Genomic DNA, 57,671 nt, shown 5'->3' on the forward strand with positions numbered 1-57,671 from the left:
AAGACGTTCACCACGATCGAGACGGTCACCAACGCCACCTCGGCACGCGGCTGGCTGCTGGGCGCCCTCGGCGATGAGAAGGCGGTGGCCAGGCACTTTGTCGCCTTGTCGACGAACGCGGAGAAGGTCGCCGAGTTCGGGATCGACACGGCGAACATGTTCGAGTTCTGGGACTGGGTGGGGGGCCGGTACTCCTACGACTCGGCGATCGGCCTGTCCCTGATGATCGCGATCGGGCCGGAGCGGTTCCGTCAGATGCTCGACGGGTTCCATCTGGTCGACGAGCACTTCCGCACCGCGCCGGCGGAGGCCAACGCGCCGCTGCTGCTGGGCCTGCTGGGCGTCTGGTACAACAACTTCCTCGACGCGCAGTCGCATGCGGTGCTGCCGTACTCGCACTATCTGTCGAAGTTCACCGCCTATCTGCAGCAGCTGGACATGGAGTCCAACGGCAAGTCGGTGGACCGGCAGGGCCGCCCGGTCGGCTGGCAGACCGGGCCGGTGGTGTGGGGGACCCCGGGCACCAACGGGCAGCACGCCTACTACCAGTTGATCCACCAGGGCACCAAGCTGATCCCGGCCGACTTCATCGGCTTCGCCGAGCCGGTCGCCGAGCTGAGCGGTGAGCTCACGGCGCAGCACGACCTGCTGATGGCGAACTTCTTCGCCCAGACCCAGGCGCTGGCGTTCGGCAAGACGCCGGATGAGGTGCGGGCGGAGGGCGTACCCGAGGAGCTCGTGCCCCACAAGACCTTCCGCGGCAACCACCCCACCACCACCATCCTGGCCCGGGAGCTGACCCCGTCGGTGCTGGGCCAGCTGGTCGCGCTGTACGAGCACAAGGTGTTCGTGCAGGGCGCGGTGTGGGACATCGACTCCTTCGACCAGTGGGGCGTCGAACTCGGCAAGGTCCTCGCCAAGCGCATCGAACCCGCCCTCACCGAAGGCACCGACGTACCCGGCCTCGATCCGTCCACGGCCGCGCTGGTGGCCGCCTACCGCGAAATCAGGAAGTGAACTGACATGCAGATCGGTCTTGTTGGTCTCGGCAAGATGGGCGGCAACATGCGCGAGCGCCTCCGCAACGCCGGCCACACCGTCGTCGGATACGACACCAATCCCGAACTCTCCGATGTGCCCAGCCTGGCCGACCTCGTGGACCGGCTCGACAGGCCGCGCGCCGTCTGGGTGATGGTCCCCGCCGGCGGCCCCACCCAGCAGGTGGTGGACCGGCTGGCGAGTCTCCTCAAGCACGACGACATCGTGGTCGACGGCGGCAACTCCCGGTGGACGGACGACGAGAAGCACGCCAAGGAGCTGGCGGCGCGGGGCATCGGCTTCGTCGACGCCGGTGTCTCCGGCGGCGTCTGGGGGCTGGAGCACGGCTACGCCCTCATGGTCGGCGGCGACAAGGAGCACGTGGACCGGCTCAAGCCGATCTTCGACGCCCTCAAGCCGGAGGGACCGTACGGCTACGTCCACGCCGGGAAGGTCGGTGCCGGGCACTTCGCGAAGATGGTCCACAACGGCATCGAGTACGCCATGATGCAGGCCTACGCCGAGGGCTGGGAGCTGCTGGAGAAGGTGGACTCGGTGGACAACGTCCGCGAGGTGTTCCGCTCCTGGCAGGACGGCACCGTCATCCGGTCCTGGCTGCTGGACCTCGCGGTGAACGCGCTCGACGAGGACGAGCACCTGGAGAAGCTGCGCGGCTACGCCGAGGACTCCGGTGAAGGCCGCTGGACGGTGGAGGCCGCGATCGGCAACGCCGTGCCGCTGCCGGCGATCACCGCGTCCCTCTTCGCCCGGTTCGCCTCCCGCCAGGACGACTCGCCGCAGATGAAGATGGTCGCGGCGCTGCGCAATCAGTTCGGCGGGCACGCCGTCGAAGCGGCGAAGAAGGCGTAACGGGCCGTGGGGGACCTGTTGCTGGCCCGTCACGGGGAGACGGAGTGGAGCAGATCGGGCCGGCACACCGGCCGGACCGATCTGCCGCTCACGGCCGCCGGGGAGGACCAGGCCACGTCCCTCACCCCGCTGCTGGCGGGCCGGCGTCTCGCGCTCGTGCTGACCAGCCCGCTGCTGCGCGCCCGCCGCACCGCCGAACTGGCCGGCCTGCCCGACGCCGTGACCGACCCGGACCTGCGCGAGTGGGACTACGGCGCGTACGAGGGCGTCACCACCGCCGAGATCCAGCGCACCCGGCCGGGCTGGGACCTGTGGACCGACGGGGTGCCGCCCGGTCCGGAGCTGCCCGGTGAGTCCCCGCAGCAGGTGGGCGAGCGGGCCGACCGGGTGCTGTCGCGGGTGACGGGCGCCCTGGAAGAGGGCGACGTGCTGCTCGTGGCCCACGGCCATCTGCTGCGCGTCCTCACCGCCCGCCGCCTGGGCCTGCCGCCGCGGGAGGGCAGGCTGTTCCGTCTGGAGACGGGCACGCTGTGCCGCCTGTCACTGGAACACGGCCGACCGGTGATCGCGGAGTGGAACACCCGGCCCTGACCCCGGCCTCACACCGCTGCGGCGCTCAACCCCCCGCACTCATCTGCACCGCGTGCTGCGCCGCCAGGCGCACCGGCGCGTTGCGGGCGCCGTAACCGCGGTGGCCGCCGTCGCGCTGGAGGAGTTCGAAGAAGACGCGGCCGACGGTGAGGGTGTAGCAGTGGAGCAGGACGCCGTGGGCGTCCCGGTCGTAGAGGATGCCCAGCTCCCGGTAGGTCTCCAGCTCGCCGTCGGGGAGTTCGTGCCGGGCGGCCAGGTCGTCGTAATAGTTCGCCGGGACGGGCAGGAGCCGGCCGCCCGCGTCGCGGAAGCGGCGGGCCGCGGTGACCACGTCGTCGGTGGCGAGGGCGATGTGCTGGGCGTGCACGGTGCCGTCGGTGGGGGCGGCGGCCACGCTGAGGGCGATCCGGACGGTGCCGTCGGTGTTGCTGACGGCGCGGCTGCGGCGCAGGCCGTAGGGGTCGGCGACATCGACGCTGTCCTCGGCGCGCAGTCCGAGCACAGTGCGGTGGAAGAGGGCCGCCTCGTCGAAGTGGTGCCAGGGCTGGGTGAGTGCCAGATGGTCGATGCCGCACACCAAGGGGCTGGCGGGAGGGTGCTCGGTGTCGTCGAAGTCGGCGCGCCAGTCGGCGGGCGGCGGTCCGCAGAAGAACAGTTCCGTGCCGTCGGGGGCGGCGACCGCGTCCAGCGGGACGTCCCCGGGGGCGCGGCGGCGCGGCAGGACGGGCGCGAGCAGGGCCTCGGCGCGGCGGGCGGCTCCGGCCGGGTCGGGTGACGTGAGGCCGACGGCGGCGAGCCGGGCGCCGTCACGGCCTGCGGCCGCACCGGTGTTGACGAGGATCCGGGCCTCGCCCTGCTCCCACAGGTCGACGGGCTTGCCGCGGTGGCGGGCGGCGCGGGTGAAGCCCAGCGCGCCCAGCAGTCCCGCGAGGGGTTCGGCGTCCGGGGTGACCAGTTCGGCGAAGGCGACACCGGTGGGGACGACGGGCGGGGGCGGTGCGGCGAGCCCCGCCTCCTCCTGGAGGGCCAGCAGTGAGCGGCGGGCGTCCACCGCGGTCGGGCCGGCCTCGGCCTGCCGGAAGACGTCGTTGAACACCTCCAGGGACAGCGGCCCCGTGTAGCCGGCGCGCAGCACGTGCCGGACCAGCCCGGCGACGTCGAAGCCGCCCTGGCCGGGGAAGCAGCGGTGGTGGCGGCTCCACTGCAACACGTCCATCGCGGGCAGCGGGGCGTCGGCGAGCTGCAGGAAGAAGATCTTCTCGCCGGGGATGTCCTCGATTCCTTCGAGGTCCTCGGGTTCAGAGCCGCGGGAGAGGATGTGGAAGCTGTCCAGGCAGGTGCCGAGCGCCGGGTGGTCCGCGGCCTCGACGATCCGCCAGGCGTGGTCGTACGTGTTCACGTGGCGGCCCCAGGCCAGCGCCTCGTAGGCGACCCGGATACCGAAGTCCTGTGCCAGGTCGGCGAGTTCGGCGAGCTGTGCGGCGGCGAGGGTGTCGTCGTCGACGGCCGCCGGATCGACGCTGGAGCAGACCAGGACGGTGTCGGCGCCGAGGGCGCGCATGAGCTCGAACTTGTGGCGGGCGCGCCGCAGGTTGGCGGCGAACAGCTCACCGGGCACCGCCTCCATGTCCCTCAGCGGCTGGTAGAGGTCGACGGTGAGGCCGAGGTCGGCGCAGCGGGCGCGGATCTCGGCCGGGCCGAGGGGGCTGGCGAGGAGATCGTTCTCGAAGATCTCCACCCCGTCGAAGCCGGCCCGGGCGGCGGCCGTGAGCTTCTCGGTGAGGGTGCCGCTGAGGGAGACGGTGGCGATGGACGTGCGCACGTCGGTACCTGCCTTGGAGTTCGGTGCCCGGTCGGCTACTTGACGGCGCCGACGGGGCCGGTGAGTGCGGTGAGGTCGGCGAGCATCCGGGCGCTGTCGGGTTCCCGCCCGGTGAACAGGCGGAACGCGTCCACGGCCTGGAAGGCGGCCATGCCGCCGCCGTCCAGGACGGCGCAGCCGGCCGCGCGGGCGGCGCGCAGCAGCTCGGTCTCCAGCGGCCGGTAGACGACCTCGGCGACCCACAGCCCGGGACGCAGCAGCTCCACGGGCAGGGGCATCCCGGGGTGGGCGGCCATGCCGGTGGGAGTGGCGTGCACCAGGCCGCCGCTGCCCTCGGCGTCGGCGAGGAGCCGTGGCAGCCGGTCCGGGTCCGCGGCGGCGGCGCGCCCCGCTCCGAAGGCGCGGTTCAACGAGGCGGCGAGGTCGGCCGCCCGCTCGGGCAGGGCGTCGACGACGGTGACGCGTTCGGCGCCGAGGGTGAGCGTGGCGTGGGCGACGGCCGCACCGGCACCGCCCGCACCGAGCTGCACCACTCGCTCCAGGGGCGCGTCGGGCAGTCCGCGGGCGAAGGAGGCAGCGAAGCCGGTGACGTCGGTGTTGTGCCCGACGGCCCGGCGGCCCCCGTCCTCGAGGACGACGGTGTTGACCGCGCCGAGCGCCTCGGCCTGCGGGTCGAGGGCGTCGAGATGCTCCAGGACGAGCCGCTTGCACGGGTGGGTGATGTTGAGCCCGTCGAAGCCGAGCAGCCGGGCGGCGCGCAGCAGCTCGCCCACCGACTCGGGCGGCAGGCCGAGGGTGTCGAGGTCGAGGAGCCGGTACAGCAGGCGCAGGCCCTGGCGGTCGGCCTCCCGCTGGTGCAGGGCGGGGCTGAGCGACGGGCCGATGCCGGAGCCGATCAGCCCTACGAGATACGAGTCCTTGAGCACCGCGGACCTCCAGAACGGGCAACTAATGTACGAACTAGTACGTTAGCTATATCAGCCGTCGGCCGGTACCGGAAGCCCCGCCGGTCCGGGGACGCGCTGCTTCTACAATCACCGGCACCGGCCCCTCGCCCGAAGGAACTCCATGACCAGCGTCGAAGAACCCGCGCGGCCCGGCGAGCGCATCCGTGACGCCGCCCGCACCAGGGCCGAGATCCTCGACGTGGCCACGCAGGAGTTCGCCCGGGCCGGCTACGACGGGGCCCGCGTCGACGAGATCGCCGCCCGCACCCGCACCACGAAGCGGATGATCTACTACTACTTCGGCGGCAAGGAGCAGCTGTTCACGGCCGTCCTGGAGCGGGCGTACGGCGTGATCCGCGAAGCCGAGCAGCAGCTGGACGTGGACCACCTCGACCCGGTGGCGGCCATCCGCCGGCTCGCGGAGCTGACGTTCGACCATCACGAGCGCCACCCGGACTTCATCCGGCTGGTGAGCATCGAGAACATCCACGGCGCCCAGCACATCGCCGCCTCCGGGAAACTCGGCCGGATGGGCTCGCCCGCACTGGACGTGATCGGCCGGATCCTGGCCGCCGGGCGGGAGTCGGGCCTGTTCACGGCGGACGTCGACGCCGTGGATCTGCACGCGATGATCAGCTCGTTCTGTTTCTTCCGCGTGTCCAACCGGCACACCTTCGGCGCCCTGTTCGGCCGGGACCTCGTGGACCCCGCGCAGCGCGAGCACTACCGGGCGATGCTGGGCGACATGGTGATCGCGTACCTGACGGCGGAGCGCACGGCGGACTGACCGACGCCCGGCCCTTCGTCGAAACCGGGGCGACGCACCCCCTTGACACGACGAACGGTCGAGCGCAGCATCCCTACCCAGCCGCTACTAACTATCCAGTGGGTTAATTAGCGCTCCGGCTCGTTGATCAACGCTCCGGCTCGAGTTGCACGTCTCTCCCCTCCGCTCGTCCTCCGCCTACCGTGGAGTCCCCCCGAAGGAGCCCGCCGTGTCCGTCCCCGCCCCGCCCCGCGACGCCTCCCCGCCCGGACAGCCGAGGAAGGCCGCGACCGCCGCCTGGATCGGCAGCGCGCTCGAGTACTACGACTTCTTCATCTACGGCAGCGCCGCCGCGCTGATCTTCCCCGAGGTCTTCTTCGACGAGTCCGACCCGGCGACGGCGACCCTGCTGTCGCTGGCCACGTTCGGGGTGGCGTACGCGGCCCGGCCGCTCGGCGCGCTGTTCCTCGGGCACATCGGCGACCGGCTCGGCCGTAAGAAGATCATGGTCTTCACCCTGATGCTGATGGGCCTGTCGACGTTCCTGATCGGCTGTCTGCCCACCCGCGACCAGGTCGGCACGCTCGCCCCGGTACTGCTGGTGCTGTGCCGCGTGCTGCAGGGCATCTCGGCGGCCGGTGAGCAGGCCAGCGCCAACTCGATGACGCTGGAGCACGCGCCACCGCACCGGCGCGGCTTCTTCACCAGTTTCACCCTCAGCGGCACCCAGGGCGGGCAGCTGCTGGCCACGCTGGTGTTCCTCCCGGTGGCCGCGCTGCCGGAGGAGCATCTGCTCTCCTGGGGCTGGCGGGTGCCGTTCTGGCTGAGCGTCGCGGTCGCCGTCGTCGGGTACGTCATCCGCCGGAAGCTGGACGAGACGCCGGCGTTCGAGCAGCAGACGGCCACCGAGGGCGTGGTGAAGCTGCCGCTGGTGGTGCTGATGCGCGAGCACTGGGCGGACGTCCTGCGGGTGGTCGCGGGCGCCCTGATCGCCTCGGTCAGCACGATCTTCACGGTGTGGGCGCTGGCGTACGCGACCAGCGACTCGGTCGGCATGTCCCGCTCGTCGATGCTGTGGGTGGGTGCGCTGGCGAACCTGGTCGCGCTGGCCGCGATCCCGCTGTGGGCCGCCCTGTCCGACCGGATCGGCCGCCGCCCGGTCTTCCTCGTCGGCGCGGCCGGCAGCGCGGGGACGATGTTCCTGTACCTGTGGGCGATCTCCACCGGCAACTACGCCCTCACCCTGCTTCTCGGCATCGTCGCCTTCGGTGTCGTCTACAGCGCCGCGAACGGGGTGTGGCCGTCCTTCTACGGCGAGATGTTCCCGACCCGGGTCCGGCTGTCGGGCGTCGCGATCGGCACCCAGATCGGCTTCGCCGTCGCCGGTTTCGCGGTCACCTTCGCCGCGCGGATCGCCGGCCCTGACGGCGACGACTGGAGCGCGGTGGCCCTGTTCACGGCGGCCCTGTGCCTGCCGCCGGTCGTCGCCGCGATCACGGCCCGCGAGACGCACACCGTCGCGACGGAGCGCCTGGGCGAGCGCCGGGAGCGCCCGGGGAGCCCCCAGCCGGAGAAGGTGACGGCGTGAACAGCGGGACCTGAGCCCTCCGTACCCGCCCCCGGAGCTCTCCGGGGGCGGGTGCGCGTTCCCCCCGGCCGTCAGCGGGGTAGTCCGGACTCACCTCGGTGCACGTGATCGGAGGAGAGCGATGGGAGTGCTGCGGCAAGAGACCGAGCCGGGCGAGGTGGGGCTGGACCCCGGCGCGCTGGAGCGGCTGGACCGGTATGCCGAGCGCGAGGTGGACGAGGGGCGCATGCCCGGGTTCCTGGTGGCCGTCGCGCGGGGCGGGCGGATCGCTCACCTCACGACGTACGGGCTGAGGGACATCGCGGCCGGGCGGCCCGTGGAGAGCGACACGCTGTGGCGGATCTACTCCATGACCAAGCCGGTGACGTCCGTGGGCGCGCTGATGCTCATGGAGGAGGGCCGGCTGGACCTGGACGATCCGGTCGAGAGGTATCTGCCCGCCTTCGCCGAGCCACGGGTCTACGAGAGCGGGACCGGCGACGAGGTCCGCACCCGCCCGGCCGCCGGTCCCCTCCTGATCCGGCATCTCATGACGCACACGGCGGGCCTGACGTTCGGCTTCTATCACACCCACCCCGTCGACGCCCTCTACCGTGCGGCCGGCCTGGAGTCGTCGGTGCCGGCGGGCGCCTCTCTCGCCGAGACGATCGACGTGTACGCGAGCCTGCCACTGCAGTTCGATCCCGGGACGCAGTGGAACTACTCGGTCGCCTCGAACGTCCTGGGGCGCGTCGTCGAGGTGGTGTCCGGGCAGCCGCTCGACACCTACCTCGCCGAGCGGGTCTTCCGGCCGCTCGGGATGACGGACGCGGGCTTCGAGGTCACCGACGAGCAGGCGCCGCGCCTCGCCGAGATGTACGGGGAGACGGAGGACGGCGGCATCGAGCCCGTCGCCGGACTGCCGCTGCGCGGACGTCCGCGCTTCCTGTCCGGCAGCGGCGGCATGGTGGCCTCCGCGCACGACTGGCACCGCTTCATGGAGCTGCTGCGCCGGCGCGGCGAACTCGACGGCGTACGGCTGCTCGCCCCCGAGACCGTCGGCCTGATGACCCGCAACCACCTTCCCGGCGGCGCCGACCTGCGCGCCTTCGGCAGCCGCCCCGCCCACGACGAACCCGGCAACGAGGGCGTCGGCTTCGGCCTCGGCGTCTCCGTCGTCGTCGACCCGTCCCGGACCCAGGCACCGTCGGGACTCGGCACGTACGGGTGGAGCGGCGTGGCCACGACCACCTTCTGGATCGACCCGGGCCGCGACCTGACCGTGCAGTTCTACACGCAGGTGCGGCCCACGTCCTCCCACACCGTCTTCCGGGATCTCAGACGGCTGGTGCACGAGGCGGTGACCGGCTGAGTCCCGCCCCTCGCAGGCGTCAGGACAGGTGCGCCACCGCGTCCAGATGGGGCAGGTGGTGGTCGAGGCGTTCCCGCTTGGTGCGCAGGTAGGTGATGTTGTTCTCGCACGGCGGGATCAGCAGCGGCACCTGCTCGGCGACCTGGATGCCGTGCCGCACCAACGCGTCCCGCTTGCGCGGGTTGTTGGACATCAGCCGCACCGACCGCACGCCCAGGTCCTGCAGGATGCCCGCGGCGACTGCGTAGTCACGGGCGTCCACCGGCAGCCCGAGGGCCAGGTTCGCCTCCACCGTGTCCAGCCCCTCCGCCTGCAGCGCCATGGCCCGCAGCTTGGCGAGCAGACCGATGCCGCGGCCCTCGTGCCCTCTCAAGTAGACGACCACGCCCGCGCCTTCGGCGACGACCGCACGCAGCGCCGAGGCCAGCTGGTCGCCGCACTCGCAGTGCTGGGAGCCGAACGCGTCACCGGTGAGGCACTCCGAGTGCAGCCGGGTCAGCACATTGTCCGTGCCGATGTCGCCGTGGACCAGCGCGACTTGCTCGTCTCCGCGGTCGTGGTCCAGGTAACCGATCGCCTGGAATTTTCCGTACACGGTGGGCAGCGGCGCATTCACGACGCGTTCCACACCGGTCCGCTGCGGAGACTTCTTGGCGAGGACGCCTATTTTTTCTGTCATGATTCTCGAGTTCCTAAGCAGAGACGAAAGGCCGTGAGGACATGAGTGGTTCACAAAAGCGGTCGGCGGCACACGGCCCGGTGCACGGTCTGTTGCCGGCGGACACTACGGATGATGTACGGACGAGGGGCGCCGGCGTCTCACGGCAGGTGGCCGTCCTTCCGGTCGGGAGTTTCGAGCAGCACGGTCCGTATCTGCCGCTGGCCACCGACACGCTGGTGGCCTGTGCGATCGCGCGGGAGATCGCGGACGCGTATCCGGTGCACCTCCTGCCTCCGGTGACCATCTCCTGCTCGCACGAGCACGCGGCCTGGCCCGGGACCGTCTCCATCTCCTCCGTGACCCTTCACGCGGTGATACGGGACATCGCCGACTCGCTGCGCCGGTCCGGCGTGGACGCCCTGGTGCTGGTCAACGGGCACGGCGGGAACTACGTACTCGGCAACGTCGTTCAGGAATCCTCCGCGCGCGGCGAGCGGATGGCGCTCTTCCCGGCCCCGGAGGACTGGGAGGAGGCGCGGGTGCGGGCGGGCGTGGCCAGCTCGCTGCTCACCGACATGCACGCGGGGGAAATCGAGACCTCCGTCCTTCTGCACACGCATCCCGAATTGCTCCGACCCGGTTATGAGACCTCCGATTTCATCGCGGACGACCGACGCCGGCTCCTTACTCTCGGTATGTCCGCCTATACCGATTCCGGTGTCATCGGCCGCCCTTCACTGGGCTCGGCGGAAAAGGGTAAGGCACTTCTGGCGAGTCTGGCGGATTCCTTCGGCGCGTATTTCTCTTTGCTGGCGGGTGGAGTTGACGCCGGTGGGGCGGAGTCCGGTGCGGACGCGGCTGCGGCGGGGGGAGCCGGGGGCCCTGCGGGCGAGGAGCCCGAGGGTGAGGCGCGGGCGTAGCCGACGGCCGGCACGGGACGCGGCGAGCCGGCCGGGTGAGCCGCGTGCCGTGCGCCGGGAGCCTGCGGGCCGGGCGGGGGCCGGTCGGGCGCGGCGCGGAGTGTGCCGCGCGGGTGCGCCGCGCGCCGACCGACCGGGTCCGCGGGTCCGCCGAGTGCCGTGCCGGATGAGGCGAGGGTGTGTGCGGCGCCCCCGGCGCAGGGTACTGAGCGCCCATCAGGCGGCGCGGCGCTGGGCTTCGCCGCGTACTCCGCACCGGGAACCGCAGCCCGTTCACGCGCCGCATCGTGAGCGGCAGGCACGGGAGAGTCGCCCGGGTTCGCCGCCTGCCCCGGGCCGGGACCGGAGGTGGAGGTGGGCGCGGCTGCGACCGGATTCCTCGAAGGCTCCGCGTCGGGAGCCGGCGGCTCATGCGGCGCCGCATCGGGTCCGGTGCTCCAGAGGGGGGCCGTGGCTCGCGAGTCGAGGGGGGTCGCCGTGCCCTTCCCTGCGCGCAGGCCGCCGTACCAGCGGGCCATGAGGACGGCCACGCCGGGCAGGCTCGCCACCAGGCAGAGGACCCCGTAGACCACGGCGACGGCGAGACCCCGGCCCGCGCCGAGGCCGGCGGCGGCGAACGCCCAGGCGGTGACGCCCTCCCGGGGGCCCCAGCCGCCCACGTTGAGCGGCAGCCCCATCGCGAGCAGGGCCAGCACGGCGAGCGGCAGCAACTCGGTCACCGGGGCGCCCGTCCCGGCGACGCGGGCGGCGAGGACGAACATCGCGACGTACCCCGCCAGCACGACGACGGAGGAGACGAGCACGCCCGGCCCGTTGCGTCGGGAGACGAGAGCTTCGCGGGCCTCGGTGAGCGCGCCGCGCAGCGCCCTGCCCCGGCGTGACGGCGGCCGGTTCATGCGCAGCGCGAGGCCGACCGCGCAGGCCCCGAGCGCCGCGAGACCGGCGAGCGGCGCGGCGTGCCGGGCCTCGTCCCGCACCGGGGACGGCAGGGTGAGCAGCACGACCGCCCCGGCGGCGAACAGGGCGAGTTGCCCGGCGGTCCGCTCCAGGACCACCGCCCGCACCCCGCGCCCCAGGTCACCGCTGCGCTGCCCGTGCCGCACCGCGCGATGGACGTCGCCGAGGACTCCGCCGGGGAGCGCCGCGTTGAGGAACAGCGCGCGGTAGTAGTCGGCGACGGCCGCCCCGAGCGGCAGCCGGATCCCGAGGCCCCGGGCCACCAACGCCCAGCGCCAGGCACTGAACACGGTGGTCACCAGCCCGATGCCGAGCGCGGCCAGCACCGTCGGCCCGTCGATCCGGGCCAGCCCGTCCAGGAAGGCGCCGGTGCCCAGCCGCCACAGCAGCACGGCGAGGATGGCGAGCCCGGCGAGTGTGCCGAAGCGGGCGCGCACGGTACGGGTGTTGCACCGAGCGAGCAGACCGCGCACGCGCCCCGCGCCCGGCACGGCACCCGGCCGCGAGGCGTCCGGCCCCGGCCCCGGTGCCGGCCCACTGGGCTCGGCCTGCGGAACGGACACTTCCGCACTTGTCGCCGGAACCTTCGACTCGTCCCGGGCACCGAACTCCCGGGCCGGCACCTCCACCTCAGCCGTCTGAACCCGAACCACCCGCGCAGCCACCGGCACAGACACCTGCGCGCCCGTGTCCCCCGTGACCCGGCTCGTATGCACGCTCATGCCGCTCCGCCCGACGGCCGGCACAGGGCGAGCAGGTCGGTGTGGTGGACGACGACCCGCAACTCACCGGCCCAGCATGCCTCCAGGCGCTCCGTCAGATACGCCTCGGCGCGTTCCTTCAGCTCCGGGCGTTCCTCCACCGCCGCGCCGACCCAGCCCCGTAGCCACTGCTCGGTCAGCGCCGCCTGCTCGGGGCCGAGTCGCCAGGGGCTCGGATGGAGCCGTACGGTCGCGCCGTGGGCGGCGAAGGCTTCCGCGGCCACCGTCGCCGCGTCCGGGCCGAGCAGCCCGCCCCGGCGCTGGTGGGCGTTGAACGCCTCGGTGATCTCCTGGTCCATCGCGTGCGGCGCGGTCAGTTCGACGCGTCCGGCGACCGACAGCGTCAGCAGTGCCGGGCAGCCGGCCCCGGCGCAGGCCGCGGCGAGGGCGTCGACGTCCTCGCAGGTGAGGACGTCGAGCAGCGCGGAGGCCGTCACCAGGGAGGCTCCGGCCAGCGCGTCCGGGGTGAGCCGGGCCACGTCACCGCGCCGGGTCTCGACCGTGACCCGGCTGCCGTCGGCGGACGAGCGCGGGGAGGCGACGGCGGCGAAGTGCAGCAGGTAGGGATCACGGTCGTGCAGGATCCAGTGCTGGGCGCCGTCGAGGTGCGGGGCGAGCCAGCGGCCCATCGACCCGGTACCGCAGCCGATGTCGTGGACGATCAGGCCCTCGGAGCGCCGGGGCTGGTTGGCGAGCCGGATGCGCAGCGGGTCGAGCAGCTCGTGCGCACGGGCTTCGGCGTCGGCGGGCTCGCGCAGTTGCAGCCACTCGGGGGCGTACCGGGGCGGTTCCTCGGGTCCGGTCTCGCGCAGACGCAGGGTGGCGCGTTCGCCGGGGCGGGGGGCGGCAGGGCCGGCGCCGGGGATGACGGACCCCGCGGCGGCGGGGCCGGCGCCGGGAATGACGGACCCCGCGGCGCCTTGACGCTCCCGTCCTTCACGTCCCCGGGCTCCCGAGCCGGACGTCGGTGTCCCGGCTCCCCCGGTGTCCCCTTCCCGGCTCGGCACGGTGCCCTCCTCCTTCCCGGACCCGGCGGCGTCCGCGGCATCCCGGGGACCGGGCTGGGCCGGGATCGTCGCGGTGTGCTGGGTGGTCGCCGGCTCGGTCATGCGGCCCTCCGGGGGTCGGTCGGGTCGGTCGGGAGCCGGCGCAGGACCGCTGCCAGGCTCTGTGCGGTGCCGGCCCAGCCGCCGAGCGCGGCGCGCCTGCTGCGTGCGGCGGCCTTCAGCCGGCGGCGGACCTCCGGTTCGCCGAACCAGCCGCGCAGCTCGACGGCGATGGCGGCGGGGTTCTCCGGCGGAACGAGGATGCCGGGCACACCGCCGTCGGGTGCGCGGCCGACCGCCTCGGGCAGTCCGCCGACGTCCGTGGCGAGCACCGGGATGCCCCGGGCGAGCGCCTCGGTGACGGCCATGCCGTAGGTCTCGGCGTACGAGGTGAGGACCATCAGGTCGGCTGCGGCGTAGCTGGCGTCGAGTGCGGCGCCGGACTGCGGTCCCGTCAGCTCCAGCCGGTCCTGGAGGCCGTGTTCGCGGATGAGGGAGCGCAGGTGGGCGACGTACTCGGGGTCCTGGGTGAGCGAGCCGACCAGGGCGCAGCTCCACGGCAGGTCCGCCACCGCGGCCAGTGCCTCCACCAGCCGGTGCTGGCCCTTGCGCGGGGTCACGGCGGCCACGCACAGCAGCCGGGAGACGCCGTCGGTGCCGGGTGCGAGCGGCGCGATGTCGGCGCCGGGCGCGGCGACATGGACGCGGTCGGGGACGAGACCGTGGTGGGCGACGAGGCGGCGCACCGCCCAGTCGCTGGTGGCGACGACGGCCGGCACCGCCCGCAGCACCGCTCGTTCGCGGGCGTCGAGATCGGCGGCGACGGCAGGGTCGAGTCCGGTCTCGTCGCCGAGGGGGAGGTGGACGAGGACGGCCATCCGCAGCCGTTCCGTCTCGGGGACGATGATCTCCGGAACCCCGCAGGCGACGAGCCCGTCGAGCAGGACGACACTGCCGTCCGGCAGATCGCGCAGGGTGCGGGCGAGTTCGCCGCGCGCCGCCGCACCGGGCCGGGGCCAGTCACCGGGTACCGCGTGCCGGTGCACGGCCCAGCCGAACCCGGGCAGGTCCAGGCAGATCCGCCGGTCATAGGCGTTGCCGCCGCTCGGCGCGGCCGGGTCGTCGACGCCGCCCGGCAGCACGAAGTGCACCAAGCGCAGGGACATGGGGATGATCCCGTCGTTCCTCGGAAAGTCCGCCTGCAGGGGAACGTAACTCAGGCGGGCGGTCCCGGCCCGGTCGATGGTCGTGTCGGTCACAGGGCACGCTCGTAACTCGCCCAGGCGATGTGCGATTCGTGCAGGGTGACGGTGAGGCCCGCGATGCCCTTGGCGCCCTCGCCCAGCGCACCCTTGTGGATGCGTTCGGCGAGCCGGTCGGCGATGACCTTGGCCAGGTATTCCGTGGAGGTGTTGATGCCCGCGAAGTCGGGCTCGTTGTCCAGGTTGCGGTAGTTCAGCTCGCCGACGACCGCCCCCAGTTCCTGTGTGGCGAGTCCGATGTCGACGACGATGTTGTCCTCGTCCAGCTGTTCGCGCCGGAACGTGGCGTCCACGAGGAACGTGGCCCCGTGCAGGCGCTGGGCCGGTCCGAAGACCTCGCCGCGGAAGCTGTGGGCGATCATGATGTGATCGCGGACGGTGATGCTGAACAACGGGCGACCCTCCAGGTGCGGCGCGTCTGCCCCCGGCCGATCGCCGCCGGGGATGACGTGTAGTACGGCTGACAGCCTGCCCGTGTTCAGCGTCGGTCACGTCTTTTCTCAGGTCAGGCGCGCTTGTGTCGTCCGCCGGGCCGTTGGGTGGTGTCCTCCGGCTGTCATGGGGCGGCGTACCTCACCCGGTGGCACAGTGCCGGGATCTCGCCGGAGGCGAGGCGGGGCATGACGTCGGGCAGTTCCTCGAAGGGGGATTCGCCGGTGACGAGGGCGTCGAGGGCGGGGTCGGCGAGCAGGTCGAGCGCGAGGGCGAGCCGGTCGGCGTAGCTGCGGTTCGGGCGGGCCGGGGAGACGGTGCCGACCTGGCTGCTGCGGATGGCGAGCCGCCGTGAGTGGAAGGCCTCGCCCAGCGGCAGGCTCACCCTCCGGTCCCCGTACCAGCTCAGCTCGATCACCGTGCCCTCGGCGGCGAGCAGTTCCAGGGCCCGGCTCAGCCCCTGCTCGGTGGCGCTGGCGTGCACGACCAGATCGCAGTCGCCGGCGGCGTCCTCGGGCAGCGCGAAGCCGACGCCGAGCGCCTCCGCGGTCTTCGCCCGCGCCGGGTCGGCGTCGACGAGCTGCACGCGCACGCCGGGGAACCGGGCCAGCAGCGCGGCCACCGAGCACCCGACCATGCCGCCGCCGACGACCGCGATCCGGTCACCGATCAACGGCGCGGCGTCCCACAGGGCGTTGACGGCGGTCTCCACGGTGCCGGCGAGCACGGCCCGCCCGGCGGGCACGGAGTCCGGCACGGGCGTCACGGCGCTCGCGGGCACGACGTAGCGCGTCTGATGCGGGTAGAGGCAGAACACGGTCCGCCCGACGAGCGCCTCGGGCCCCTCCTCCACCACCCCCACATTGAGATAGCCGTACTTCACCGGCGCCGGGAAGTCGCCCTCCTGGAACGGTGCGCGCATCGCCGCGTGCTGGCTCTCGGGCACTCCGCCCCGGAAGACGAGCGTCTCCGTGCCGCGGCTGACCCCCGAGTACAGCGACCGCACCAGCACCTCGCCCTCGCCCGGGTCCGGCAGGGTGACATCCCGGATCTCGCCGCGTCCGGGCTCGTTGAGCCAGAACGCACGTGCGGTGCGGATCATCGAAGTCCTCCTGAACGATCGGGAAGCTGCGCGCGTACCGAGTGGTGCACAGGCCGCGCACAAGGTAGCGGCGTTGATCGACTCTGTCACACGGCCGGAGGATGTTCGGTGGCCCTGAACAACAGTTACGACGCGAGGCTCGTACAGCAGGAGACCGCCGTGGGCGCGGGTCTGCAGATCCTGCTGCTGGCCCTGATCGGTACGGCGATCGGCATGGGCCCGGCGGGCTGGCTGTCCGGCCTCGCGTTCGCGATCGCCACCTGGGCGGTGCTCTCGAGGGCCCTGCACCGCTCCCGGTTGCCCTCCTTCGGGGCGGCGAACCGGGTCACCCTCGGCCGGGCGTGCCTCGTCGGCGGCGTGACGGCGCTGGTCGCCGACTCCTTCCAGGACTCACCGCCCGTCTCCCTGTTCGTCGGCCTGACCGCCGTCGCGCTGATCCTCGACGGCGTGGACGGCAAGGTGGCCCGCAGGACCGGTACGTCGACACCGCTGGGCGCCCGCTTCGACATGGAGGTGGACGCGTTCCTGATCCTGGTGCTCAGCGTGTACGTGTCGATGGCGATGGGCCCGTGGGTGCTGCTGATCGGCGCGATGCGGTACGTCTTCGTCGCCGCGGCCCGCGTCTGGCCCTGGCTGACGGCTCCGCTGCCGCCGAGCACGGCCCGCAAGACGGTGGCCGCGCTCCAGGGCGTGCTGTTGCTCCTGGCCGGCGCGGCACTGCTGCCGCACGCGGTCAACGTCGGCGTGGTGGCCCTGGCCCTTGGCCTGCTGGTGTGGTCCTTCGGCCGCGATGTGCTGTGGCTGTGGCGGACGTCGCGGACGCAGACGGCTCCGGCCGCCGGGCGGGAGGTTCGGGAGTTGGTCGCCGGGTGACTGCCTCCGTCTTCGCCGCTCGGGGGTGCACGGGTCATCGCCGCTCGGGGGTGCGCGGGTCATCGCCGCTCGGGGGTGCGCGGGTTGGTCATCGCGGCTCGCGGGTGCGCTCTGGTCATCGCGGCTCGCGGGTGCGCTCTGGTCATCGCGGCTCGCGGGTGCGCTCTGGTCATCGCGGGATGAGGGACGGTCAGGGCGGGTCGACCCGCCTGGGCAGCAGGAACACGGCGATCGCCGGTATCGCGGCCAGCGCCAGCCACGGCACCGCCGACGGCAGGCCCGCGTCCAGGAGTGTGCCGGTCGCCGAGCTGCCGAGCAGCACGATCAGGCCGGAGACCGAGGACAACGCCCCGGTGTAGAGCCCGAGTCGGCCCTCGTCGGCGAGATCGGGCACCCAGGCTCGGGCGACCGGCGCGACGAGCATCTGGCCGAACGTGAGCAGCACGACGAACCCGCCCGCCGGGACCAGCCCGACGCCCCCCGTCCACCCGGCCGGACGCGCCAGCGCCACAACCGCGAACCCTGCCGCGACCAGCAGCAGCCCGGCCACCATGGACCGCCGCATCGCCAACCGCTCCCCCGCCCACCGCGTGACCGGCAGCTGCGCGGTCACCACCAGCAGCGAGGACACCGCGAACAGCCAGGCCAGCGCGGTCTGCGAACCGGTGGCCCGCTCCACCTCCTCGGGGAGGGCGAGATAGAGCTGGTTGTAGGCGAGCAGATAGGCACCGTAGGCGCAGCACAGGGCAAGGAACGCCCGGTTCCGCAGCACCAGCCGCACCCCGCCCCGTACCGGTGTCCGCATACGCCCGGGGATGCGCTGCGGCAGCAACCACGCGTGACCGGCGAGCACCAGGACGAACACCCCGGCGCCGGCGAGGCAGGCCGTACGGAAGTCGACCGCCAGCAGCAGTGCCCCCAGCAGCGGCCCGACGAACGCCCCCGCCTGCCCCGCCACGGTGAACAACGCCAGCACGCGCGTGCGCGACCCTCCGCCCGCCTCCTCCCACACGACCGCCTGCCGGGCCACCTCGGACTCGACGGCCGGTGAGAACAGGGCGGCGGCGAACCCGATCAGCAGCACCGAGCCGACCACGGTCCACGTCCGCTCCGCGTACCCGAGCCACACGAACCCGCCGATCCGCAGCACGCACCCGGCGAGCACCACGGGCCGGATACCGTACCGGTCGGCCAGCGCCCCGCCCACCACGAACAGCCCCTGCTGGCTGAACGTCCTGAGCCCCAGCACCAGCCCGACCAGCCACCCCGCCATCCCCATGCCCTGCCCCAGGTGCGCGGACAGGAAGGGCAGCACGGCGAAGAAGCCGATGTTGAAAGCGAGTTGGGTGAGGATCAGCAGCCGCAGCAGCGGGGAGAGCCGCGGCCGATCCGGGGCTTCGCGGGGCGGGACGGACAACGAGGTCACCGTGCGCCCACCAATTCCTTGGCGGGCGCGGCCTGTTCCCCTGCCGCCTTCGTGGCCGGCGTGGGCTGTCGCGAGGGCCGCCGCCGCTTGCTCCACCGCACCCCGCCCGTCGAGGTCACCGCCAGCGCACCGAGCAGGGCGAGGACGGCCGCCGGGGCGAGCACGGCCCAGGGGGCGCGTTCGGCGTAGGGCTGGTTCTCGGCGAGCAGCAGACCCCATTCCGGCGACGGCGGCTGCGCACCGAGCCCGAGGAAGCCGAGGGCGGCGAGGGCGAGGGCGACGCCGGGCAGCCGCAGCAGCGCGTGCCGGGTGACGGGCGGCAGCACGGCGGGCAGCAGTTCCCGGCGCAGCAGATACCAGCGGCTCGCGCCCAGCCCCTTGGTGGCCGTGAGGTGCAGGGTGGCGCGCTCCTGGTGCAGCAGCGCGGAGGTGTGCGCGGCGAGCGGCGCCCAGGCGACGGCGGTCACGGCGAGCGCGGGCGTGGTGGTCCCGCTGCCCGCGACGGCGGTGACGAGCAGCGCGCCGAGCACGGGCGGCACGGCGTTCACCGTGTCGGCCACCGGAGCCGACAGCCGGGGTACGAGCCCCAGCAGCACCCCGACACACAGGGCGGCGACGCTGATCGCGAGGGCGAGCAGCAGCGTGTCGAGGGCGCCGTGCCCGACCCGGGCGAGCAGGTCCCGGCCGAGCGCGTCGGTCCCCAAGGGGTGGGCGAGCGACGGTGCTTGCAGCCGCTCACCGGTGTTCAGCGCGAGCGGATCGCGGGGCAGGCCGAGCGCGACGACAGCGATCAGGGCAGCGCCGTAGCCCAGGGGCTGGAGCCGGCGAGCGGGCGGGCTCGGCCGGTGCAGGGTCTGCAGGGCGCCGTCGCGCAGGGCCGGTCCTACGAGCAGGTGGGCGGCGATCCGGCAGACCGCGGTGGCCAGGGCCGCGAGCAGGACCAGAGCCAGGGTGCCCGCCTGGAGGACGGGCAGGTCCTGCGCGAGCGCCGCCTGGAGGGTGGTGCGTCCGAGACCGGGGATGTCGAACACCTGCTCAACGGCGACCGCACCACCGGTGAGCCCGACGACGAACAGCGCGACGTTGGGCAGCAGCGCGGGCACACACCGGCGCACCGCCTGACCTGCGATGCGCCGGCCGGGTATGCCCCGCGCCGCCGCGCTCAGCGCCCACGGCTCGCCGAAGGCGCCGGGCAGCAGATCGTCGAGCAGCCGTCCCAGCACGGCGCCGGCGGGCAGACCGAGGGCGAGTGCGGGCAGCACCGTCCACTGCGGCCCGTACCAGCCGAGGGCGGGCAGCCAGCCCAGCTGCACCCCGACGACCGTGGCGAGCACGGACGCGACGAGGAACTCGGGCAGTGCGGCGAGCATCGCGGAGCCGGTGCCCGGGGCCCGCCGCCCGTCGAGCCGCCGCCGCGCTCCGAGCCGGAGCGTGCGGGCGCAGACGAGCGCGGCGGTGAGAGCGGCGACGACGAGCGCCACGCCCATCAGCAGCAGCGACGCTCCCAGTGCTCGCAGCACATCGGGCATGACCTCGCCGCCGGAGATCCACGACCGCCCGGCGTCCCCGCGCCACAGCCCGCTCAGCCACTGCGCCAGGAGACGCAACGGCCCGGCGTCCAGCCCGAGTTCAGCCCGGATGTCGGCGAGCACCTCGGGCGTGGGATCCCGGTCGGCCGACCGCGCCTTGAGCACGGTCAGCGCCGGATCGGTCCGTGCGAGCCAGGGCAGCAGACCGATGCCGCACACGAGGGCAGCCGCGAGCGCGGTGCGCCACAGGAGTGTGGCCACGTGCTGTCGCATGGCTCAGCGCCGCGTTCCCATGCCGACCAGGGTGCGCTCGTACGGGTCGAGCACCACTCCCCGCACCGAGGTTCCCACCCCGGTGATGACGCGCTGGTGCACCAGCGGCACCACGGCGTCGGTGCCGAGGACGGCGGCCTCGGCTGCCATGGCCGCGTCCTGCCGCTTGCCGGGGTCGGCGGTCCGCTCGGCCTCGGCGACCGCCCGGTCGACGTCCTTGTTGCACAGCTGGGCGATGTTGTAGTCGCCCTCGCAGGTGTAGTCACTCGCGAGCACGGCCACGGGGTCGCCGGTGTCGAGGAGGGTGTTGCGCGCCAGCACGACGGCGTCGAACTTCCCCTCCAGCGCATCGCTTTCGAGTCTCGAGTACTCCCGCACCGTGAGCTTCACCTTGAACCCGGCCTTCTCCAGCTGCTGTTTCAGCACCTGGGCGACCTCGGGCAGCTCGGGCCGGTTGTCGTAGGTGGCGAGGGATAGGGAGGTCCCCTTCGGGTCCTCGGCGCCGGCCCGCCCGACGGGCTCGACCCGCTTGCCGTCGGCCCAGGTCACAGCCGGACCGTAGACGCCGGCGCCAGGGTCGGCATGCCCCTCGTACACGCCCTCGGCGAGCGCGGAGGTGTCGACGGCGGCCCGCGCGGCGGCCCGCAGTCCGGGATCCTCGAAGGGTCCGGAGGCGGAGTTGAGCAGCAGGCTGGTGCTGCGCGTGGTGGCCGTGTCGCGCCGCGTCGCCTGGTCGAGAGTCGCCGCCTGCGCGACCGGCACGGCCTCGGCTATGTCGGCCTCCCCGGTGCGCAGGGCGTTGGCCCGCGCGGATCCGTCGGCGACGAACCGTGCGTCGATCCCGGAGGCCTGGGCGCGCCCGCCCCAGTAGTCGTCGAAGCGGTCCAGTCTGGCGGACGAGGCGCCGTCGACCTCGGTGAGTTCGAACGGCCCGGTCGCGGTGCCGACGGGATCCACCCGTCCGCCCTTGCCGTACGCCTTCTCGGAGAACACGGCGAGGCTGGGGCTGGACAACCGTAGCGGCAGCACGGGATCCGGCTCGGCGGTGCGCACGGTGACGGTACGGCTGCTGCTGTCGGCCTTCGCGGTCAGGTCGACACCGGCCAGGGCGGCGGGCTCGGGCTCGGCCTCGACGGCGTGGGTCAGCGCGCCGGCGACGGCTGCCGCCGTGACCTCGGTCCCGTCCTGGAACCGGGCGTCCCGCAGGGTGAACTCCCAGGTCTTGTCGTCCTTCTGCCGCCAGGACTGCGCAAGGGCGGGCGCGGCCGCACCGTTGGCGTCCAGCGCGGTCAGCCCCTCGGTGACGCCGAGCCGGCTGAGGAGGGTGGCGTCGGCACCGTAGGGCGAGAGCCGCTCGGCGGGCGGGAAGGCGAGCGCGACCCGAAGCCGGGCCCCGCTCTTGCCGTCTGCACCCTCGCCCGTATCACCGCCCCCGGAGGCGAAACACCCGGCAAGCAACGGCGTGAAGGCGAGGACGGCGATAAGCCTCGAACGAAACAGGCGCATGGAACTCACCTCCCCATCGGAATCTCGAAGTGGACGACGCCGTTGCCGCCGCCCGTGTCCTCACGTTCGTCGTGCACGACCTTGCCCAACGACCGCCAGAAGGCCTCGGCCCCCGGCACGGACGGATCCGTGTGCAGATACACGGCCCGGTAACCCCCGTCGGCGGCGGCGAAGTCGAGCAACTCCCCGACCATGCGCCGCGCCAGCCCCCGCCGGCGATGCTCCGGCCGCACATACACCCTCCGCAGCTGCGCGGTCTCCCCGGAGGGGTACCGCTCGGCGAGGTGCTGCGGGTTCGGCGGGTGAGCCGGCCCACGGGAGTCGAGCGCGGCGGTGGCGACGACGTCCTCGTTGTCGGGGTCGAGCGCGACGAGCAGGGTGTGCCGGGGCGGGGCCAGGTAGGCGGCGGCCGGATCGATGATGTCGCCGTGCCATCGGGGCACGTAGCCGGTGCCGAAGTCGCGGTACACGGTGTCGAGCATCACGGCTCGCGCACGGTCGAGGTCTGCGGGGCCGGCGGTCCTGATGCTGTAGCTACGCACTTGCGCATCATATGCATTAAGGCTCCTGGGTGGGTCACGGGGCGAAGGGGTCGGCAGGCCGAACAGTCCATGCAGGCCCAGGCGAGTCCCGGGCAACCGGCAGTCCGGGCAGGGCGATGTGACGAGAGCGGAGGCGCCGGAGGCGCGGCCGTCGACCGGAGAGAAGCTAACCACATGACATTCATTTTCAAAAAGCCGTCCTCTCTCCTTCACCCCTCTCGCCCCTGCTGGGCCGCACTCGCCCCCTACTCCGCTCCCGCCGCATCGAGGAGCCGGACGACGTCCTTGCGCCCGTAGCCGAGGGCGCGCGCCCGATGGGCGGCCATCAGCACCAGATGCGCGACGATCTTCGCCGCCGGTCCGTCCCTGTCGCCGCCGAGCCACTCCTGCGGCTTCTCGACACCCAGGCTGTTCATCACCAGCCCGTGCTCGCGACGGATCTCCGCGACGGTCCCGGCGACCGCGTCCAGCAGTGTCTTCCCCGGCCGCTCACACTCCAGGGCGAAGAACCCCCAGTCGACAGGCGCGCACCCCTGCGGCGGACGCGCCCGCAATCCCGCATAGCGCTCGTCACCGAAGCCCGTGGCCTCGAACTCCTCGTGCACCAGGGAGAACCGGTGAAATCCCGGAGGAACCGGAGGCGGTGGCGGCGTGTACTCCCACCCGGCGTCCTCGTACAACAGCCTCTTCACCTCCTCTGCGTCGGCGTTCGTGACCGTGAATCCGGTGTCGTCGTTGCGCCCGGTCGTCGTTCCGTCGGGATTGCGGTGGAAATGCAGACTCATGACCCGCTCCGGTCGTCGATGTCGTCCGTATCGTCGGTGGACGGGAAATGTCCCCGTCACCGGATCGAACGGACCGCCCGCCGCGCACGTGCCCATATCGCACAGCATCACCCGATCGCGTGACCCCCCCTCTCCGACGGCCCCACCACCGCCTCGACGGACCGCCGTTTCCACGCGGGACGGTTGTCAGGCCTGAGAGTTATCCTCACAAAGCGCTTGTGACACATGTGTCTTACGACCACGGGGGGTGTCCATGCACGGCCGTGACCAGAACTTCCCTCAGGACTGCCCGGGCGGTCACCCGGGCATGTCGACCGAGGCGGGGATCGACGTCCAGCGGCAACTGGAGTCCCTGATCCAGGACTTCCGGACCAGCGATCCCCCGATGCCGGTGATCGTGCTGCACGCAGAGGACTCGGCCGACGACGACCGGGTCACCGAGCTCGTCGACGAGCTGAGCGAAGGACAGCAGCGTCACGGCACGCGCCTGGCCGTGGCCCCGACCGAGCCGCAGCCGGGGGATCTCGATCCGACCACCCGGGCCGCGCGGCTCCTGGTCGACCTCGGCGACTCCAGGAAGTGGGGCGACCGGTCCGCCTCCTACCGGCCCTACTCCTTCCCCCGCCTCAACCTGGTGCGTGCACTCCAGGAGGCCACCGACGACCCGGAGATGCGCGCCCACTGGCCGACCGCCCCCGGCGGCACCCCGGACGGCAACGCCCAGCGGGAGCGGGCCCAGACCCATCTGCTGCGCATCCTCGCCCGGCAGCGCTGGCGTCCCCGCAGACCCTCGCGCCGGCACCGGCAGATGCTGCTCAACGACGTGCAGCAGTTCCTCCCCATGGGCGTCCTGGGTGCCTTCACCGCGCTGCTCACCCGCCCCGAGTGGTACATCGCCGTGCTGGCGGGCATCGGACTGATGATCGTCCTCGCGGGCCTGAACCACGTCCCCGGGCGCGCTCCGCTCTTTCTGTGGCTGCGCAGGGAGAGCCGGTGGTTCCTGACCACGACGTTCCTCCAGTCCGCCGCCCGGCGTCAGTCGACGAGCGTGCGGCTGCTGCGGCCCGTCCGCTCCTGGCGGGCGATAGCGGCCCGCGCCTACGACGTGGCGGAGGCCATGCGCGAGGGCGGCCCGTTCCCCCTCCAGCTGTACGTGCTGGCGCTCTTCGAGGACCTGCGGGACAACCACCGGCGTGGCAGCTGGGATCTGCGGGGCTTCAAACGGACGCGCCCGCCGGTGCTGTTCCTGCGCCGGGCGGGCCGGGAGAACGGCGGCATAGAGCTGATCAGGGCGGTCAGCGACGTCCGCAGCCGGCGCAGCGAGCTCGACCCGCTGCTGATCGTGGCGGGCGTGGCGGCGGACGACGCCGCACTGCTCGACCGGAACCCGGACGCGCCCCCTCCGGCCAACCGGCCCCAGCCCTCGTCCCCGCCGTCGCGCCTGCCTCAGCGACTGCGGCAGTGGTACGACGAATGGGCCGGGAACCTGCGGGCCGACCAGTCGCCGAGCAGGACGAACGCCCTGCCCTGGGTGCTCAGGATCCCCCTGCCCGCCGGCGAGCTGGTGCAGCTGCGGCAGGCCGACTGGCGGTGCGTCAGGGCCGGTCACCGGCCGCCCCTGGCCCGGGTGGTGTGGTCGGCGCACAGCCTGCTCCTCGTCCTCGCGCTGGTGGTCACCGCGGGCGTGGTCCACGCCCGCGAGCTGCACCGGACGTACTGCTCGGCGGGCCTGCTGACCGCCGACCGCGACACCGAGCTGCGTCCCGCGCCCGGTGGGGGCACCGAGTGCGTCGGCATAGCCACCGGGGACGTACGGTTCGGCGCCCATCTGAGGGGCGGAACCACCGGGGAGGGCGAGCGGCTGCGGGAGCTGGAGAGGCTGGTGCGCGCCGAGAACGCCGAGGTGCTGCGCGACCACCCGGACGCCTACGTCACGCTGGTGTACGCGGGACCGCTGAGTTCCTCCTCGGTGGACCCGTCCCTGGTCAAAGGTGCCGAGGAGCTGACCGGCGTGTACCTCGCGCAGCGCGTCGTCAACGAGAACTACACGGTGAAACTGCGGGTGCTGCTCGCCAACGGCGGCGCGGACATGGGACACCAGCGCGTCACGGCCGATGCCATCGCCGAGTACGCCGACCGGGATCCGACCGTCGTCGGTGTCGTCGGTTTCGGCCGTGACCTGCAGAGCAGCCCCGACGTGACGCGTCGGCTGCACGCCGTGGGGCTGCCGATCGTCTCCGGCACCAACTCGGCGACGTATCTGCCGAAGGAGTTCTCCAACTGGTTCAGCCTCGCGGCCCCCGACGAGCACCAGGCCGAGGCCCTCGGTCTCGTCGCCCGGCAGCTGCGCGACGGGGACACGGCCCCGCACGCCCTGGTGCTGGCCCGTGACACCAAGGAGTCGCAGGACCGGTACACCAGTGAACAGGCGCTGTACGGCGGCCGGATGCTGAAGCGGGAGGGCTTCCGGCTGCTGCCCGCGCAGCGCTACCGGGTGGCGAACGGCAAGCCCGAACTGCGGCTGCACGCAGAGAGCATCTGCCGGGGCGAGGACGTTCCCTCGGTGATCTACTTCGCCGGTCGGGTCGAGGACATCGGCCCGCTGATGACGCAGCTGAGCACCGAACCGGGCTGCGCGAACAGGGAGATCTCCATCCTCACGGGTGACGACCTGAGCAAGGCCAGATTCTCCGGCACGGGCGGCCGCGACGGCGTGGCCCCGCGGATCACGCTGTACCACGCGGCCCTGGCCGAGCTGGAGGAGGCCGCGTCCAGGACCGCCTTCTACGAGGACGCCGCCAACTACCTCCCCTGGCTGAAGGACGGACGGGCCACGTACGACGCCGCGGACTTCGCGAGCGGGCAGACGGCCCTCTCCCACGACGCCACGCGCGCCCTGTACTGGGCGGCCAGCCTCGGCGACGTACGCCAGAGCCGCGCCGCGACCTGGGTCAACCTCCGGGACGTCAAGCTCGACGGGATGGCCACCGGGACGATCGACTTCACCGACGCCCCCCTGTACGACGAACGGCACGGCCACAGCATCGTCCTCAAACGGGTCCGGAGAACCACCGAGGGCGTCTCCCGGGCGGAGGTCCTGTGCAGCAGGCCGGCCGGAAGCACCGAGCCGCTGAGCGTGAAGGAGTGCTCCATCGAGTGAGCGGACCGAAGGCTATTACGCTCCTGGCGTGAGGATTCCGGGACCCGAAGAGATCCGTGCGCTGCACGAGAAGCACGCACCCACCGCCGAGGCGTTCGCGCTCGTCCACACCCACTGCGAGATCGTCTGGAGCGTCGCCGAGCAGCTCATCTCGACCTCGCGTTCCGAGGTCGACGCCGAACTGGTCCGCGCGGGCTGCCTCCTCCACGACATCGGCGTCTACCGCCTCTACGGGGACGACGGCCGCCTGGACCACGAGAACTACATCCGTCACGGCCTGCTCGGCCACGAGATCCTCGCCGAGGAGGGCTTCCCGGAGCCCCTGCGTCGCTTCTGCTCCCACCACACCGGAGTCGGACTCACCCGGCAGGACATCACGACCCAGGGCCTCCCGCTCCCTCCCGCCGACTACCTCGCGGTGACACGGGAGGAGCGCCTGGTGATGTACGCGGACAAGTTCCACACCAAGTCCCGTCCGTCGGCATTCCTCACCCCTGACGAGTACGCCGCCCATGTTCGCCGCTTCGGCGAGGACAAGGTGACCGCGTTCGAGGCCCTGCGGGCGGAGTTCGGCGACCCGGACCTCGACCGGCCGGTGCCGCACGGGGGTGCGCCCGCGCCCGCCTGCCCGTGAGCGCTCAGGGCGCCGACCACATCCGCGACGCGACCTGCGCGGCGGCGCGGCCCGCGCGATGTGTGGGCCACGCGATGTGTGGCCCGCGCGATGTGTGGGCCGCGTGACGGGACCGCGAGTCGCGTGTGAATCCTTCACGGTTCCGGGTGGCGTTCACCACAGCACCGGAGCAAAGCATCACGGCCGACGAACGCAGTACACCCCCTTGTACGGCTGGGATGACGGCGGTTGACGCCAATCCGACACACGGCCAAGCCAAGCCGCGCACCGACCCCGATGGCGACCCACTCCACCCCACCTGCTCTATGATCGTTTAATAGTTGACTTCATCGCGCTTGCAACTCCTCCCCGGCGGTTCCCGGTGACCGCGTACACATCCATCGGTGCGAGTCTCGTCGCGGTGACACGCAGGAAGAAAGGTGAACCGCATGGCCCTCGGACTGCTCCGGCGTCGACGTTCCCGCAACGGTCCCGAGGCCGCACCGGACCTCTCGCTGCCCCTGCCGGCCGGTGCCGGCGCGTACGGCTGCGAGGTCGTCGATCCCATGGGACAGCCCTTGGGCGGCGCCGGGTCACGGTGACCGCCCTGGACAGCCACCGGATCGCCGCCCGCGGCACCACCGATCCGTACGGCCTGTTCATGGCGGCACTCCCGCCCGGCTCCTACAGCGTGATGGTCGCGGCGGAGGGCCTCACCCCGGCCCGCAGCAACGTCGACATAGCCGCCGGTGCCGCCCTCCCCCCGGCGCGCGTCGCACTACTGCCCGCACGCCAACTGGAACTGCCGCCCCCCGGCACCTGGCTGTTCGACCCGCCGCACACCGCGATCCGCTTCATCGCCAAGCACGTGGGCATGGCCCACGTCCACGGACGCTTCACCCGCTTCACCGGTGGCATCCGCATCGCGCCGGACATGTCCGACTCCCAGGTCTCGGTGCGCATCGACGCCGCCAGCATCACCACGGGCAACAGGACCCGTGACAACCACCTGCGTTCCGCCGACTTCCTCGACGTCGAGCGCTACCCCTACATCGACTTCACCAGCACTCGGTTCGTCTACCGGGGCGGCTCCAGGTGGACGCTGAACGGCACGCTCACCATGCACGGCACCAGCCGCTCCGTGGGACTGGACACGACGTACCTCGGCACCGTGAACGGCGGTTACGAACAGGAGCTGCGCTGCGCGGCCCTGGCGAAGGCGGAGCTGCACCGCGAGGACTTCACCCTCAACTGGCGCTCGATGCTGGCCCGCGGCATCGCGGTCGTCGGACCGACCGTGCAACTGGAGCTGGACGTCCAGGCGATGTACCGCACCCCCGAGACTCCCACGCCTCCGGAGTAGGCCGGCTCGGCCCGTCGCCGGCCGGCCGGCGACGGCCTCTCGGTTCACACGTTGGGGTCGGGGGTCATTCACCTACCAGGGCGCCCCCGATCCGCAGCGCCGGCCCCCGGTCTCCCCAGAGCCTTGGGGCGTCTTCGCCGACACGTCGACCACCGGATCGATGAGGCATACCTGCAGTACCACCGCATTCTGTGTGAGCTCAGCAGGTTGACGAAGAAATAAGGACCAGGTGCCCGTCAGGCAGGAAAGGCCTCCCTGACCGCTCCTCCCGCCAGCTCCCGCAGCTTCGCCCGCGTCTCTGGGTCGGTCGAGTAGACGACCGTGCCGACCATCCCGCGCGTCAGCAGCACCTTGTAGGTGTTGCGGATCAGGCGGTCCACGTCAGCATCCGGAGTGGACCTCTTGAACACCGGGTCCTTCGACGCCGTACGGTCCGTGACCCAGCGGTCGCCGCGCCAGAGCAGATCGGGGCCGATGATGACGCCCGACCAGTCGTACTCGAACCCCTGGGCGGTGTAGACGCATCCGACCTGACCGAAACCGGCCGGGTCGGTGGCCCACAGGGCCGCCGGGGGCGCGCCAGAGACGGAGCGGTCTCCGCGCAGGTTCCAGGGACGGGCCCAGTCGCCGATGACGACGTCAGGCGGCAGCGGCTCGCCGGGTTTGGGTTCCGGCGACCAGCGCCAGCAGTAGCCGGCGGACATACGGGCGCCGTAGCCCTGGGCGCGGCGGGCTTCGAGAAACGCCTCCATCTCCTGCGGGCTGTCGGCGACCAGCAACTGCATGCGGCCGTCGGGTTCCCAGACGACCGGGCCGCCTGGTTCGAGGCCGAGGAGCCGGACGACCCAGCGCAGGTAGGCGTCGCTGCCGCCGCAGCGGAACTGGCTGTCCAGCGGGACGACGTGGCAGGGGATGCCCCGCTTCGCCGCCGCTGCCTTGATGTCGGCCACGGTGCCCATCTCGCCGGGGCGTACCACCTGGTGCTCGTCGAGGAAGAAGACAGGCACGTAGGCGACGTCGATGAGTTCGTCGATCTGCGCCCTGCCCGTCCGATGCGCGGCACTGGTGAAGCGGTTGGCCGATGTTTCACGGATGCGGTGAGCCTCGTCGCAGATCAGGGCGCCGAGGCTGTTCTTCTCCGCCGTCATGAAGCTGTTGAAGTACTTGAAGAGGTCCTGGACTTCCCGCTTTCGGGCCCCGGCGATCTTCCGCATGGTCTTGGTGAAGGACTGGGAGCCGGTGGCATGCAGTGCCGGTACGCCGCGCCGGTACAGCTCGCCCAGCAGTTGGAGGGCAATGACGCTCTTGCCCGTCCCGGGGCCACCCGTGACGATGACGACTTCCTTGCGGTCCGCGTTCTTCGCCTTCTGCACGGCGTTGAGCACCATGCGGTACGCGACCTGCTGTTCGTCGAGGAGGACGAATTGCGTGCGCTCACGCACCTCCTCGGCTGCCACGGACATCAGCTGCTTCGAGGGCACCTTGACCCCGTCGCACAGTTCGTCCGCTGCTCGCGCGCCCGAGTGCTTGTCGCTGAGCTTCGCTCGGAGGTACTCGATGAAAGCACCGCGGCGTTCCCCGGTGAAGAGCAGGCCGTGACCGTCCCGCTCGATCTCCCGCAGTCCGGTCACCCCGAACTCGGTGGCGTTGTGCAGGAACGCCACCCCGTGCACTCGGTGACCGTGTTCCGCGACGGCGCCGTTGAAGTTGACCAGGTACTCGCAGTACCGGCGCACCTGCTCAATGGGGTTGAGGACGGGGTGGGAGTAGGCGTCCACGTGGCACAGGGTGGCGTCGTCCTCGTTGGGCAGTGCCTGGCTCCACTGCTTCAGCTCCACGACGACGTACGACGGCTCGCCCGTGGTCGGATGCACTCCGGCGAGTATGGCGTCGGCGCGCTTGCTGTTGAGGGGGAGAGCGTATTCGAGCATGACCTCGACCTCGCCGAGACCCGCGTCGTTGAGGGCCGCCGTCAAGGCGGGGATGCTCCGTTCCCAGGAGCGGACCTCCGCGGGACCGGGCCGGTAGCCGTGCATGTGGATGAATTGCTCAGTGAGGTGGAGGTACAGCGAGCTGTCGAGAATCCTCGCGGCGATCGATGTGGCGGACTCGCGGAACAGCAAGAACTTCCCCCGGGCAGCACGAAGTGACTCGTGCGGGTGGGGGCATGTCCTTCGAGACTCCACCGGGGCGGAGCGGAAGCCCGTCGGGCCGCGTTGACTATGTGTCCGAGATTACCTGGGGCTGTCAGTCGTCGCACAGGTGGTCCGCAGCGGGAACGGCTCCAGGTATCCGCGCGCCGGAAGCGGTGCCGGGTCCTGCCGGCCGCTCTAGGCATTTCCTCAGGTCGACGACCTCCAGCGCCCCATGGAGGACCGGCTCGACGCGCAGGCGACGGGTTCCGCTCCCCGCTGCCGACGCCGTGGCCGACGTGTCCGGTGTCGTCTCCCGCCTCCCGCCGCGCCGTCGGACCATCCGGACACGGCGGCCGTACGGCACCTGCCCGCCTACTTCCTGGCCCGGCAGGGCCGCCACGAGGCGGCGTTGCTGCAGTTCCGGCTGGTCGACGGGTGCGTGGGCGCCCTTCCGTGGCGGAACTGGGAGGACCCGGTCGCCGTGTACTGCCTGTGGCGGAACCGGGCGGTCAAGGGCGTACGGCACCGCTGACCGAGGAACGGGGCCGGAGTGCAGGTGGCAGGCGCACGCCAACGCGGTTGCCGCTCACGGCCGTTCAGCGCAGGAGCGCCCCCGGATCGCGCAGGGCGTGCCACAGTCCGGCCCCGAGGGGTACGACCGTCAGGGCGAAGAAGACCCAGAACAGGAACTCGGCTCCGGGGGCGAGGTCGTAGACGGTGCCGTCCTCCCACAGACAGTAGGCGCGTGGCGGAAACGGGGTGGAGACGCCCGAGACCTCTCCGTCACCGAGGACGCCCTTGCTCATCGGCTCCCTGGGGCACGGGGCGGTCTCCGGGAACAGGAAGGCGTCGTCCGCCGTCATGATCACCATCCATGTGACGGCACCGGGCGGCACCGCCCAGAACACCGCGGTCCGCACCCACAACGGCAGCAGCGGGTGCGCCAGCAGCCCGCGCAGCGCGACCAGGGCGACCACGAGCCCGAGGAAGACCGGGAGCAGCGTCATCCGACCACTGCGCTCTTCCGGGTACGCGGCCTGCCGACGCAGACCGCGCCGATGGTGAGGAGGAGGACGGTGGCCAGGGCGAGGGATGCGGTCGCCCAGTTCATCCACACGTAGTCGGGGCCACTGGAGTAGACGGTGCCGTCGTCGCGGACGCAGTCGAAGCGGAGCGGCAGGTACGAGGAGCGGTGGTGGGACAGACCCTGCGTCGTCTCCGTGTCGAAGCCGTCCCGGCAGGCCGGGGCCGGGATCGAGGCCGCGCCGTCGCCGAACTCCTGCTCCGACGCCAGGACGGCGAAGAAGCCCAGGGAGTACAGGGATGCCGCGGCCCCGGCGGTCGCTCCCGCCGCACGGTACGCCAGATGCGCCACCCAGGGCTCGGGCCGGCCGGGGAACGCCATGGCGACGACCCCCGCCGCAGCGATGAGCGCACCGATGGCACAGGCCGCGGCAAGTCCCAGACCCACCAGCACGCTCGTCACCACCCCGTCGCTCCCGTCACTCCTGGCCGTGTGAGGCACCGGTGACGGATCGGAACATCGCACAGACCCTAGCTCTGCGGAGCTCACTGACGTACACCACCCCGTTGGTGCAAGGCAGGTGGGCCGGGTTGAGTGGGCGTAGCCGTGTGAGCGCGGACGCCCCCGGCGGTCAGCCGGCGACTCGGAGCGCGCCGAGCAGCATCGGGAGCGACGCGTGCAGTTCGCGTTCCCAGTAGGGCCAGGCGTGGGTGCCCGGGCCGTAGAAGTTGGTGGTCAACTGCTTGGCGCCCACCCGCTCGAGTTCCGCGGCGAGGGCGTGGTTCTGGCGGTTGAAGTCGGCCTCGAGGGCGCTCGTCGAGCCCGGTGGGTCGAAGGGGCCGGCGGTGCCGTCGCCGCAGGACAGGTACACGGGGACCGACTTCAGGCGCTGGGCCAGGTGGAAGGGGTCGTGGTCCTGCCAGATGCGGCGTTGGGCGACCGGGTCGCCCCAGACACGCAGGGGGTCGTTGCCCTGGCCCGCGAAGAATCCCATGATGCGGTTGACCGACTCGTCGTTGAGGAGCGGGTGCGCGGAGCCGGAGTAGGCGGCGGTCGCCTTGAACATGCCGGGGTGGCGGGCGGTGTACAGCAGGGCGCCCTGGCCCCCCATCGACAGGCCGGCCACGACGCGGTTGCGGCCGGCACCCCAGTCGCGTTCCAGGAGGTGCCGCAGCTCCGCGGTGTGGAAGGTCTCCCATGCGGGGTCACCGCCCCGGCCGTGGTTCCACCAGTCGCTGTACCAGCCGTTCCAGCCGGCCTCGGGCATGACGACGAGCACCTTGCGCAGGCTGTCGATGTCCGCGACGTCCGTCCGGGCGGTCCATGACGTGTAGTCGCCGCAGCAGCCGTGCAGGAGCCAGAAGGTGGGCCAGTGCCGGTGTCGGTCGGCCGGGTTCCAGCCGTCGGGGGTGAGCAGGCGGACCTTGACGGTCCGGCCGCCGAGCGCCGTGGAGCGGACCGACAGGTCGATCTGGCGGTCCGCGACCTGCGTGACGGCGACGACCTCGGCGCCGTGCGGTCCCGGGGCGCCGGGAGCGAGCGTCGGTTCCCCGGCCGTGGTGGCCTTGGTGGCCGTCGGGGGTGAGGCGGCGGCGAGTGCCGGGGTGGTCGGCGCGAGGACCACGAGGAGGAGGGCTGCGAGGACGAGCCGGATGCGGGCTCGGAGGGTCAGGACGGCGGTCACGGCGGCTCCCTGCGGTGGGGTTCGTCGCTGCATGAACGGTTCAACCTGGCTCGGGGGCAGAGGAGTTGCCCCGAGGCAGGATCCACCACCGGGGGCGGTCCGCGCACGCCTATTGCGCGACGGTCAGGGTGAGGGACGCGGCGGCCAGTGCCAGGTAGCCGCCGGGAAAGACGATGTTGTGGTACACGCGAGCACGGATGTGCGCGGCGACGGCGCCGACGAAGAACAGGACGAGCCCGGTCGCGGCGGCGGCGCCGATGACCGGGACGCCCGCGAGCCCGAGGAGGAGACCGGCGGCGCCGGCCGCCTTGAGCGCGGCGAGCCACGGGAGCCAGGTCTGCGGGAGCCCCACTTCGGCGGAGTTGGCGAGCACGAACCCGGCTCTCTTGAGGTCCGCGACGGCGATTCCGGCGTTGGCCAGGATGGTGATGACGGTGATGATCGCGTAGGCGGTGAACATGTGCCCTCGTCTTTCGCTGAGCGAACGCATCGGCGGTGCCGTGAGCCCGGCGCGCTCACCTCCACCAGCCTCGAGCGAGCCCACGAGTGGCGTCCAATACCTGCATCCATAACCTGGAGGCATGGATGTGGACACGCGGCTGCTGCGCTACTTCGTCGCCGTCGCGGAGGAGGGGACCCTCACCCGCGCGGCGGAACGACTGTTCGTGTCCCAGCCGGCGCTCACCAAGCAGATCAAGCAACTGGAGACCCTGCTCGGAGTGCGACTGTTCACGCGGTCCCGCACCGGCATGACCCTCACGGAACCGGGCCGGACCCTGGCGGAGCGGGTGCCCGCCCTCCTGGCCGGCTGGGACGAGGTACTGCGGGAGACCAGGAGCACGGCCGGCCGGGCAGCCCGCCTGCTGCGGGTCGGCTTCCTGGCCAGTGCCGCCAACGAGGCCACTCCGCGCATCATCGCGGAGTTCACCCGGCGTCGGCCGGGCTGGCGGGTGGACATGCGGCAGGCCACCTGGTCCGATCCCAGCGCCGGGCTCGCCGACGGGGACGTCGACGTCGCCGTGCTGCGCCTGCCCTTCCCCGGTCAGGACGCCCTGCGGACGGCGACGCTCTTCACCGAGCCCCGCTGGGTGGCCCTCCCCGAGGGGCACCCTCTCGCGTCGCGTGCCGTGGTCCCCTTCCGGGAGCTGTGGGAGGAGCCGTTCGTGGCCGCCCCGCCCGAAACGGGCTGGTGGCGGGACCACTGGCTGGCCACCGACGAACGCGACGGCCACCCGGTCCGCATCGGCGCCGTCACCGATCAGCCGGACGAGTGGCTCAGCGCCATCGCCAACGGTTACGGCATCGCCCTCGCCCCCGCGTCCGCCGCCCGCTTCTACGCCCGCCCCGGTATCACCTACCGTCCCGTCAGCGGCGTCAGCCCCAGCCGGGTCGGCATCGCCTGGGCCGTCGCCGACGACGCCAATCCCGTCGTTCAGGACTTCGTCCGCTGCTGCCTGGACAGACCGTGGCCGGAGGGGATCACGACCTGATCGCAGGGCCGGGGACGGCTGCGCCGCAATGCGCGGTCGGGGTGTCGCCTTCGCTGCCGCCGCAGTTCCTGATCAGGCCCGGTACGCGGTTGATGCCGTCCAGGGGCAGGGACGTGTGCCCGGCCGTGGCCCGTTCCCGCCACGTGAGGCAGGCGATGCCGGTCCGTCGGCCGTTGTCGTGGACGACCGGGCCGGCGGCGTCCGCTGACCGGTTCGCTCAGCGGTCGGCCGCCGTACACGCCCACCCCGGCCGGGTCCCCAGGAGCGCCCGAGCGGGGGTCCAGCACGAAGAAGCCGGCGTTGACCGAGGCGGTGGCGCCCGACCGGTGCCGTCACACGTCGGCAAACGCCCGGCGAGGGCCGGAACCGCGGTCCCGGGCGGCGTTGTCAGTGGTCGTGGATAGATTCTTTTCCGTCCCGCCGGTCCGGCGTGGACGTCCCCTTTCGCATGCATGGGAGATGGTGCGTTGTCGGTCTGGGAGAGGTCGAGTACGGCGCGGGTGGTGCCGTCCGCGCGGCCGCGGAAGCTGGCCAAGGTGCCGTTCGTGGAGCTGGCCGACGGGCGGCTGCAGGGAGTGGTGTCCAGTGGTTCGGACATCGGGCGGGTGTATGTGTCGTCGGTCGAGGCGGGGTCGTACGCGTTCGCGTGCAGCACCAACAACAACCGTCCCTGCGGCGGGGCGCGCGGCTGGTTCTGCAACCACATACGCGCGCTGATCGGTGAGGCCGTGCTGCAGTACGGGGCCGAGCGGGTGGCCCGGTATCTCAAGGTGGAGGACGCCGCCGAGGAGTCCGACGCCCAGTCCCTCACCGACGCCATGACCGCCACCCGGCCCGTACAGGGCGACAGTTCGGCCGCGGCCCAGGTGTTCAGCCGGTTCCTGCGGCATCTGGCCTATCTCGAACTCGGCCCGACGACCGCTGCGTTGCCCGAGATGCAGTGGTTCCCGACGACGAGGGCGGTGGCCTGATGCGTGCCGATCTGCTGACCGACGCCGTCGACGGGCTGGATGAGGCTCTCTCGGCCGTGGACGGTTTCGACGACGCCCTCGTCGGCGGTCTGCTGCGGCCGCAGCCCGGCCAGGCCGGCGGGCTGGCCGGGCTCGCCGAGGCCGTGGCCGGGACTCCGCTGGCCTCCCGGGTCGCCGAGGCGGCCGAGAAGGCGGCGGCCGGTGCCGCCGGCGAGGACCACTTCGTCGCGCTCGCTGCCGCCCGCACCGCTCTGCTGGGCTCCGTGCACGACGCGCTCAGTGCCCGGATCGAGGCCGCCGTCGAGCGGCCCGGGGCCGACCAGCCCGGTGGCGCCGCACCGACCGACGGTGGGGAGCATGCCGTCAATCTGCATGCGGCCGCCCGTAGTTGGCTGTGTGATCTGGCGCGGGCCGGCTGGCAGGGCATCGATCACGAACTCGTCGCCGGGGCTGCCCCCGTCGTCTCCGCGATGCTGCCCGATCCGGCGCTGCGCCGCCTGGCGACGCTGCTCGACGGGTTCGCCGCCGAACTCGCCGCCTCCTGTCCGGGCGCCACCCTGGAGCGGATTCCGGTGCGCCGCTGGGCCGACCTGTGGTCGCGGGCGGTGCTGCTCACGCTGCCCGGAGCCGCATCCGCCCCCGCGGTCGCCGAGGTCACCGGACGTCTGCTGCCGCTCGGCGTCGATGTGCAGGAGCACGCCACGGCCGTACAGGCGCAGGTGCACGCGGTGTTCGAGCCCGCGGACGGTGGTACGCCGCGGCTGGTGCGGGCCTCCGCGTCCGTGCCGAAGCCGGACACGGTCGTCGGGGCCGGTTTGTGGCAGCTGCTGCGGCCGCATCTGTCGCTGCTCGCCGGCGTGAGTGAGGGGCGTGCGATGGAGCTCGACGCCATGCCTGTCACCGCGGAGGGCGATCTGATCTGGGACGACGCCCGCGCACGTAGGGGCGAAAGCACCGACGTCTTCGCCACGGCCAGGGTCGCGCTGCCCACCGCGGCCGCCGCTCCCGTCGCTCCCCTGGACCGGCATCCGGCCCGGATCGCCGTGCCCGTGCTGCTGGAGGGGTACACCGTGGAGAAGGGCGAGGACGGCTCCGTGGCCTTCCAGGTCGCCGGGCAGCGTCTCGCCGTCGACACCGATCGGGTTCCGGCGGCCGGTCCGCTCACGCCCGAGGTCGTGGCCTCGTCCGGTGCGTGCATCGCGCTGCTGCGGTGGGACGCCGGGGAGTTCCTGGTGCAGCCGCTCGCCGTGGAGCGCACGGTGCGGAAGAAGGCGGTCGTCGTGCACGCGGGGGCGTGGGCCGGCGGTACGACCGACAAGGCGGGTGTCCGGGCCGAGAAGGCCGCCACCGACGCCGTCACCGTCCTGCGGGAACGTGCGGGAAGGCTGCTGCGGAAATGAGCCGGCCGATGAGTGAGCCGACCATGCGGGAGGTCCCGGAGGCCGACCCGTACGACAACCGGCGGCAGGTGCTCTACTGGCGGCTGCTGGCCCGGCTCTTCGACCCCGAGGAGCAGGCGAGCCTGGAGTCGGCGAGTCTCGCCGTCGTCGAGGACATCGGCCTGCCGGCCGCGCTGCTCGATCCGGGGGCGTCCGTCGACTCCGTGGTACAGCGGCATCCGGAGCTGGCCGCCGAGTTCGACGGGCTCATGGCGCCCGAGCCGGAGGAGGACGGCGCGCGTGACCGGGCCGCCGAGGTGCGGCGCGCGGCACTCGCGTCGAAGGTGCTGCTCAATGTCTTCGCCTCCAGCCCCGGCACCGTGACCGCCGAGCAGCTGGCCCGCTGGCAGTCCGACGCGGGCTGGCTGGAGCGGGCGCTGGGCTGCCGGCCGGGTGAGCTGCGCGGCGGCGGGCGTGGCGGTCAGGCGGCGACGAGCGGGCCGGGCGGCGGCGGAGGCGTCAGCCCGACCGGTACCGGATTCGGCGGACCCGCGCCCGATCTCAGCCGGCTCATCCCCGAGATCGGCCCGGAGCTCGGCTCCATCGAGGCGGGTCTCGTCAAGCGCATGCATCTGCGTGAGGTGCTGGCCGACCCGCAGCTGGCGTCCCGGCTGACCCCGAGCATGTCCCTGATCGAGCAGTTGCTGCGCGACAAGAACAACCTCTCCGGTGTCGCGCTGGCGAACGCCAAGGCGCTGATCCGCCGCTACGTCGACGAGGTCACCGACGTGCTGCGCACCCAGGTGGAGAAGGCGTCGGTCGGTGAACTCGACCGGTCGGTGCCGCCCAAGCGGGTCTTCCGCAACCTCGACCTCGACCGCACGATCTGGAAGAACCTCACCAACTGGGACCCGGAGGAGGAGCGGCTCTACGTCGACCGCCTCTACTACCGGCACACCAGCCGCAAGACGACACCCCAGCGGCTGATCGTGGTGGTGGACCAGTCGGGCTCCATGGTGGACTCGATGGTCAACTGCACCATCCTGGCGTCCATATTCGCCGGGCTGCCGAAGGTGGACGTCCATCTCATCGCGTACGACACACAGGCGCTGGACCTCACGCCCTGGGCGCACGACCCGTTCGAGACGCTCCTGCGCACCAAGCTCGGCGGCGGCACGGACGGCACCGTCGCCATGGCGCTCGCCCAGCCGAAGATCGCCGAGCCGCGCAACACGGTCGTGGTGTGGATCTCCGACTTCTACGAATGGCGGACCCACGAGCTGTTCGAGAGCATGGCCGCCATTCACCGCTCGGGGGCGAAGTTCATCCCGGTGGGTTCGGTGACCAGCTCCGGGCGCGGCAGCGTCAACCCGTGGTTCCGGGAGAAGTTCAAGGACCTCGGAACGCCGGTGATATCCGGCCACATCAAGAAGCTCGTGCACGAGCTCAAGACGTTTCTGACCTGATCGCCGAACAGGCGTCGCTGTTCGTGATCCCTTCACCGAAAGGCCAATCCTTCATGTCCGACCTGCTGCGCGCTCCCGCCGAGATCAAGTACGCCGAGGAGCTCGACTGGCTGGAGTCGATCGACGACAACCCCAAGCCGTTCTCGTGGCGTCTGTCGCCGAAGATGGTCCGCCTGTTCATCCTCGGCTCCGAGCGCTCCGACGGCCTGGACCGGGAGATCTCGCAGAAGTGGTTCGGCGACCGGAGCTTCGTCGAGCGTTCCATCGTCACCCTCGCCTCCGACCGCGGTCTGCTGCTCATCGGTGACCCCGGCACCGGCAAGAGCTGGCTGGCCGAGCTGCTGTCGGCCGCGATCTGCCGCAACTCCACGCTGGTGGTGCAGGGCACGGCCGGCACCACCGAGGACCACATCAAGTACTCGTGGAACGTGTCGATGGTCATCGCCAAGGGGCAGTCGCGGGAGTCGATGATCCCCTCGCCGATCATGACCGCGATGGAGACCGGGGCCATCGGCCGCTTCGAGGAGCTGACCCGCTCCACGAGTGACGTGCAGGACGCGCTGATCTCCATTCTCTCCGAGAAGTACATCTCCGTGCCGGAACTGGAGAGCGGCGGCGGGGACGACAACATCGTCTTCGCCAAGCCCGGCTTCTCGATCATCGCCACGGCCAACAGCCGTGACCGGGGCGTCAACGATCTGTCGTCCGCGCTGAAGCGCCGCTTCAACTTCGTGCGCATACCGGTGGTGACGAACCGGAAGAGCGAGGCGGAGATCGTCCGCTTCCGCACCGAGGAGCTGCTGCGCCGGCACGCCATCGATCTGGATGTGCCGCCGACGCTGCTCGACGTCCTGCTGCAGAGCTTCGCCGACCTGCGTGCCTCGGCCGCCGCGGCGAGCAGCGACGACGAGAAGCTGGAGTCGGCGCTGTCGACGGCGGAGCAGATCGGCGTGCTCGAGGACGCGGTGCTGCACAGCAACTTCTTCGGCGAGCGGGCCCTGACCGCCCGCACCCTGGCCTCCTCCCTCGTGGGCTCCCTCGCCCGGCGCGAGCCCGAGGACCTGGCCATCCTCAACAAGTACCTGCACGGCGTGGTCGAGCCGCGCAGCAAGGAGGAGGGCGGTTCCTGGCCCGAGTTCCTGGAGGGCGGCCGCGACGCGATCGCCACGCTGTCATGACCGAACTCCGCGAGACCGAAGGGTCACCTGTGCACCAAGCGCCTGACGAGAGCATCACGTTCAGCGCACTGCGGGGTCAACTCCAGGAGGCCGCCGCCACGTTCGCGGGCGGGCCGGACGCGCTGGAGAGCATCCTGCTCGGCATGGTCGACGACGTCGACCGCGCCGTGAACGAGCCGCTGGAGATCTTCCCCGTCTGCCACCACTCCCCCGCCTCCGCTCTCGCCATGGCCCGCCGGCTGCGCGAGAAGCAGCCCAAGGTCGTCTACCTGGAGCTGTGCGAGGACATGGCGCCGCTCCTGACCGAGCTGCGCAACTGCCGGCTGCCGGTGGCGGTGCAGGCCTTCGCCGGTGACGTGGACGGCTTCCCCGCCGAGTGGGCGCCGCTGTCGGTCGTCGCGCCGATCACGGAGGCGTCCGCCGAGTACCAGGCCATCGCGTACGCGCTGGACACGCCGGGCGTGGAACTGGTCCTGGTCGACCGGTCCTCGGACCACGTCTTCCAGTGGGACCCGCGCGGTGAGCGCGGCCCGGAGCCCGCACCCGAGGACGCTCCGGCCGAGGCGGAGGCCGCGCTGCACGGCGAGGCGGTCGGCGTGGAGATCGGCGACCTGCGTCCGCGCTTCGCCGAACTGGAGGAGCATCTGCTGCGCCACGGCAAGGTGCGGCACTGGTCGGAGTGGTGGCACCAGTACGTCGAGGTGCCGCTCGGCGAGAGCGGCAGCGACCACGACACCTACCGCCAGGTCATGTTCCTGATCGGCAGCCTGTTCCGGCGGCTGGCCCCCGGCGACCCGGCGCGCGTCCGCGTGGACGAGGACCGTGAGCGGTACATGTGGACCAGGATGCGCGAGCACCTGACGGCGACAGGCACCGACCCCGAGGACTGCCTGTACGTGTGCGGGGCGTTCCACGCGGCCAGCCGGGTCGAGGAGTTCGGCGTGCACGGGGCGGACACGTTCACGATCTCCCCGCGCAGCGGTACCACCTGGCAGTACGGGCTGATCCCCTCCAGCCATGCGGCGATCGAGGCGCAGTTCGGTCTCGCCGCCGGCTCGGTGTCGATCGCCGCCACCGAGTGGGCGAAGAGCCTGAAGCGCACGCGGGTGCAGCCGTACCGGCTGGAGGGTCAGGCCGGGACGAAGAAGTCCACGGCGAAGAAACCCCGGGGCAAACAGGTGGCGGTCCCCGCACAGGAGCAGCCGGCCGCTGACCAGCTGTCGGGCTTCCTGCGCAGGCCCCCGGTCCTCGACCGTCTCGACGAGGCCGAACTGCTCGGCTGGTCGGTGGACATCGTGCGCGCGGCCCGACGCAACGGCTACCTCGCCTCCACCGCCGACGCGATCGCCGTGTTCGAGACGTCGATCCTGCTCGCCGGGATGCGGGACCGGGCCAAGCCGACGCCGTACGACTTCCAGGACGCGGCGGTCACGTGCATCGAGAAGGACAGCGTTCCGGGCCGGCGGGACGTGCGCCGCCTCGTCGAGATCATGATGGGCGGCGACCGGATCGGTCAGGTGGGCTACGAGGCGCTGCCGCCTCTCGCCCGCGACGTGTACGACCGGCTCGCCCCGCTGGAGCTGAGACTCCAGCAGCGGGGCGTGCAGCGGGCCCTGCTGGACATGGCCTCGCGGCCGGAACTCCAGGCGTGCTCGGACGTCCTGTGGATACTGCGGCGCCTCATGCCGCACGGTGCCGCCCGGCCCATCATGGGTGAGCGGCGGCTCGGCGAGCGGTCGATCCAGGAGTCGTGGGACCTGGCGCTCGGCACTCACCAGCGTGCCCTGATCGAGCTCGGCTACGAGGGCGTCAGCCTCGAACAGGTCCTGGAACAGCGCCTGCGCCGCGAGGCCTACGCTCCGCAGGCCACGACGGCGACCGTGCTGGCCGCGGTCGAGGACGCGACCCTCTACCTGCGCAGCCGCCGCCTCGCCGACGAACTCGGCACGCACGCGTTGAAGGTCCTCGCGGCCGAGCGCAGCGTCGACGGCGCGCCGGAAGTGCTTCGCCGGGTCCGCGCGCTGCTGGCGTACTACCGCACCACCGAACCGGTGCTGCCGCCGTGGATCGAGTCCTTCACCAAGACCGGCTACGCCCACTACTGCACCCTGCTGCCCACGGCCTTCCGGAACGAGGAGGCGACGACGGGGCAGGTCGCGGCGATGCTGGGCTTCCTGTTCAGCATGGAGAGCCTCGCCCTGTCGCTGGGCTGCGACCGGGCGCAGCTGGAGCTGGCGGTCGCCCAGTGCCACCCCGACGACCCGTCGAAGACGGCACTGCTGTGGGCGGCGCAGGTGCAGCTCGGCACCCTGTCCCGCGCCGAACTGCGGGCGAGGTGCGCCGAACTCCTCGACAACCCGCTGGTGGTTCCCGCCTACCCGCGCTACCTCAGCGGCTTCGTCCACGCGCTGGAGCCGGTGCCGGGTCTGGCGGACGTGGTCGTCGAAGCGGTCTCGAACGCCTTCGCCCGCCTGCCCGATCCGGTGCTCCTGCCCTGGCTTCCTCTGCTCATCACCACCCTGCGCTCGAGCGCGGCGGACCTGGCGCCGCTGCTGATCCGCGAGGCCGGCCGCATCTTCCCGGCCCGGCTCGAGGCACTGGACGCATGGGTGCCGCCGTGGCGCGCCCAGCAGCAGCCGCCTGCGCGGATACCCCGCACGGCTTCGACAGCAGGCCCCCGGCCCACCGCACTGCTCACCGCGCACCGGGCGACCTGCGACGCGATGGCCGCGCTGCTGGGCTGCACGCAGGACTGGGCCGAGGCGGACGTCCCGCAGGCGCCGGGCGCGGCGCTGCTGCCCGCGCATCCGGCCACGTGCGACGCGGTGGCGGAACTCCTGGGCTGCGACGGCGACTGGACGGCACCGGCCGCCGCAGCCCCGTCGCCCGCCACCACACTCACCACCCGCCACCCGGCCACGGCGAAGGCCCTGGACACCCTCCTCACCGGCGCGTGACGGCAACGGCCGGTTCCCGACCCGTCGGGAACCGGCCACGCAGCAGGAGACGAGGGACGACTGACCACCGCCCGCACAGTAGGAAACGACAGACGACTCACCACGGCCCGCACAGTAGGAAACGACAGACGACTCACCACGGCCCGCCCAGCAGGAAACGACAGACGACTCGGCACCGCCCGCCGGAAGCCTCAACGCAACGCTGCCGCCGCCTTCACGAACCGCTCCGCATCGTCCAGCCACGGAAAGTGCCCGGCGCCCGCCTGCACCACCGCTGTCGCGTCCGGGAACAGGCCCGCGTACTGCCTCATCGCACGCGGCGGTCCCGACACGTCGTACTCACCGGCGAGTACGAGGACCGGTGAGGAGAAGGCCGCGAACGCCGCACGCGTCTCCGCCGGTGTGAAGGCGCCTTCGCTCGCGAACACCCGCGCCGCCTCGTCGTTGCGCTGCTTCGCCTCCGCGGCCCGGTGGGCCCGGGCGGTGTCGTCCCACCGCCCGTACCAGAACGGCGCCACGGCCTCCCACGCCTGCGCGTCCCCTCGGCCCTGGGCGATCGCTTCCAGAGCGGCATGAGCGGCGGGGAACCAGGGCTCGTCGCTGCGCAGACGTGCGGTCTCCAGCCGGTCATCGGCCGTCACCTCGATACCGACCGCGAAGACGCTGGGCGTGATCAGCGTCAGCGCGGAGACACGCTCCGGGTGGCGAGTCGAATACAGGGCGGCGAGGTTCGCACCGGCGGAGTGGGCCAGGATCGGCATACGGTCAAGCCCCAGCTCCCGCCTCAGCGCCTCCACGTCCGCCACTTGCCGGTCGCACCGGTACGTCGCCAGGTCGTCGGGAGTCTGCGACTGCCCGGTGCCCCTCAGGTCCAGGCGGATCATGGTCCGATGGGCGGACAGCCCGCCGAGGTCGCCCAGGTACGCCGAGTCCTGCATCGGGCCGCCGGGGAGACAGACGAGGGGCGGTCCCTCACCCGCCACGTGGTAGGCGAGGGTCGTGCCGTCCGGTGCGCTGTAGGCGGGCATGACGGGAGCCTTGCATCCCCTCGCCACTTCAGCAATTCATTACCGCGCTCGGTCGGTTCCCCCCGGCACCCCCGGCCCTGACCCCCGGCCCCGGCCCCCGCCCGGCCCTCAGGCCGCCCGCCGCCCCCTCTCCCCGTGCCCCCGGATGATCTCCGCGTACCGGTGACCACTCCCCTTGATCGTCCGGAGCTGTGTCGCAAAGTCCACGTGGACGAGGCCGAAGCGCTTGTCGTAGCCGTAGGCCCATTCGAAGTTGTCCAGGAGGGACCAGGCGAAGTAGCCGGCCAGGGGGGCGCCCTTGCGGGCGGCGGAGGTGCAGGCGGCGATGTGCTGCTCCAGGTACGCCTGGCGTTCCGGGTCGTCGATCGTGCCGTCGGGGCGGACGATGTCAGGGTAGGCCGAGCCGTTCTCGGTGACGTAGAGCTTGCGGGCGCCGTACTCGTCGGTCAGGCGGAGCAGGAGGGCTTCGATGCCGCTCGCGTCGACCTCCCAGTCCATGCCCGTGCGCGGAACGCCGGTGCGGCGGACGAAGGCGGCGTGGGGTGCCGGTCCGTCCGGGTCGGCGGTCACGACCTGCGGGAAGTAGTAGTTCAGGCCCAGCCAGTCCAGCGGCGCCGCGATCGCCGCCGAGTCGCCCGGCCTCTCCGGGAGTTCGACGCCGTAGACCTCGCGCATGTCGGACGGGAAGCCGCGGCCGTGGATCGGGTCCAGCCACCAGCGGTTGGTGTGGCCGTCCATGCGGATCGCGGCGGCGCGGTCCGCCGCGCTGTCGGTGGCCGCGTGGACCGTCGACAGGTTGTTCACGATGCCCACCTGGGCGCCGGGCGCGGCCGCGCGGATCGCGCGGGTCGCCAGGCCGTGGCCCAGCAGCAGGTGGTACGACGCCCGGACGGCGGCCGTCAGGTCCGTCAGGCCCGGCGCCATCGTGCCCTCCAGGTGGCCGATCCATGCCGAGCACAGCGGCTCGTTGAGTGTGGCCCAGTGATGTACACGGTCGCCCAGGCGCTCGGCGACCACCGAGGCGTACGCCGCGAAGTGTTCGGCCGTGTCCCGCTCCGGCCAGCCGCCGCGGTCCTGCAACACCTGCGGCAGGTCCCAGTGGTAGAGAGTGACGGACGGGGTGATGCCCGCCTGGAGAAGGGCGTCGATCAGGCGGTCGTAGAAGTCCAGGCCGTGCGCGTTCACCGGGCCGTCGCCTCCCGGCACGACACGGGGCCAGGCCACGGACAGGCGGTACGCGTTCGTGCCCAGACGGCGCATCAGGGCGATGTCCTCGCGCCAGCGGTGGTAGTGGTCGCACGCCATGTCGCCGTGGTCGCCACCGTCGATCCTGCCGGGGGTGTGCGAGAAGGTGTCCCAGATCGACGGCGAGCGGCCGTCCTCCGCCACGGCTCCCTCGATCTGGTAGGCCGAGGTGGCCGTGCCCCACAGGAAGTCGTCGGGCAGGGCGGCGTAGTCGATGGTCACGTAAGTCCCTTCACGAGAGAAAGAGCCGGTCACTTGACGGCTCCCGCCGTCAGGCCGGCGACGAGGTAGCGCTGCAACAGCAGGAAGCCCGCGACCACCGGGACGCTCACCACGAGCGAGGCGGCCATGATCTGGTTCCAGTACACGTCGTTGAGGGTGGAGTAGCCCTGCAGGCCGACCGCCAGGGTGCGGGTGGTCTCGTTCGTCATCACCGACGCGAACAGCACCTCGCCCCACGCCGTCATGAAGGCGTAGACGGCGACGGCCACGATGCCGGGGATCGCCGCCGGCACGACGACGCGGAACAACGCGCCCAGCGGGCCGCAGCCGTCCACCAGCGCGGCCTCGTCGAGGTCCTTCGGCACCGAGTCGAAGTACCCGATCAGCATCCAGATCGAGAACGGCAGCGAGAACGTCAGATACGTCAGGATCAGTCCGCCGCGGGAGCCGAACAGCGCGATGCCGGTGGCGTTGCCGATGTTGACGTAGATCAGGAACAGAGGCAGAAGAAAGAGGATGCCCGGGAACATCTGCGTCGACAGGACTGTCACCGTGAAGACGCGCTTGCCGCGGAAGCTGTAGCGGCTGACGGCGTAGGCCGAGAAGACGGCGATCACGACCGAGCAGACCGTCGCCGCGCCCGCCACGATCAGGGAGTTGAGGAAGTACTTCGCCAGCGGGACCGTCGACCAGATGTCGACGTACGGGCGGAGCGTCAGCTCGCTCGGGATCCACCGGAACGTGCCGGTCACGTCGGCGAGCGGCTTCAACGAGCTGGAGAGCATCACGTACACCGGAACGAGGACGAAGCCGGTCAGCAGCGTCAGGAAGATCCGGCGGGTCCACAGGAACGAACGAGGCGGTGCCATCGGGGACCGGGGCAGGCTGTTCATGCGGTGGTCCTCCGTCCGCGCGAGGTGAGTGCGAGGTACACGCCCGTCACGACGAGCAGGAAGAGCAGCAGCAGGACCGACATCGCCGAGCCGGTGCCGAAGTTCCAGGTGACGAACGAGGCTTGGTAGATGTGGACCGAGATCAGGTCCGCGGCCTCGGGGGCGGTCTTGCCGAAGAGGACGTACGGGGTGTTGAAGTCGTTGAAGGTCCACAGGAACAGGACCAGGACCAGCACCTGGTTGACCGGGCGCAGCGACGGCAGGGTGATGCGGCGGATCTGCTGGAGCATTCCGGCGCCGTCCAGGGCGGCGGCCTCGTACAGCTCGCGGGGAATGTTCTGCAGGCCGGCCATCACGATGAGGAAGGCGAACGGCCAGCCCTTCCACACCGAGACGGTCAGCAGGGCGAGGAAGCTGTTGTCGCCGATCAGCCAGAAGGACGGCTTGTCGGTGAGGCCGAGCTGGTCGTGCAGGACGTGGTTCACCAGGCCGTTGTCGTGCTGGAACATGAACACCCAGGTGATGACGGCCGCGTAGACGGGCAGCGCGTACGGCACCAGGAACAGGGCACGCAGCAGGCCGCGGCCGCGGAAGGTGTCCTGCATACAGATCGCGGCGGCCGTGCCGATGAGCCAGCACAGGCCGACCGACAGCAGGGTGAAGGCGACGGTGATGAGGAAGGAGTGGAGCAGGGCCTCGCCCACGGGGGCGTCGAAGTCGACCGACACCCGGTAGTTGTCGAGTCCGGCCCAGGGGGCGGTGCCCCAGTCGCGGATGTAGAACTGGGTGAGTTCCTTGAAGCTCATCACGATGCCGATCACCATCGGCACCAGGTGGACGAGGAGTTCGAGGAGCAGGGCGGGCAGGAGCAGCAGGTACGGCAGTCCGATGCGGCGCAGCCGCCCGGGGAGGCGGCGGCGCGGACCGCGCGCTTCGGCCCCGGGGGAGCTCTTGCGCACGGCGGCCGTCGCGGGAGCAGTGGCAGTCATGGGGGTGCTCGGGCTCACTTCTTCGGCATCTGCTGCTGCGCCTTGGTGAGCGCGGCCTTCACCGAGTCGGTGGTGACGGCGCGTCCGGCCGCGGCGTCGGCGAAGAGTTCCTTGACGGCCGTCCCGACCGCGGTCTCGAACTGGGACTCGTCGGGGACCTGGGGCAGGGCGACGGCGCTGGTGGCGAGGGTGTTCTTCAGGACGGCGTTGGCCGGGGTGTTGAAGGCCGGGTCCGCCTGGGCGGCCTTGACCGGCGGGATGGAGCTGTAGGCGGTGTTGAGGATCTTCTGCTCGGCGTCGCTCGTCATGAACTTCACGAACTTGGTGGCGCCGTCGAGGTTGTCGGTGTTCTTGAAGACGGCGAGGTTGATGCCCGCGACCATCGAGTTGACCTGCTTGCCGGTGCCGGGGGTGCCGGACTGCACTGGTACGGGGGCGATGCCGTAGTCGTCCTCGCTCATGCCCTGGGACTTGAGGTTGGCGGACGCGGACTGCCACAGCAGCATGCCGGTCTTGCCCTTGGCGAAGTCGCTGACCGACTGGTTCTGGGCGTACTCGGCGTTGCCCGGGGCGATGATCTTGTCCTTGGCCATGAGGTCGACGTACTGCTTCACCGCGGCCACGGCCCCGTCGTTGGTGAAGTCGGGCGTGCCGTCGGCGGTGAAGAAGTCGGCGCCGTGCTGCTTGGCGAACACGAAGGCGTGGTGGATGTTCTCGGCGGGGTTGGAGCCCTCCATGCCGATGCCCCACTTGCCGTCCTGCGACAGCTTCTTGCCGGCGGCGACGAGCTCGTCCCAGGTGGCCGGCGGCTTCTCGATGCCGGCGTCGGCGAACATCTTCTTGTTGTAGTAGAGCGCGTACGCCATCGAGTACAGCGGCACTGCCGCCGGGTCCTGGCCCTCGGCGCCGGTGGAGCCGAGCGCGGAGTCGACGAAGCGGTCCCGGCCGCCGATCTTGTCGAAGTTCTTCTCGTCCCAGGGCAGCAGCGCGCCCGTCGCCTGGAGCGAGGCGGACCAGGTGTTGCCTATGTTCAGGACGTCCGGGCCCTGGCCGGAGGTGGTGGCGGTGAGGATCCGGTTCAGCAGGTCGGACCAGGGCACGACCTCGAGCTTGACCTTGATGCCGGTCTGCTGCTCGAACTTGTCGAGCTCCGGCTGGAGCACCTTCTTGTCGATCTCGATGCTGGCGCCCTGGTTGGAGGCCCAGTAAGTCAGCTCCTTGGGCGAGTCGTCGGACCCGCCGCCCGTGCTGGAACCGCCTCCGCAGGCCGAGGCGGCGAGTGCGAGAGACAGGATGACGGCGCCTGTGGCCGCGGCTCGGATACTGCGCATGGCTTCTGAAGTCCCTTTCCGGGAAGGCACGCCGAGGCACGCACCCACGCACCTCATGGCTTAATTTAGGACGTGAGTTAATCCCTCGAAGCGGGTGCCGTCAAGGGTTTGGACGGACTCTCCGAACTCGCGCCGCACCCCTTGACGCATCTGTTCCAGGGATGAACCATTCAGCGGCGAGAGAGCGCTCCCAGAACCCCACCCCGTTCATTTTCTGAACCAGGAGAGCCGCCCCATGACGTCCGACTCCCCGTCAACTCCCCATGCCACCCCGCCCGGAACACCGGCTCCCGGCCGTCGCGCCGTCCTGGGCGCCGCTGCCGCCGTGCCCGTGCTGGCCGGCCTCGCCGGTACGGCCGCCGCCGCGCCGGCGGTCCGCAGAAAGCCCGGCAGGAAGCCGAGGCGCCTCAAGGGCGGTGGCGACCTCGGCCCGAACGTGCTCGTCTTCGACCCGTCCACGCCCGGCATCCAGGCGACCCTGGACGAGGTGTTCGCCCGGCAGGAGTCGGCGCAGTTCGGCACCGGCCGCTACCAGCTGCTGTTCAAGCCGGGGACGTACCACGGCCTGAACGCCCAGATCGGCTTCTACACCTCGATCTCCGGGCTCGGCCTCTCCCCCGACGACACGACCATCAACGGCGACATCACCGTGGACGCGGGCTGGTTCGACGGCAACGCCACCCAGAACTTCTGGCGTTCGGCGGAGAACCTGGCGGTCGTCCCGGTCAACGGCACCAACCGCTGGGCGGTCGCACAGGCGGCGCCCTTCCGCCGTATGCATGTCCGCGGCGGCCTCAACCTCGCCCCGTCCGGCTACGGCTGGGCCAGCGGCGGCTACATCGCCGACAGCCGTGTCGACGGCACCGTCGGGCCGTACTCCCAGCAGCAGTGGTACACCCGCGACAGTTCGGTCGGCGGCTGGACCAACGCCGTGTGGAACATGGTCTTCTCCGGTGTGGAGGGCGCCCCCGCGCAGAGCTTCCCGAACCCGCCCTACACCACGCTGGACACGACACCGATCTCACGCGAGAAGCCGTTCCTGTACCTCGACGGCGAGCAGTACCGCGTCTTCCTGCCCGCCCTGCGGACCGGCTCCCGGGGCGTCACCTGGGGCAACGGCACCCCGCGCGGCACCTCCCTGCCCCTGGAGCGCTTCTACGTCGCCCGGCCGGGCGACTCCGCCGCGGTGCTCAACCAGGCGCTCGACCAGGGCCTGAACCTGCTGCTCACACCGGGTGTCTATCCCGTGGACCGGCCGGTCACCGTGAACCGTCCGGACACGGTCGTCCTCGGCCTCGGCTACGCCACCCTCGTCCCGCAGGGCGGAGTGACCGCCCTGAAGGTGGCCGACGTCGACGGCGTACGGCTGGCCGGCTTCCTGATCGACGCGGGCCCCGTCAACTCCCCGGTCCTGCTGGAGGTCGGGCCGGCCGGCGCCTCGCGGGACCACTCCGCCAACCCCGTCACCGTGCAGGACGTGTTCATCCGGATCGGCGGCGCGGGCCCCGGCAAGGCCACCACCAGCATGGTGATCAACGCCCGGCACACCGTGATCGACCACACCTGGGTGTGGCGCGCCGATCACGGCGACGGCGTCGGCTGGGAGACCAACCGCTGCGACTACGGGGTCGTCGTCAACGGCGACGACGTCCTGGCGACCGGCCTGTTCGTCGAACACTTCAACAAGTACGACGTGCAGTGGAACGGCGAACGGGGCCGCACGGTCTTCTTCCAGAACGAGAAGGCGTACGACGCCCCGAACCAGGCCGCCATCCAGAACGGGTCCATCAAGGGCTACGCGGCCTACAAGGTCGGCGACCACGTCACCACCCACGAGGGCTGGGGCATGGGCTCCTACTGCTATTACAACGTGGACCCGACGATCGTCCAGCACCACGGATTCGCCGCTCCGAACCGGCCCGGCGTGCGCTTCCACCACCTTCTGGTCGTCTCGCTGAGCGGGCACGGCCAGTACGAGTGCGTCATCAACGACACGGGCGCGCCGACCTCGGGGACCAACACGGTGCCGTCGACGGTGGTGTCGTATCCCTGAGGACCGCTCCCGCGCCGCGAACCCGAAGAACGCCGGGCGGACGAAGTGCACGGCGTGGTGGTGACCGCACCGCGCTGATCCCTGCGCCCGGCTGTGGCGTGCCCCCTCCCGCGTGTGCGCGCGGGAGGGGCCACCGTTGGTCGCCGCTACCGGGCCGGGGCCGGCCGGCGCCGCTACCGGGCGGGGGCCGGAGCCGGGGCCGGGGCGTAACCGGTGGGGCGGGTGGTGAAGGTGCCGCGCCCCTGGGTGCGGCTGCGCAGGCGGGTCGCGTAGCCGAACAGTTCGGCCAGCGGCACGGTCGCGGTGACGACCGTCGCGCCCGCCCTGGTGACCGACCCGGTCACCCGGCCGCGACGCGCGGCGAGATCGCCGAGCACCGCGCCGACCGCGTCCTCGGGCACGGTGACCGTGACCTCGACGACCGGCTCCAGCAGGACCATCGCACACGCCCGCAGGGCCTCGCGCAGTCCGAACCGTCCCGCGGTGCGGAAGGCGGTGTCCGAGGAGTCCTTCACATGGGTCGACCCGTCGGTGAGCGTCACCCGCAGACCGGTCACCGGGTGACCGCCCAACGGGCCCTCGGCCAGGGCGTCCCGGCAGCCGGCCTCGACCGCACGGACGTACTCCTGCGGGACGCGCCCGCCGACCACGGCCGAGCCGAAGACGAAGCCGGCACCGGAGTCGTCGAGCGGCTCGACGTCCAGGACGACATGGGCGAACTGGCCCGCCCCGCCGTCCTGTTTGACGTGCCGGTACACGAAGCCGGACACCCCGCGACCGACGGTCTCCCGGTAACTGACCCGGGGACGGCCGACGTTGACGCCCAGCCCGTGGTCGCGCCGGATCTTCTCCACCGCGACCTCGAGATGCAGTTCGCCCATGCCGGACAGCACCGTCTGGCCGGTCTCGGGGTCGGTGCGCACGACCAGCGAGGGATCCTCCTCGGCGAGCCGCGCGAGCGCCGTCGCGAGACGCCCGGTGTCCGTGCTCCGCAATGCCTCCACCGCCACCGAGACCACCGGCTCGGCCACACCCGGAGGTTCCAGGAGCAGTGGGGCGTCCGGCGCGCACAGCGTCGACCCGGCGCGGGCGGACTTCAGTCCGACCACGGCGACGATGTCCCCGGCGACCGCGCGGTCCACCTGCGCGTGCCGGTCGGCCTGGACGCGCAGAATGCGGCCGATGCGCTCGGTGCGGCGCGCGGTGGCGTCCCACACGGTGTCTCCCTTCTCGATGGTGCCCGAGTACAGGCGCAGGTAGGTGAGCCGCCCGGTGGGTGTGGCGTTCACCTTGAACGCGAGCGCGGCGAGCGGTGCCGCCGGGTCGGCGGACCGTTCCTGCTCGCTGCCGTCGTCGTCGCTGCCGCGGACGGCGGGTACGTCGAGCGGCGACGGCAGGTAGGCGAGGACGGCGTCGAGCAGGGGTTCGATGCCTCGGTTGCGGTAGGCGGATCCGCACAGCACCACCACGCCGTCACCGCTGCGGGTGAGGTCCCGCAGGGCGGCGACGAGGGTGCGCGTGCCGAGGGAGCCCGTGTCGCAGAACTCCTCCAGCGCACCCGGATGCAGTTCGGCGACGGCCTCCTCCAGCAGCCTGCGCCGCCGTGCGGCCTCCTCGCGCAGCGCGTCCGGCACGGGGGCCGGGGCGGCGGCCACGCCGTCGTCGTCCCACGTCAGGGCCTGCATGCGCAGCAGGTCCACGACACCGGCGAAGCGGTCCTCGGCGCCGATCGGCAGCTGGACGGACAGCGGTGCGGGATGCAGCCGCTCCCGGATCGAGGCGACGGCCGCGTCCAGCTCGGCTCCGGCCCGGTCCATCTTGTTGACGAACGCGATCCGCGGCACACCGTGCCGGTCCGCCTGCCGCCACACCGACTCGCTCTGCGGCTCCACGCCGGCCACCGCGTCGAACACCGCGACCGCGCCGTCGAGGACGCGCAGCGAGCGCTCCACCTCGTCGGCGAAGTCGACGTGTCCGGGGGTGTCGATGAGGTTGATGCGGTGACCGTCCCAGGCGCAGCTGACGGCCGCGGCGAAGATGGTGATGCCGCGGTCGCGCTCCTGCGCGTCGAAGTCGGTGACGGTGGTGCCGTCGTGGACCTCGCCCCGCTTGTGGGTGCTGCCGGTCGCGTACAGGATCCGCTCGGTGACGGTGGTCTTGCCGGCGTCGACGTGGGCGAGGATGCCGAGGTTGCGGACGGCGGCGAGGGGGTTGCTCGTGGTGTGGGTGCTGGTGGTGACGTTGCCGTTGGCGCGCATGGCCCGTGGTGGCCTTTCGGTGATCGGTGATCCTGGAACAGGGCAGCGCGATTTCCCGGACGCGGGCAGCCGCACACGGTCCCGGCAGCTTGGCAGCGGCCGGGCGTGGGTGGGTGTGGGCGAGTGTCAGCCGTGCGTCACGGGCATCCGGTACCGGCCGCGCAGCGGGCACCGGACGGGCGGGGACACCAGGATCACCTCGGACCGGAAGGACCGGGAACGGGAACGGGGAGCGGCGACAGTCGCGTGCTCACGCATGGCCGGGCTCCCCTCACTCACTGGTCACGATGTTGCGGTGAGTGTAGAGACCGGCGGGGCGACGGTGCCACGGAATTCCTGACGGCGAGGTGTGGTCCCGTGGGCGGCCCGGCCCCGCGTCCCGGAGCCCCCCACGTGACTGTGGCGCTCGTATGGTTCAGGGTGATTTATGGTGACTCAGGCCCTATGCCCGTATTGGAGGTGCGATGATGCGCGCCGCTGCAGCGATCGTCTCTCTGTCTGTCAGCGGGGCGCTCATCGTGGCGGCATCCGCGTGTGACCAGGACGGGTCGGAGCCGTCAAACGCCCGGTACGGCGACTGCCCGGTCTCGGGGCAGTACGGGGAGTTCCAGCTGTCACCCGAGACGGCAGGCGCGCTCACGGTCAGGACGACACTGCCCGCGCCCGGCTGGTGGAACGGCGACACGCCGGACTCGGTCAAGAGCGGTTACGAGTACTGCATGGCGGCCAACATCGCCTACCGGTCCGGACTCGACCGCGTGAACGTGAAGAACGCCCCCTTCCCGGAGGTCGTGTCCGGCCGGACGAAGGACTTCGACCTGGCCCTGGCGCAGATCACGATCACCCCGGAACGGAGCAAGGTCGCCGATTTCTCCCCGCCGTATCTCTCCTCGACCCTCGGACTGCTGATCAGGGACGGCGAGAAGATCAACCAGGACAACATCCGAGACGTCCGCATCGGAGTGGCCGAGGGCACCACGGGTGAGGAGTTCGTCGGGGACCGCATCAAGCCGGTCAGGCCCGTCACCGCCTTCGCCAACGACCCGGAGCTGATCACGGCGCTGGAGGAGGGACGGATCGACGCGGTCGTCCACGACACGACCATTCTGCTGGCGTATCCCCAGAAGCAGGAGAGCCGGGTGAGCCTCGTGGGCCAGTACCGGACCGACCAGGGGTACGGCGCCCTGTACCCCAAGGGCTCACCCGACAAGGAAGAACTGGACCGGATCATCAGGCAGCTGATCGACGACGGGACGCTCGCCAAGCTGTCGGCCGTCTATCTCGGGGCCGCCTTCGGCCGGGACCCGGCCAAGATCCCGTACCTCACGGTCGACGACGGCTCCTGAACGCTCCGGACCGCCGCACCCCCCGCGGCGCGCGGGGGTCCGGTCTCCTGCCCGCTTCACAGGTCCGCCATCAGCAGACCGCTCAGGTCCCCGGCGGCTCCGGCGTCGAGCGCCTGCTCAGCCCAGATGATCTTGCCCCGGTCGTTGTACCGGGTCCCCCAGCGGCGGGACAGCTGCGCGACGAGAAACAGACCACGGCCCCCCTCGTCGGTGGAGGTCGCGCGGCGCAGGTGGGGGGAGGTGCTGCTGCCGTCGCCGACCTCGCAGATCAGGCTGTCGCCGTCACGCAGCAGACGCAGGCTGATGGGGGTCTTTCCGTACCGGATGGCGTTCGTCACCAGTTCGCTGAGGATCAGTTCGGTGGTGAAGGTGGCCTCGCCGAGTCCCCAGGACTCCAGCCTGAGGGTGGCCTCGCCGCGGATCCGGGGGACGGCCGCGGGGTCGTCGGGCACGTCCCACTCCGCGACCTGATCCGGGGGGAGCAGCCGGGTGCGCGCGACGAGCAGCGCGATGTCGTCGCTCTGCCCGGTGCACAGCATCGCGTCGAGCACCGCCTGGCAGGTGTCGTCCAGGGTGGCGCCGTGCGTATCGGCCAGCACCTGTCGCAGCATGCCGAGCCCGATGTCGATGTCACGGCCTCGTGCCTCGACCAGGCCGTCGGTGTAGAGGACCAGCCGGCTGCCGGCGGCCGGCCGGAGTACGGCCGTCTCGACCGGAAGACCTCCGCCGACGCCCAGGGGCGGGGCGACGGGGATGTCGGGGAAGGTCACGGAGCCGTCGGGTGAGACCAGCGCCGGACCGGGATGACCGGCCCGGGCGAGAACACACCGCCCGGAGACCGGGTCGTAGACCGCGTACAGGCAGGTGGCGCCGGTGACGGCCTCGATCTTGCCCTCGGCCGCCGCGTCCTGGTCGATCCGGGTGACCAGTTCGTCCAGGTGGGCGAGAAGCTCGTCCGGGGGCAGGTCCAGGGCGGCGAAGTTGTGCACGGCGGTCCTCAGGCGACCCATCGTGGCGGCGGCGTGCAGGCCGTGTCCGACGACGTCGCCGACCACCAGGGCCACCCGGGCCCCCGGCAGCGGGATGACGTCGTACCAGTCGCCGCCCACCCCGGCCTGGGTGGGCAGGTATCGGTGCCCGACCTCGAGGGCGGACAGCTCGGGCAGTGCGCTGGGCAGCAGGCTGCGCTGGAGGGTGACGGCCGTGTTGTGCTCGCGGGTGTAGCGGCGGGCGTTGTCGATGCACACGGCCGCCCGGGCGGCGAGTTCCTCCGCGGGGGACAGATCGTCCGGCTCGAAGGGGTCCTGCCGGGAACGCCAGAACTCCACGACCCCCAGCAACTGGCCCCGGGCCTGGAGCGGCACCGAGATCATGGAATGGATGCCGTACTCGACGACCTTCCGCGTCCGCTCCGGGTCCTGGGCCTTCCATCCGTCGGCCGTGGCGAGGCGCTCCACCAGGACCGGCCGGCCGGTGGTCATGCCGGTGGCCACGGGGTTGCCGGGCAGGTAGCGCACCAAGGCCCCGACCTGGTGAAGAGGCGCGTCCTCCCTGATGCCCGCGACGGCGACGCGGCGCATCGCCGTACTCGCCCCGGTCGGTTCACCGCCTTGCAGCACGGGCTCCACCAGCTCCACGGTGGCGAAGTCGGCGAAGCGCGGGACCGCCACCTCGGTCAGTTCCTCGGCGGTGCGCCTGATGTCGAGGGTGGTACCGATCCGCGTGCTGGCCTCGTAGAGCAGTTGGAGGCGGCCGCCCGCCACGTCCGCCCGGCCCGCGAGGGCGCGCAGCTCCGTGGTGTCCCGCAGGGTGGCCACGCTGCCCCCCTTCGGACCCACCGGTCGCACGTTGACCGCGAGCAGGTTGTCCCCGGCCAGGAAGACCTGGTCCGTGGCCGCGCGGCCCGACCCCAGCAGTCCGGCCAGGGCCGGGCTCAGCCCGAGTCCGGTGACCGGCCTGCCCTCGGCCTCCGGCGGCAGCGCGAGCAGCCGGCGCGCCTCGTCGTTGGCCAGCAGCAGTGTTCCGTCACCGTCCAGAATGATCACGCCTTCACGGACCGCGTGCAGCACCGCGTCGTGGTGCTCGTACATACGGGTCATCTCCACCGGCCCAAGGCCCCGGGTCTGGCGTCGCAGACGCCCGCTGACCAGTGCCGATCCTCCCGCGGCCAGCAGCAGCGCGACGCCGCCGGAGGCGAGGATCACCGGCAGTTGGTGCTGCACGACGCTGGTCACCTTGCCGACGGTGACGCCCACGGTGACGAGGCCGACCGCGGTGCCCCTCTCGTCGAAGACGGCCACCGTCGAGTCGACCGCCTTGCCCAGACTGCTGTCGAACGTGGTCTGCTGGGGCTCGCCTTCGAGTGCCTGGCCGTAGGAGGTGGAGACGTGCTTCCCGATCTGGTCCGGGTCCGGGTGGGTCCAACGGAAGCCGTAGGGGCTCAGCGCCACCACGTAGTCGACGCCGGTCTTCTTGCGCACCGTCTCGGCTTGCGGCTGGAGCGCCGCCGTCGGGTCGTCGCTCTTCATCGCCTCCGCCGTGCCCGGGGCGTTCGCGAACGACTCGGCCGCCACCAGTGACCGGTCGCCGGCTTCCTCGATCGCGCGGCTGCGGTCCTGGATCACCAGCGCCAGCACGGCTGTGGCGACGATCAGCAGGACCACGACCAGTTGCAGCAGGAAGAACTGACCGGCGACGCTGCGCGGTTTCCGCAACGACAGCAGGCGCCGGCCGGCCAAGGAATGGACATATCTCCCAAATTTGCCCATTTCCTCAGTATCGGCGACCGGCCTGGCGGGCGCGGTTCAGAGACGGCCCCAGCGGGCCGACGCAGGCTGATGTGAGCTGATGCGACCTGGTCGACGATCAGAAACGACAAAACCGGCGAGTCGTACGACTCGCCGGCACTTCGCCCACAGATCAGGGAGCTGGTGAAGAGTGTCCGAGGGGGGACTTGAACCCCCACGCCCGATAAAGGGCACTAGCACCTCAAGCTAGCGCGTCTGCCATTCCGCCACCCGGACCAGGTGTCTGCCGCCGTGCCAGGGCTCTGCCCCGCGGCGACAGGGACAACCATACCAAGGTTTCGCAGTGCCTTTCACCTGCGTTTCCTTCCCTCCGGCGGTGGTCCGGGACCAGGGAGCCGGATACCCCTAGGGTCGCACCATGAGTGACTGGACGATTACCCAGGGCCCGTTGCCGAGTCGTCGGCAGCGGGCGCTGTCGCCGCTCAGGGAGCATCTGCGGGACACGTTCTGGTTCGCGCCCACCGTCGCCATGGTGCTGGTCTTCGTGGTGTGGCTGGGAGCCCAGGAGCTCGACGCGGCCATCGTCCGGGCGCTGCGGGACGACGGCGACCTCGAGACGCTGAGCGATCTGCTGCGGTTCGCGGACGACGCGAAGGCCGTGGTGAGCGCCGTCGGCTCGGCGATGATGACCTTCATCGGTGTGGTGTTCAGCATCTCGCTGGTCGCCGTGCAGATGGCGAGCGGACAGTTCACGCCGCGGGTGGTGCGGATCTTCGTGCGCAGCCGGATCACCAAGGCGACGTTCGCCGTGTTCCTCGCGACCTTCGTGCTGAGCCTGCTCGTGCTGACCACGTTCGACAGCGCCACCGACCCCCGGGTGGTCACCTCCGTGCCGCTCGTGCAGTCGATCCTCACTCTGATCATGGTCGGGCTGAGTCTGCTGCTGTTCGTGATGTACGTGAACACGACGCTGCGGATGATGCGGGTCAGCCATGTGATCTCCCGGATCGCCGCGGAGTCCTTCCGGGTGGCCGCGCTCACGCCGGCGCCGCGGAGCGGTGAGGAGCCGGCCGCGCTCGGGCCGGTGACGG

44 protein-coding genes, 1 tRNA gene and 3 pseudogenes (1 of these 48 running past the window's edge) are annotated in these 57,671 nt (G+C 71.7%); 21 read left to right on the top strand and 27 right to left on the bottom strand.

The window, feature by feature from the left end; translation table 11 throughout:
• From pgi to AB0412_RS07240, 3 genes are all read left to right on the top strand, one after another.
• Positions 1-1,017, top strand: a 1,017-nt coding sequence (pgi, locus tag AB0412_RS07230) for a glucose-6-phosphate isomerase (protein WP_366401512.1), incomplete at its 5' end; no start/stop codon positions are given.
• Positions 1,018-1,023: 6 nt separating this feature from the next.
• Positions 1,024-1,908: a phosphogluconate dehydrogenase (NAD(+)-dependent, decarboxylating) gene (gene gnd / locus AB0412_RS07235; RefSeq protein ID WP_366401513.1), complete on the top strand. Its 885-nt coding sequence runs from the start codon at positions 1,024-1,026 to the stop codon at positions 1,906-1,908.
• 6 nt (positions 1,909-1,914) lie between these two features.
• Positions 1,915-2,499 carry a histidine phosphatase family protein gene (locus tag AB0412_RS07240; RefSeq protein ID WP_366401514.1) on the top strand — a complete coding sequence of 195 codons (585 nt, stop codon included), beginning with the start codon at positions 1,915-1,917 and terminating at the stop codon, positions 2,497-2,499.
• Positions 2,500-2,524: 25 nt separating this feature from the next.
• Here the strand turns inward: AB0412_RS07240 and AB0412_RS07245 are convergent, their stop codons facing one another.
• Entirely contained in the window at positions 2,525-4,321 is a 1,797-nt protein-coding gene (locus AB0412_RS07245; RefSeq protein WP_366401515.1) for a TIM barrel protein, read from the bottom strand.
• A 35-nt stretch (positions 4,322-4,356) separates the two neighbouring features.
• Positions 4,357-5,247 (bottom strand): shikimate dehydrogenase, encoded by an 891-nt coding sequence (locus tag AB0412_RS07250; protein WP_366401516.1) that lies wholly within the window; start codon positions 5,245-5,247, stop codon positions 4,357-4,359.
• Positions 5,248-5,389: 142 nt separating this feature from the next.
• Between AB0412_RS07250 and AB0412_RS07255 the strand changes: the two genes are divergently transcribed.
• The 3 genes from AB0412_RS07255 (at position 5,390) to AB0412_RS07265 (ending at position 8,973) form a co-directional block, all read left to right on the top strand.
• Positions 5,390-6,055, top strand: a complete 666-nt coding sequence (locus tag AB0412_RS07255; protein WP_366401517.1) for a TetR/AcrR family transcriptional regulator — start codon at positions 5,390-5,392, stop codon at positions 6,053-6,055.
• A gap of 208 nt (positions 6,056-6,263) precedes the next feature.
• Entirely contained in the window at positions 6,264-7,622 is a 1,359-nt protein-coding gene (locus AB0412_RS07260) for an MFS transporter (RefSeq protein ID WP_366401518.1), read from the top strand.
• A 121-nt stretch (positions 7,623-7,743) separates the two neighbouring features.
• A complete protein-coding gene (locus AB0412_RS07265) occupies positions 7,744-8,973 on the top strand; it encodes a serine hydrolase domain-containing protein (protein ID WP_366401519.1) in 1,230 nt (409 codons plus the stop codon).
• A 19-nt stretch (positions 8,974-8,992) separates the two neighbouring features.
• Here the strand turns inward: AB0412_RS07265 and ribA are convergent, their stop codons facing one another.
• Positions 8,993-9,652: a GTP cyclohydrolase II gene (gene ribA / locus AB0412_RS07270; RefSeq protein WP_366401520.1), complete on the bottom strand. Its 660-nt coding sequence runs from the start codon at positions 9,650-9,652 to the stop codon at positions 8,993-8,995.
• Between the two features lie 41 nt (positions 9,653-9,693).
• On the opposite strand from ribA, the gene AB0412_RS07275 reads away from it, so the two are divergent.
• The gene (locus tag AB0412_RS07275; protein ID WP_366401521.1) at positions 9,694-10,554 is read left to right on the top strand and encodes a creatininase family protein; all 861 of its coding nucleotides are present in this window, start codon (positions 9,694-9,696) and stop codon (positions 10,552-10,554) included.
• Positions 10,555-11,156: 602 nt separating this feature from the next.
• Here AB0412_RS07275 and AB0412_RS07280 read toward each other — a convergent pair.
• The 5 genes and pseudogenes from AB0412_RS07280 to AB0412_RS07300 form a co-directional block, all read right to left on the bottom strand.
• A pseudogene (locus tag AB0412_RS07280) lies at positions 11,157-12,233 on the bottom strand (lysylphosphatidylglycerol synthase transmembrane domain-containing protein); the annotation flags it as partial.
• Positions 12,230-13,381, bottom strand: coding sequence for a class I SAM-dependent methyltransferase (locus tag AB0412_RS07285; RefSeq protein ID WP_366401522.1), 1,152 nt, complete (start codon positions 13,379-13,381; stop codon positions 12,230-12,232). The gene AB0412_RS07285 and the pseudogene AB0412_RS07280, both read right to left, overlap by 4 nt.
• Positions 13,378-14,577: a glycosyltransferase family 4 protein gene (locus AB0412_RS07290; protein WP_366401523.1), complete on the bottom strand. Its 1,200-nt coding sequence runs from the start codon at positions 14,575-14,577 to the stop codon at positions 13,378-13,380. Before AB0412_RS07290 ends, AB0412_RS07285 begins: the two co-directional genes overlap by 4 nt.
• Entirely contained in the window at positions 14,574-14,972 is a 399-nt protein-coding gene (locus tag AB0412_RS07295) for a 6-carboxytetrahydropterin synthase (RefSeq protein ID WP_366401524.1), read from the bottom strand. The genes AB0412_RS07290 and AB0412_RS07295 overlap by 4 nt, the downstream gene beginning before the upstream one ends.
• Before the next feature lie 164 nt (positions 14,973-15,136).
• Entirely contained in the window at positions 15,137-16,114 is a 978-nt protein-coding gene (locus tag AB0412_RS07300) for a dehydrogenase (RefSeq protein ID WP_366401525.1), read from the bottom strand.
• A gap of 108 nt (positions 16,115-16,222) precedes the next feature.
• Here AB0412_RS07300 and AB0412_RS07305 point away from each other — a divergent pair, with 108 nt between their 5' ends.
• The gene (locus AB0412_RS07305) at positions 16,223-16,987 is read left to right on the top strand and encodes a CDP-alcohol phosphatidyltransferase family protein (protein WP_366401526.1); all 765 of its coding nucleotides are present in this window, start codon (positions 16,223-16,225) and stop codon (positions 16,985-16,987) included.
• A gap of 190 nt (positions 16,988-17,177) precedes the next feature.
• On the opposite strand, the gene AB0412_RS07310 is transcribed toward AB0412_RS07305, so the two are convergent.
• The 5 genes from AB0412_RS07310 to AB0412_RS07330 form a co-directional block, all read right to left on the bottom strand.
• A complete protein-coding gene (locus AB0412_RS07310; RefSeq protein ID WP_366401527.1) occupies positions 17,178-18,413 on the bottom strand; it encodes an MFS transporter in 1,236 nt (411 codons plus the stop codon).
• Entirely contained in the window at positions 18,410-20,215 is a 1,806-nt protein-coding gene (locus tag AB0412_RS07315) for an ABC transporter permease subunit (RefSeq protein ID WP_366401528.1), read from the bottom strand. Before AB0412_RS07315 ends, AB0412_RS07310 begins: the two co-directional genes overlap by 4 nt.
• A gap of 3 nt (positions 20,216-20,218) precedes the next feature.
• Complete coding sequence (locus tag AB0412_RS07320; RefSeq protein WP_366401529.1) at positions 20,219-21,721, bottom strand: ABC transporter substrate-binding protein; 1,503 nt, start codon at positions 21,719-21,721, stop codon at positions 20,219-20,221.
• A 5-nt stretch (positions 21,722-21,726) separates the two neighbouring features.
• On the bottom strand, positions 21,727-22,263 hold the full coding sequence (locus tag AB0412_RS07325; protein ID WP_366401530.1) for a GNAT family N-acetyltransferase: 537 nt from the start codon (positions 22,261-22,263) through the stop codon (positions 21,727-21,729).
• 245 nt (positions 22,264-22,508) lie between these two features.
• Positions 22,509-23,048: a hypothetical protein gene (locus tag AB0412_RS07330; RefSeq protein WP_366401531.1), complete on the bottom strand. Its 540-nt coding sequence runs from the start codon at positions 23,046-23,048 to the stop codon at positions 22,509-22,511.
• Positions 23,049-23,355: 307 nt separating this feature from the next.
• Here AB0412_RS07330 and AB0412_RS07335 point away from each other — a divergent pair, with 307 nt between their 5' ends.
• From AB0412_RS07335 to AB0412_RS07345, 3 genes and pseudogenes are all read left to right on the top strand, one after another.
• On the top strand, positions 23,356-26,208 hold the full coding sequence (locus AB0412_RS07335) for an ABC transporter substrate-binding protein (RefSeq protein WP_366401952.1): 2,853 nt from the start codon (positions 23,356-23,358) through the stop codon (positions 26,206-26,208).
• Between the two features lie 28 nt (positions 26,209-26,236).
• Complete coding sequence (locus AB0412_RS07340; RefSeq protein WP_366401532.1) at positions 26,237-26,842, top strand: HD domain-containing protein; 606 nt, start codon at positions 26,237-26,239, stop codon at positions 26,840-26,842.
• Positions 26,843-27,270: 428 nt separating this feature from the next.
• A pseudogene (locus tag AB0412_RS07345) lies at positions 27,271-28,184 on the top strand (YceI family protein).
• A 236-nt stretch (positions 28,185-28,420) separates the two neighbouring features.
• On the opposite strand, the gene AB0412_RS07350 reads toward AB0412_RS07345, so the two are convergent.
• Complete coding sequence (locus tag AB0412_RS07350) at positions 28,421-30,307, bottom strand: DUF2075 domain-containing protein (RefSeq protein WP_366401533.1); 1,887 nt, start codon at positions 30,305-30,307, stop codon at positions 28,421-28,423.
• A gap of 244 nt (positions 30,308-30,551) precedes the next feature.
• Between AB0412_RS07350 and AB0412_RS07355 the strand changes: the two genes are divergently transcribed.
• A complete protein-coding gene (locus tag AB0412_RS07355) occupies positions 30,552-30,851 on the top strand; it encodes a hypothetical protein (protein ID WP_366401534.1) in 300 nt (99 codons plus the stop codon).
• A gap of 64 nt (positions 30,852-30,915) precedes the next feature.
• Here the strand turns inward: AB0412_RS07355 and AB0412_RS07360 are convergent, their stop codons facing one another.
• From AB0412_RS07360 to AB0412_RS07375, 4 genes are all read right to left on the bottom strand, one after another.
• Positions 30,916-31,326: a hypothetical protein gene (locus AB0412_RS07360; protein WP_366401535.1), complete on the bottom strand. Its 411-nt coding sequence runs from the start codon at positions 31,324-31,326 to the stop codon at positions 30,916-30,918.
• The gene (locus AB0412_RS07365) at positions 31,323-31,805 is read right to left on the bottom strand and encodes a hypothetical protein (RefSeq protein WP_366401536.1); all 483 of its coding nucleotides are present in this window, start codon (positions 31,803-31,805) and stop codon (positions 31,323-31,325) included. The genes AB0412_RS07360 and AB0412_RS07365 overlap by 4 nt, the downstream gene beginning before the upstream one ends.
• Positions 31,806-31,974: 169 nt before the next feature.
• Positions 31,975-33,027: an alpha/beta hydrolase family protein gene (locus AB0412_RS07370; RefSeq protein ID WP_366401537.1), complete on the bottom strand. Its 1,053-nt coding sequence runs from the start codon at positions 33,025-33,027 to the stop codon at positions 31,975-31,977.
• Positions 33,028-33,136: 109 nt separating this feature from the next.
• Positions 33,137-33,487 carry a DoxX family protein gene (locus AB0412_RS07375; protein WP_366401538.1) on the bottom strand — a complete coding sequence of 117 codons (351 nt, stop codon included), beginning with the start codon at positions 33,485-33,487 and terminating at the stop codon, positions 33,137-33,139.
• A 121-nt stretch (positions 33,488-33,608) separates the two neighbouring features.
• Here AB0412_RS07375 and AB0412_RS07380 point away from each other — a divergent pair, with 121 nt between their 5' ends.
• A complete protein-coding gene (locus tag AB0412_RS07380) occupies positions 33,609-34,517 on the top strand; it encodes a LysR family transcriptional regulator (RefSeq protein ID WP_366401539.1) in 909 nt (302 codons plus the stop codon).
• 34 nt (positions 34,518-34,551) lie between these two features.
• On the opposite strand, the pseudogene AB0412_RS07385 reads toward AB0412_RS07380, so the two are convergent.
• Positions 34,552-34,840: pseudogene (locus AB0412_RS07385) on the bottom strand (sporulation domain-containing protein); the annotation flags it as partial.
• A 129-nt stretch (positions 34,841-34,969) separates the two neighbouring features.
• Between AB0412_RS07385 and AB0412_RS07390 the strand changes: the two are divergent.
• From AB0412_RS07390 to AB0412_RS07410, 5 genes are read left to right on the top strand one after another with little or no spacing between them, the layout of a single operon-like run.
• Positions 34,970-35,488 carry a hypothetical protein gene (locus AB0412_RS07390; RefSeq protein ID WP_366401540.1) on the top strand — a complete coding sequence of 173 codons (519 nt, stop codon included), beginning with the start codon at positions 34,970-34,972 and terminating at the stop codon, positions 35,486-35,488.
• Positions 35,488-36,888 (top strand): hypothetical protein, encoded by a 1,401-nt coding sequence (locus AB0412_RS07395; RefSeq protein ID WP_366401541.1) that lies wholly within the window; start codon positions 35,488-35,490, stop codon positions 36,886-36,888. The genes AB0412_RS07390 and AB0412_RS07395 overlap by 1 nt, the downstream gene beginning before the upstream one ends.
• An 8-nt stretch (positions 36,889-36,896) precedes the next feature.
• Positions 36,897-38,333, top strand: a complete 1,437-nt coding sequence (locus AB0412_RS07400; protein ID WP_366401542.1) for a VWA domain-containing protein — start codon at positions 36,897-36,899, stop codon at positions 38,331-38,333.
• Positions 38,334-38,386: 53 nt separating this feature from the next.
• Positions 38,387-39,511 carry an AAA family ATPase gene (locus tag AB0412_RS07405; RefSeq protein ID WP_366401543.1) on the top strand — a complete coding sequence of 375 codons (1,125 nt, stop codon included), beginning with the start codon at positions 38,387-38,389 and terminating at the stop codon, positions 39,509-39,511.
• Entirely contained in the window at positions 39,508-42,468 is a 2,961-nt protein-coding gene (locus AB0412_RS07410) for a hypothetical protein (protein ID WP_366401544.1), read from the top strand. Before AB0412_RS07405 ends, AB0412_RS07410 begins: the two co-directional genes overlap by 4 nt.
• A 191-nt stretch (positions 42,469-42,659) precedes the next feature.
• Here AB0412_RS07410 and AB0412_RS07415 read toward each other — a convergent pair whose 3' ends face one another.
• From AB0412_RS07415 to AB0412_RS07435, 5 genes are all read right to left on the bottom strand, one after another.
• Entirely contained in the window at positions 42,660-43,496 is an 837-nt protein-coding gene (locus tag AB0412_RS07415) for an alpha/beta hydrolase (RefSeq protein WP_366401545.1), read from the bottom strand.
• A gap of 108 nt (positions 43,497-43,604) precedes the next feature.
• Positions 43,605-44,963, bottom strand: a complete 1,359-nt coding sequence (locus AB0412_RS07420) for a GH1 family beta-glucosidase (protein WP_366401546.1) — start codon at positions 44,961-44,963, stop codon at positions 43,605-43,607.
• Between the two features lie 29 nt (positions 44,964-44,992).
• Positions 44,993-45,832: a carbohydrate ABC transporter permease gene (locus tag AB0412_RS07425; RefSeq protein WP_366401953.1), complete on the bottom strand. Its 840-nt coding sequence runs from the start codon at positions 45,830-45,832 to the stop codon at positions 44,993-44,995.
• A gap of 20 nt (positions 45,833-45,852) precedes the next feature.
• Positions 45,853-46,845, bottom strand: a complete 993-nt coding sequence (locus tag AB0412_RS07430) for a sugar ABC transporter permease (protein WP_366401547.1) — start codon at positions 46,843-46,845, stop codon at positions 45,853-45,855.
• A 14-nt stretch (positions 46,846-46,859) separates the two neighbouring features.
• A complete protein-coding gene (locus AB0412_RS07435; protein WP_366401548.1) occupies positions 46,860-48,176 on the bottom strand; it encodes a sugar ABC transporter substrate-binding protein in 1,317 nt (438 codons plus the stop codon).
• A 235-nt stretch (positions 48,177-48,411) separates the two neighbouring features.
• On the opposite strand from AB0412_RS07435, the gene AB0412_RS07440 reads away from it, so the two are divergent.
• Positions 48,412-50,229, top strand: coding sequence for a coagulation factor 5/8 type domain-containing protein (locus AB0412_RS07440; protein ID WP_366401549.1), 1,818 nt, complete (start codon positions 48,412-48,414; stop codon positions 50,227-50,229).
• Between the two features lie 173 nt (positions 50,230-50,402).
• Here the strand turns inward: AB0412_RS07440 and fusA are convergent, their stop codons facing one another.
• The gene (gene fusA / locus AB0412_RS07445; RefSeq protein WP_366401550.1) at positions 50,403-52,487 is read right to left on the bottom strand and encodes an elongation factor G; all 2,085 of its coding nucleotides are present in this window, start codon (positions 52,485-52,487) and stop codon (positions 50,403-50,405) included.
• A gap of 518 nt (positions 52,488-53,005) precedes the next feature.
• Here fusA and AB0412_RS07450 point away from each other — a divergent pair.
• A complete protein-coding gene (locus AB0412_RS07450) occupies positions 53,006-53,833 on the top strand; it encodes an ABC transporter substrate-binding protein (RefSeq protein WP_366401551.1) in 828 nt (275 codons plus the stop codon).
• A 56-nt stretch (positions 53,834-53,889) separates the two neighbouring features.
• Here AB0412_RS07450 and AB0412_RS07455 read toward each other — a convergent pair whose 3' ends face one another.
• The gene (locus tag AB0412_RS07455) at positions 53,890-56,601 is read right to left on the bottom strand and encodes a SpoIIE family protein phosphatase (RefSeq protein ID WP_366401552.1); all 2,712 of its coding nucleotides are present in this window, start codon (positions 56,599-56,601) and stop codon (positions 53,890-53,892) included.
• A gap of 170 nt (positions 56,602-56,771) precedes the next feature.
• A tRNA-Leu gene (locus tag AB0412_RS07460) sits at positions 56,772-56,856 on the bottom strand.
• Between the two features lie 142 nt (positions 56,857-56,998).
• Here AB0412_RS07460 and AB0412_RS07465 point away from each other — a divergent pair.
• Positions 56,999-57,671, top strand: partial view of a DUF2254 domain-containing protein gene (locus AB0412_RS07465; RefSeq protein WP_366401553.1) — the 5' portion only. 659 nt of this gene lie beyond the right edge of the window; the window shows 673 of its 1,332 coding nt (coding positions 1-673); the start codon lies at positions 56,999-57,001; its stop codon lies beyond the right edge, outside the window.

Origin of the sequence: Streptomyces sp. NPDC052012, assembly GCF_040689265.1 — a bacterium.
Lineage (GTDB): Bacteria > Actinomycetota > Actinomycetes > Streptomycetales > Streptomycetaceae > Streptomyces.

Coding starts and splice junctions, on each gene's coding strand:
- AB0412_RS07330 (WP_366401531.1), bottom strand. CDS start 23,048: ATGAGTCTGCATTTCCACCGCAATCCCGACGGAACGACGACCGGGCGC.
- gnd (WP_366401513.1), top strand. CDS start 1,024: ATGCAGATCGGTCTTGTTGGTCTCGGCAAGATGGGCGGCAACATGCGC.
- AB0412_RS07275 (WP_366401521.1), top strand. CDS start 9,694: ATGAGTGGTTCACAAAAGCGGTCGGCGGCACACGGCCCGGTGCACGGT.
- AB0412_RS07380 (WP_366401539.1), top strand. CDS start 33,609: ATGGATGTGGACACGCGGCTGCTGCGCTACTTCGTCGCCGTCGCGGAG.
- AB0412_RS07375 (WP_366401538.1), bottom strand. CDS start 33,487: ATGTTCACCGCCTACGCGATCATCACCGTCATCACCATCCTGGCCAAC.
- ribA (WP_366401520.1), bottom strand. CDS start 9,652: ATGACAGAAAAAATAGGCGTCCTCGCCAAGAAGTCTCCGCAGCGGACC.
- AB0412_RS07430 (WP_366401547.1), bottom strand. CDS start 46,845: ATGACTGCCACTGCTCCCGCGACGGCCGCCGTGCGCAAGAGCTCCCCC.
- AB0412_RS07255 (WP_366401517.1), top strand. CDS start 5,390: ATGACCAGCGTCGAAGAACCCGCGCGGCCCGGCGAGCGCATCCGTGAC.
- AB0412_RS07315 (WP_366401528.1), bottom strand. CDS start 20,215: ATGCGACAGCACGTGGCCACACTCCTGTGGCGCACCGCGCTCGCGGCT.
- AB0412_RS07360 (WP_366401535.1), bottom strand. CDS start 31,326: ATGACGCTGCTCCCGGTCTTCCTCGGGCTCGTGGTCGCCCTGGTCGCG.
- AB0412_RS07400 (WP_366401542.1), top strand. CDS start 36,897: ATGAGTGAGCCGACCATGCGGGAGGTCCCGGAGGCCGACCCGTACGAC.
- AB0412_RS07320 (WP_366401529.1), bottom strand. CDS start 21,721: ATGCGCCTGTTTCGTTCGAGGCTTATCGCCGTCCTCGCCTTCACGCCG.
- AB0412_RS07265 (WP_366401519.1), top strand. CDS start 7,744: ATGGGAGTGCTGCGGCAAGAGACCGAGCCGGGCGAGGTGGGGCTGGAC.
- AB0412_RS07390 (WP_366401540.1), top strand. CDS start 34,970: ATGGGAGATGGTGCGTTGTCGGTCTGGGAGAGGTCGAGTACGGCGCGG.
- AB0412_RS07335 (WP_366401952.1), top strand. CDS start 23,356: ATGTCGACCGAGGCGGGGATCGACGTCCAGCGGCAACTGGAGTCCCTG.
- AB0412_RS07425 (WP_366401953.1), bottom strand. CDS start 45,832: ATGGCACCGCCTCGTTCGTTCCTGTGGACCCGCCGGATCTTCCTGACG.
- AB0412_RS07455 (WP_366401552.1), bottom strand. CDS start 56,601: ATGGGCAAATTTGGGAGATATGTCCATTCCTTGGCCGGCCGGCGCCTG.
- AB0412_RS07300 (WP_366401525.1), bottom strand. CDS start 16,114: ATGATCCGCACCGCACGTGCGTTCTGGCTCAACGAGCCCGGACGCGGC.
- AB0412_RS07395 (WP_366401541.1), top strand. CDS start 35,488: ATGCGTGCCGATCTGCTGACCGACGCCGTCGACGGGCTGGATGAGGCT.
- AB0412_RS07355 (WP_366401534.1), top strand. CDS start 30,552: ATGGAGGACCGGCTCGACGCGCAGGCGACGGGTTCCGCTCCCCGCTGC.
- fusA (WP_366401550.1), bottom strand. CDS start 52,487: ATGCGCGCCAACGGCAACGTCACCACCAGCACCCACACCACGAGCAAC.
- AB0412_RS07405 (WP_366401543.1), top strand. CDS start 38,387: ATGTCCGACCTGCTGCGCGCTCCCGCCGAGATCAAGTACGCCGAGGAG.
- AB0412_RS07285 (WP_366401522.1), bottom strand. CDS start 13,381: ATGACCGAGCCGGCGACCACCCAGCACACCGCGACGATCCCGGCCCAG.
- AB0412_RS07410 (WP_366401544.1), top strand. CDS start 39,508: ATGACCGAACTCCGCGAGACCGAAGGGTCACCTGTGCACCAAGCGCCT.
- AB0412_RS07440 (WP_366401549.1), top strand. CDS start 48,412: ATGACGTCCGACTCCCCGTCAACTCCCCATGCCACCCCGCCCGGAACA.
- AB0412_RS07435 (WP_366401548.1), bottom strand. CDS start 48,176: ATGCGCAGTATCCGAGCCGCGGCCACAGGCGCCGTCATCCTGTCTCTC.
- AB0412_RS07415 (WP_366401545.1), bottom strand. CDS start 43,496: ATGCCCGCCTACAGCGCACCGGACGGCACGACCCTCGCCTACCACGTG.